49 protein-coding genes and 1 riboswitch (1 of these 50 running past the window's edge) are annotated in these 57,671 nt (G+C 72.2%); of the genes, 28 read left to right on the plus strand and 21 right to left on the minus strand.

What is annotated here, in order from left to right; all coding sequences use genetic code 11:
• Both ADL34_RS12205 and ADL34_RS12210 read right to left on the minus strand, forming a co-directional pair.
• Positions 1-759 (minus strand): maltotransferase domain-containing protein (locus ADL34_RS12205; RefSeq protein WP_159038916.1); only part of this gene is annotated, 759 nt, incomplete at its 3' end.
• A 262-nt stretch (positions 760-1,021) separates the two neighbouring features.
• Positions 1,022-2,224, minus strand: a complete 1,203-nt coding sequence (locus ADL34_RS12210; RefSeq protein WP_062666455.1) for a S8 family peptidase — start codon at positions 2,222-2,224, stop codon at positions 1,022-1,024.
• Positions 2,225-2,545: 321 nt separating this feature from the next.
• On the opposite strand from ADL34_RS12210, the gene ADL34_RS12215 reads away from it, so the two are divergent.
• Positions 2,546-5,164 (plus strand): glycosyltransferase family 1 protein, encoded by a 2,619-nt coding sequence (locus ADL34_RS12215; protein ID WP_062666457.1) that lies wholly within the window; start codon positions 2,546-2,548, stop codon positions 5,162-5,164.
• A 31-nt stretch (positions 5,165-5,195) separates the two neighbouring features.
• On the opposite strand, the gene ADL34_RS12220 is transcribed toward ADL34_RS12215, so the two are convergent.
• The 8 genes from ADL34_RS12220 to ADL34_RS12255 all read right to left on the minus strand — a co-directional run bounded on the left by ADL34_RS12220 (position 5,196) and on the right by ADL34_RS12255 (position 19,331).
• Positions 5,196-5,705, minus strand: a complete 510-nt coding sequence (locus ADL34_RS12220; protein WP_062666459.1) for a DUF1990 family protein — start codon at positions 5,703-5,705, stop codon at positions 5,196-5,198.
• A 69-nt stretch (positions 5,706-5,774) separates the two neighbouring features.
• On the minus strand, positions 5,775-7,433 hold the full coding sequence (locus tag ADL34_RS12225; protein WP_062666461.1) for a M4 family metallopeptidase: 1,659 nt from the start codon (positions 7,431-7,433) through the stop codon (positions 5,775-5,777).
• Positions 7,434-7,647: 214 nt separating this feature from the next.
• The gene (locus tag ADL34_RS12230) at positions 7,648-9,696 is read right to left on the minus strand and encodes a M4 family metallopeptidase (RefSeq protein ID WP_062666462.1); all 2,049 of its coding nucleotides are present in this window, start codon (positions 9,694-9,696) and stop codon (positions 7,648-7,650) included.
• A 299-nt stretch (positions 9,697-9,995) separates the two neighbouring features.
• The gene (locus tag ADL34_RS12235; RefSeq protein WP_062666464.1) at positions 9,996-12,026 is read right to left on the minus strand and encodes an NAD(+) synthase; all 2,031 of its coding nucleotides are present in this window, start codon (positions 12,024-12,026) and stop codon (positions 9,996-9,998) included.
• Between the two features lie 130 nt (positions 12,027-12,156).
• Positions 12,157-13,935, minus strand: coding sequence for an ABC transporter ATP-binding protein (locus ADL34_RS12240; RefSeq protein WP_062666466.1), 1,779 nt, complete (start codon positions 13,933-13,935; stop codon positions 12,157-12,159).
• A complete protein-coding gene (locus tag ADL34_RS12245) occupies positions 13,932-15,653 on the minus strand; it encodes an ABC transporter ATP-binding protein (protein ID WP_062666804.1) in 1,722 nt (573 codons plus the stop codon). Before ADL34_RS12245 ends, ADL34_RS12240 begins: the two co-directional genes overlap by 4 nt.
• 43 nt (positions 15,654-15,696) lie before the next feature.
• A complete protein-coding gene (locus tag ADL34_RS12250; RefSeq protein ID WP_062666467.1) occupies positions 15,697-17,550 on the minus strand; it encodes an ABC transporter ATP-binding protein in 1,854 nt (617 codons plus the stop codon).
• The gene (locus tag ADL34_RS12255; RefSeq protein ID WP_062666469.1) at positions 17,547-19,331 is read right to left on the minus strand and encodes an ABC transporter ATP-binding protein; all 1,785 of its coding nucleotides are present in this window, start codon (positions 19,329-19,331) and stop codon (positions 17,547-17,549) included. The genes ADL34_RS12250 and ADL34_RS12255 overlap by 4 nt, the downstream gene beginning before the upstream one ends.
• Positions 19,332-19,538: 207 nt before the next feature.
• On the opposite strand from ADL34_RS12255, the gene ADL34_RS12260 reads away from it, so the two are divergent.
• Genes ADL34_RS12260 through ADL34_RS12275 form a run of 4 tightly spaced genes read left to right on the plus strand, consistent with a single transcriptional unit; the run spans position 19,539 to position 23,091 of the window.
• A complete protein-coding gene (locus ADL34_RS12260; RefSeq protein ID WP_062666806.1) occupies positions 19,539-20,441 on the plus strand; it encodes an ABC transporter ATP-binding protein in 903 nt (300 codons plus the stop codon).
• Positions 20,438-21,172 (plus strand): ABC transporter permease, encoded by a 735-nt coding sequence (locus tag ADL34_RS12265; RefSeq protein ID WP_062666471.1) that lies wholly within the window; start codon positions 20,438-20,440, stop codon positions 21,170-21,172. Before ADL34_RS12260 ends, ADL34_RS12265 begins: the two co-directional genes overlap by 4 nt.
• Positions 21,173-21,197: 25 nt before the next feature.
• On the plus strand, positions 21,198-22,454 hold the full coding sequence (locus ADL34_RS12270; protein WP_062666473.1) for a sensor histidine kinase: 1,257 nt from the start codon (positions 21,198-21,200) through the stop codon (positions 22,452-22,454).
• Positions 22,444-23,091, plus strand: a complete 648-nt coding sequence (locus tag ADL34_RS12275) for a response regulator (RefSeq protein ID WP_062666475.1) — start codon at positions 22,444-22,446, stop codon at positions 23,089-23,091. The genes ADL34_RS12270 and ADL34_RS12275 overlap by 11 nt, the downstream gene beginning before the upstream one ends.
• On the opposite strand, the gene glgX is transcribed toward ADL34_RS12275, so the two are convergent.
• On the minus strand, positions 23,092-25,347 hold the full coding sequence (glgX, locus tag ADL34_RS12280) for a glycogen debranching protein GlgX (RefSeq protein ID WP_062666477.1): 2,256 nt from the start codon (positions 25,345-25,347) through the stop codon (positions 23,092-23,094).
• A 157-nt stretch (positions 25,348-25,504) separates the two neighbouring features.
• Here glgX and ADL34_RS12285 point away from each other — a divergent pair, with 157 nt between their 5' ends.
• From ADL34_RS12285 to ADL34_RS12305, 5 genes are all read left to right on the plus strand, one after another.
• On the plus strand, positions 25,505-26,752 hold the full coding sequence (locus tag ADL34_RS12285) for a L,D-transpeptidase (protein ID WP_062666479.1): 1,248 nt from the start codon (positions 25,505-25,507) through the stop codon (positions 26,750-26,752).
• A 179-nt stretch (positions 26,753-26,931) separates the two neighbouring features.
• Entirely contained in the window at positions 26,932-28,173 is a 1,242-nt protein-coding gene (locus ADL34_RS12290; protein ID WP_179199211.1) for a L,D-transpeptidase, read from the plus strand.
• A 117-nt stretch (positions 28,174-28,290) separates the two neighbouring features.
• On the plus strand, positions 28,291-29,058 hold the full coding sequence (locus ADL34_RS12295; RefSeq protein WP_062666483.1) for an enoyl-CoA hydratase/isomerase family protein: 768 nt from the start codon (positions 28,291-28,293) through the stop codon (positions 29,056-29,058).
• 294 nt (positions 29,059-29,352) lie between these two features.
• Positions 29,353-29,856 (plus strand): ATP-binding protein, encoded by a 504-nt coding sequence (locus tag ADL34_RS12300; RefSeq protein WP_062666485.1) that lies wholly within the window; start codon positions 29,353-29,355, stop codon positions 29,854-29,856.
• Between the two features lie 97 nt (positions 29,857-29,953).
• A complete protein-coding gene (locus ADL34_RS12305) occupies positions 29,954-30,172 on the plus strand; it encodes an EF-hand domain-containing protein (RefSeq protein WP_062666486.1) in 219 nt (72 codons plus the stop codon).
• A 49-nt stretch (positions 30,173-30,221) separates the two neighbouring features.
• On the opposite strand, the gene ADL34_RS12310 is transcribed toward ADL34_RS12305, so the two are convergent.
• From ADL34_RS12310 to gcvT, 5 genes are all read right to left on the minus strand, one after another.
• On the minus strand, positions 30,222-30,779 hold the full coding sequence (locus ADL34_RS12310; protein WP_062666488.1) for a glycoside hydrolase family 25 protein: 558 nt from the start codon (positions 30,777-30,779) through the stop codon (positions 30,222-30,224).
• Between the two features lie 91 nt (positions 30,780-30,870).
• Positions 30,871-32,238, minus strand: a complete 1,368-nt coding sequence (locus tag ADL34_RS12315; protein ID WP_062666490.1) for an L-serine ammonia-lyase — start codon at positions 32,236-32,238, stop codon at positions 30,871-30,873.
• Positions 32,239-32,341: 103 nt separating this feature from the next.
• Positions 32,342-33,619 (minus strand): serine hydroxymethyltransferase, encoded by a 1,278-nt coding sequence (gene glyA / locus ADL34_RS12320; protein ID WP_062666492.1) that lies wholly within the window; start codon positions 33,617-33,619, stop codon positions 32,342-32,344.
• Positions 33,620-33,634: 15 nt separating this feature from the next.
• Positions 33,635-34,009, minus strand: coding sequence for a glycine cleavage system protein GcvH (gcvH, locus tag ADL34_RS12325; RefSeq protein ID WP_062666494.1), 375 nt, complete (start codon positions 34,007-34,009; stop codon positions 33,635-33,637).
• A 136-nt stretch (positions 34,010-34,145) separates the two neighbouring features.
• A complete protein-coding gene (gene gcvT, locus ADL34_RS12330; protein ID WP_062666496.1) occupies positions 34,146-35,273 on the minus strand; it encodes a glycine cleavage system aminomethyltransferase GcvT in 1,128 nt (375 codons plus the stop codon).
• A 153-nt stretch (positions 35,274-35,426) separates the two neighbouring features.
• Positions 35,427-35,525: riboswitch (glycine riboswitch) on the minus strand.
• A gap of 170 nt (positions 35,526-35,695) precedes the next feature.
• On the opposite strand from gcvT, the gene ADL34_RS12335 reads away from it, so the two are divergent.
• The 9 genes from ADL34_RS12335 (at position 35,696) to ADL34_RS12375 (ending at position 45,475) form a co-directional block, all read left to right on the plus strand.
• Positions 35,696-36,364 (plus strand): AAA family ATPase, encoded by a 669-nt coding sequence (locus ADL34_RS12335; protein WP_062666499.1) that lies wholly within the window; start codon positions 35,696-35,698, stop codon positions 36,362-36,364.
• Positions 36,365-36,444: 80 nt separating this feature from the next.
• Complete coding sequence (locus ADL34_RS12340) at positions 36,445-37,236, plus strand: enhanced serine sensitivity protein SseB (RefSeq protein ID WP_062666500.1); 792 nt, start codon at positions 36,445-36,447, stop codon at positions 37,234-37,236.
• Positions 37,237-37,319: 83 nt separating this feature from the next.
• A complete protein-coding gene (locus tag ADL34_RS12345) occupies positions 37,320-38,108 on the plus strand; it encodes an enhanced serine sensitivity protein SseB C-terminal domain-containing protein (protein ID WP_062666502.1) in 789 nt (262 codons plus the stop codon).
• A 362-nt stretch (positions 38,109-38,470) separates the two neighbouring features.
• On the plus strand, positions 38,471-39,469 hold the full coding sequence (locus tag ADL34_RS12350) for an ABC transporter permease (protein WP_062666504.1): 999 nt from the start codon (positions 38,471-38,473) through the stop codon (positions 39,467-39,469).
• Between the two features lie 35 nt (positions 39,470-39,504).
• The gene (locus ADL34_RS12355; protein ID WP_062666505.1) at positions 39,505-41,277 is read left to right on the plus strand and encodes an ABC transporter substrate-binding protein; all 1,773 of its coding nucleotides are present in this window, start codon (positions 39,505-39,507) and stop codon (positions 41,275-41,277) included.
• 69 nt (positions 41,278-41,346) lie between these two features.
• Complete coding sequence (locus ADL34_RS12360) at positions 41,347-42,354, plus strand: ABC transporter permease (protein WP_062666507.1); 1,008 nt, start codon at positions 41,347-41,349, stop codon at positions 42,352-42,354.
• Positions 42,351-43,448, plus strand: a complete 1,098-nt coding sequence (locus ADL34_RS12365; protein ID WP_062666509.1) for an ABC transporter ATP-binding protein — start codon at positions 42,351-42,353, stop codon at positions 43,446-43,448. Before ADL34_RS12360 ends, ADL34_RS12365 begins: the two co-directional genes overlap by 4 nt.
• Entirely contained in the window at positions 43,445-44,755 is a 1,311-nt protein-coding gene (locus ADL34_RS12370) for an ABC transporter ATP-binding protein (protein WP_062666511.1), read from the plus strand. The genes ADL34_RS12365 and ADL34_RS12370 overlap by 4 nt, the downstream gene beginning before the upstream one ends.
• 63 nt (positions 44,756-44,818) lie before the next feature.
• Positions 44,819-45,475 (plus strand): trimeric intracellular cation channel family protein, encoded by a 657-nt coding sequence (locus tag ADL34_RS12375; protein WP_062666514.1) that lies wholly within the window; start codon positions 44,819-44,821, stop codon positions 45,473-45,475.
• Here ADL34_RS12375 and ADL34_RS12380 read toward each other — a convergent pair.
• Positions 45,384-46,610, minus strand: coding sequence for an alpha/beta hydrolase (locus ADL34_RS12380; protein WP_062666515.1), 1,227 nt, complete (start codon positions 46,608-46,610; stop codon positions 45,384-45,386). The genes ADL34_RS12375 and ADL34_RS12380 overlap by 92 nt on opposite strands.
• Before the next feature lie 98 nt (positions 46,611-46,708).
• On the opposite strand from ADL34_RS12380, the gene ADL34_RS12385 reads away from it, so the two are divergent.
• Entirely contained in the window at positions 46,709-47,572 is an 864-nt protein-coding gene (locus ADL34_RS12385) for a thioesterase family protein (protein ID WP_062666517.1), read from the plus strand.
• Positions 47,573-47,647: 75 nt separating this feature from the next.
• Here the strand turns inward: ADL34_RS12385 and ADL34_RS12390 are convergent, their stop codons facing one another.
• Positions 47,648-48,274, minus strand: a complete 627-nt coding sequence (locus ADL34_RS12390; RefSeq protein WP_062666519.1) for a TetR family transcriptional regulator — start codon at positions 48,272-48,274, stop codon at positions 47,648-47,650.
• Positions 48,275-48,410: 136 nt separating this feature from the next.
• On the opposite strand from ADL34_RS12390, the gene ADL34_RS35620 reads away from it, so the two are divergent.
• From ADL34_RS35620 to ADL34_RS12400, 3 genes are read left to right on the plus strand one after another with little or no spacing between them, the layout of a single operon-like run.
• Positions 48,411-48,563 carry a hypothetical protein gene (locus ADL34_RS35620; RefSeq protein ID WP_107115600.1) on the plus strand — a complete coding sequence of 51 codons (153 nt, stop codon included), beginning with the start codon at positions 48,411-48,413 and terminating at the stop codon, positions 48,561-48,563.
• A gap of 58 nt (positions 48,564-48,621) precedes the next feature.
• Entirely contained in the window at positions 48,622-48,900 is a 279-nt protein-coding gene (locus tag ADL34_RS12395) for a hypothetical protein (RefSeq protein ID WP_062666521.1), read from the plus strand.
• A 54-nt stretch (positions 48,901-48,954) separates the two neighbouring features.
• Positions 48,955-50,124, plus strand: coding sequence for a cysteine desulfurase family protein (locus ADL34_RS12400; RefSeq protein WP_062666808.1), 1,170 nt, complete (start codon positions 48,955-48,957; stop codon positions 50,122-50,124).
• A gap of 28 nt (positions 50,125-50,152) precedes the next feature.
• Here ADL34_RS12400 and ADL34_RS12405 read toward each other — a convergent pair whose 3' ends face one another.
• The gene (locus ADL34_RS12405) at positions 50,153-50,818 is read right to left on the minus strand and encodes an N-acetylmuramoyl-L-alanine amidase (RefSeq protein WP_062666524.1); all 666 of its coding nucleotides are present in this window, start codon (positions 50,816-50,818) and stop codon (positions 50,153-50,155) included.
• Between the two features lie 60 nt (positions 50,819-50,878).
• Here ADL34_RS12405 and mnmA point away from each other — a divergent pair, with 60 nt between their 5' ends.
• Positions 50,879-52,015: a tRNA 2-thiouridine(34) synthase MnmA gene (gene mnmA / locus ADL34_RS12410; protein ID WP_062666526.1), complete on the plus strand. Its 1,137-nt coding sequence runs from the start codon at positions 50,879-50,881 to the stop codon at positions 52,013-52,015.
• 62 nt (positions 52,016-52,077) lie between these two features.
• On the opposite strand, the gene ADL34_RS12415 is transcribed toward mnmA, so the two are convergent.
• Positions 52,078-52,857, minus strand: coding sequence for an alpha/beta fold hydrolase (locus ADL34_RS12415; RefSeq protein WP_062666527.1), 780 nt, complete (start codon positions 52,855-52,857; stop codon positions 52,078-52,080).
• Positions 52,858-52,894: 37 nt separating this feature from the next.
• Positions 52,895-53,218 carry a DUF427 domain-containing protein gene (locus ADL34_RS12420; RefSeq protein ID WP_062666530.1) on the minus strand — a complete coding sequence of 108 codons (324 nt, stop codon included), beginning with the start codon at positions 53,216-53,218 and terminating at the stop codon, positions 52,895-52,897.
• A 50-nt stretch (positions 53,219-53,268) separates the two neighbouring features.
• Here ADL34_RS12420 and ADL34_RS12425 point away from each other — a divergent pair, with 50 nt between their 5' ends.
• The 4 genes in view from ADL34_RS12425 to ligA are tightly spaced (at most 39 nt apart) and all read left to right on the plus strand, a layout consistent with a single transcriptional unit that may run on beyond the window.
• Positions 53,269-53,808: a TIGR00730 family Rossman fold protein gene (locus tag ADL34_RS12425; protein WP_062666532.1), complete on the plus strand. Its 540-nt coding sequence runs from the start codon at positions 53,269-53,271 to the stop codon at positions 53,806-53,808.
• Between the two features lie 26 nt (positions 53,809-53,834).
• Positions 53,835-54,524 carry an SDR family oxidoreductase gene (locus ADL34_RS12430; protein WP_179199409.1) on the plus strand — a complete coding sequence of 230 codons (690 nt, stop codon included), beginning with the start codon at positions 53,835-53,837 and terminating at the stop codon, positions 54,522-54,524.
• A gap of 39 nt (positions 54,525-54,563) precedes the next feature.
• Positions 54,564-55,571, plus strand: coding sequence for a methionine synthase (locus ADL34_RS12435; protein ID WP_062666809.1), 1,008 nt, complete (start codon positions 54,564-54,566; stop codon positions 55,569-55,571).
• Between the two features lie 14 nt (positions 55,572-55,585).
• Positions 55,586-57,671 carry the 5' portion of an NAD-dependent DNA ligase LigA gene (gene ligA / locus ADL34_RS12440; RefSeq protein ID WP_062666536.1) on the plus strand. It continues 110 nt past the right edge of the window, so only the first 2,086 of its 2,196 coding nucleotides appear in the window; its start codon is at positions 55,586-55,588; the stop codon falls past the right edge of the window.

Here is a 57,671-nt window from a genome sequence, read left to right on the forward strand (position 1 = left end):
CGGGAAGAACTCGTACCAGGCCCCGTACAGGGCCCGTTCACGCTCCACCAGCAGCGGCAACGGCTCCGACGCCGTCACCAGATCCCGCACCGGATACCGGGCCAGGACGTCGTCGACCTCGGGGGTCAGCGCGGCCGACAGCCGCCAGGCCGCCGGGCGGCTCTCGTCCCGGAGCGCCTCGGCGGCCCGCAGGACCACGGCCCGTCCGGGGCCGTCGGGCACCCCGGCGGCGGCGCGTTCGTGCAGGCGCGCGCCCTCTTCCAGCACCAGGTCGGTGTCGATCCCGGCCGGGATCTTGATCTGGGCGGTGTGCCGCCAGGTGGTGACCGGGTCGCCCCACGCCTCCACCCGGTAGGTCCAGTGGCCGGGCGCGTCCGGGGTGACGGTGGCGCCCCAGCGGTCGGTGCCGGGCGCGAGTTCGTGCATCGGCGTCCAGGGACCCGGGCGGCCCTCCGGATCGGTCAGCACGACGTTGGCGGCCACCGCGTCATGGCCCTCCCGGAACACGGTCGCCGTGACCATGAAGGACTCGCCGGTCACCGCCTTGGCGGGCCGGCGCCCGTGCTGCACGACGGGACGGACGTCGAGGACCGGTATGCGCCCGACCCCGTCCGCCGCTCGGGCGGGTGCGGGCCGCGGCGCCGGCGGCCCCGGGTCGGGGGTGGCGGCGCCCCGGACCGGTGGGGCGGCGGCGCGGGACGCCGGGTTCCCGGCGCGGGACGTCGGGGGTGAGGACGACTGGTGGTGCTTGGCGGGCATGACCGCTCCTGTCCGCGTCAACGTTGGTGGGCGGATGGCACTGGGGAGGTGGGTCCTGCGGTGTGACGGTGTCGCTGTCGGCTGCACCCCGTGGGGGTGTGCGCCCGGGAGCGCACGGGTGGGGTGTACCGGAGGAGCCTTCCCACCCTATTCGGGTGGGCAATCCGGCACTTTGTTAACTACTCATGCGTATGTCTACGCACAAGACCGGCCCGTTCCGGACGATCGGGACCGGTGCCCGTACTCCGCCGCGACACGTCCGCTACGGCCGCGGAACCCGCAGGAGTTCGTCCGGCGACCCGGCCCCGCGGCCGGAGATCCTGCCGGACGCGGCCCGCGCCACGAGCGCCTTGGACACCTGCGCGGGCGTCGCCTCGCGGTGCCCCGCCAGATAGAGCGCGGCGGCGCCCGCGACGTGCGGCGACGCCATCGACGTGCCCGAGTAGGTGGCCTTCGCGGTGTCGCTCGCGTGCGACGCCGAGGTGATCGACACGCCCGGGGCGAACAGGTCAAGGGCGGGGCCGTGGTTGGAGAACCCCGCGCGCCGGTCGGTGCGGTCGGTGGCGCCCACGGTGATCGCCTGGGACACCCCGGCGGGGGAGTACAGCGCGGCGGGCCGCCCGGCGTTGCCGGCCGCGACCGTGTAGGTGACGCCGGAGGCCACGGAGTTGCGTACGGCGGCGTCCAGCTGGCTGTTGCGGGGCCCGCCCAGACTGACGTTCGCGACGGCCGGCCTCTTCGCGTGCCGGGTCACCCAGTCGATGCCGGCGATGACGTCGGCGGTGCTGCCGCCCCCCGAGTCGTCCAGCACCCGCACCGACACGACCTGCGCCTTCTTGGCGATGCCGTACCGGGTGCCCGCGATCGTGCCGGCGACGTGGGTGCCGTGGCCGTTGCCGTCGCCGGCGGTCCGGTCGTCGTCCACGAAGTCCCAGCCGTACGCCGCCCGGCCGCCGAAGTCCCGGTGCGAGACACGGACGCCGGTGTCGATGACGTACACCGTCACTCCGGCCCCCGCGGACCGCGGCCACCGGTAGCTCTTGTCCAGCGGGAGATTGGCCTGATCGACGCGGTCGAGTCCCCAGGACGGTGGATTCTTCTGCGTGTCCTCCAGCGTCACCCGGGTGTCCTGCGCGACCGAGGCGACCCGGGGGTCGGCCGCGAGCCGCCTCGCCTGTCTCGCGTCGGCGCGGACGGCCCAGCCGTTGAGGACCGTGCCGTACGTATGGCTGATTTCCACCCCGTACCGCGCGGCGAGGCTCTTTCCGGCCGCCGACAGGGCCGGCGTCCCCTGTCTGAGTGTCACCACGTAGCTGCCGCCGACGGCGCCGGGCAGCCCGGCACCCCGTATCCGCCCCTCCGGTGCGGCGTGCGCGGGCGTGGTGACGGCCGAGAGCGCGGCGACACAGGTCACCGCGGTCAGGCCGGACGCCCAGCGCAGACGCCGTGTACGCGTCCGTGCCATGGTGTGGCTTCCCCTCCTCGAGTCGGCGCACGGCGGCCCTGGACACCCGGTGCACCCGGCGTGGGCCGGCGCGCCACCCGTCACCCTCTCCTGATGCGAGAAGCCCCCACAAGGACGCCTACGGGGGTGGAATCGGCCATATCCGCCATGGCCGGATCCATAAAGGTTGCGTCCACTTTCGGACGGACACCCGTCGTACGACGCGCCCGGGCTACGCAAAACGCACGGTGGTGACGAAGCCCCGCATACCGATACCGTCGGGGGCGTTGACGGGACCCACACCGCCGTGTGTCCCCTGCCACGTGCTGCCCGAGGTGGAAAGTGAAGGCGATCCGTCGGTTCACCGTCCGTCCTGTCCTCCCCGAACCCCTGCGGCCCCTCAGCGACCTGGCGCGCAACCTGCGCTGGTCCTGGCACGCGCAGACCCGCGAACTCTTCCGCTCCGTCGACCCAGGGCGCTGGGCCGCCTCGGGCGACGACCCCGTACGTCTCCTGGGCAGCGTCCCGCCCGCCCGGCTCGCGGAGCTGGCAGCGGACGAGCCCTTCCTGGAGCGGCTGGCCGCCGCGGCCAGCGACCTCGACGACTACGTCACCGGTGACCGCTGGTACCAGCGGCAGCCCGCCGGACTCCCCGCGGCCGTCGCGTACTTCTCGCCCGAGTTCGGCATCACGGCCGCCCTGCCGCAGTACTCCGGCGGCCTCGGCATCCTCGCCGGCGACCATCTGAAGGCGGCCAGCGACCTCGGCGTCCCCCTGATCGGCGTCGGCCTGCTGTACCGGCACGGCTACTTCCGCCAGAGCCTGTCCCGGGACGGCTGGCAGCAGGAGCACTACCCGGTGCTCGACCCCAACGAGCTGCCGCTCGCCCTGCTCAAGGAGGCCGACGGCACCCCCGCCCGGATCCGGCTGGCGCTGCCCGGCGGCCGGTCGCTGCACGCCCGGGTCTGGGTGGCCCAGGTCGGCCGGATCCCGCTGCTGCTGCTCGACTCCGACGTCGAGGAGAACGACCTCGGCGAACGCGGCGTCACCGACCGGCTCTACGGCGGCGGCAGCGAGCACCGGCTGCTCCAGGAGATGCTCCTCGGCATAGGAGGGGTGCGGGCCGTGCGGACGTACTGCCGGCTCACCGGCCACCCCGCGCCGGAGGTCTTCCACACCAACGAGGGCCACGCCGGCTTCCTCGGCCTGGAGCGCATCGCCGAACTGTGCGCGGGTGACCTCGACTTCGACGCGGCGCTGGAGGCGGTCCGGGCGGGCACGGTGTTCACCACGCACACCCCCGTCCCGGCCGGCATCGACCGCTTCGACCGCGAACTGGTCGCCCGCCACTTCGGGCCCGACGCCGAACTGCCCGGCCTCGACGTGGCCCGCATCCTCCAGCTCGGCATGGAGACCTACCCCGGCGGCGAGGCCAACCTGTTCAACATGGCCGTGATGGGCCTGCGCCTGGGCCAGCGGGCCAACGGGGTGTCCCTGCTGCACGGCAACGTCAGCCGCGAGATGTTCTCCGGGCTGTGGCCGGGCTTCGACCCCGACGAGGTCCCGATCACCTCCGTCACCAACGGGGTGCACGCCCCGACCTGGGTCGCCCCCGAGGTGTTCCGCCTCGGCGCGGACCGGATCGGCGCCCGGCGCATGGAGGACGCGCTCACCGTGGGCGGCTCAGACCGCTGGGACGCCGTCGCCGGCATCCCCGACCAGGACGTCTGGGAACTGCGCCGGGTGCTGCGCGAGCAGCTCGTGCAGGAGGTGCGCGAGCGGCTGCGCGCCTCGTGGCGGCAGCGGGGCGCGGGGACCGCCGAACTGGGCTGGGTCGACGGGGTCCTCGACCCCGACGTCCTCACCATCGGCTTCGCCCGCCGGGTCCCCTCGTACAAGCGGCTGACGCTGATGCTGCGGGACCCCGACCGGCTGATGAGCCTGCTGCTCCACCCGGAGCGGCCCGTGCAGATCGTGGTCGCCGGCAAGGCGCACCCGGCGGACGACGGCGGCAAGCGGCTCGTCCAGGAGCTGGTGCGGTTCGCGGACGACCCGCGGGTGCGGCACCGCATCGTCTTCCTGCCGGACTACGGCATGGCGATGGCCAAGAAGCTCTACCCGGGCTGCGACATCTGGCTGAACAACCCGCTGCGCCCCCTGGAGGCGTGCGGCACCTCCGGCATGAAGGCGGCGCTGAACGGCTGCCTCAACCTGTCCGTCCTGGACGGCTGGTGGGACGAGTGGTTCCAGCCCGACTTCGGCTGGTCGATCCCCACGGCCGACGGCACCGGCACCGACCCCGACCGCCGGGACGACATAGAGGCCGCGGCGCTGTACGACCTGCTGGAGCAGAGGATCACGCCCCGCTTCTACGAGCGTGGACGGGACGGTCTGCCGGACCGCTGGATCGAGATGGTCCGCCGGACGCTGACGCTGCTCGGCCCGAAGGTGCTGGCCGGACGGATGGTCCGGGAGTACGTGGACCGCCTCTACACCCCGGCCGCGCACGCGCACCGCGCGATGACCCCGGACGCGGCGCGTGAGCTGGCGGGCTGGAAGTCCCGGGTGCGCGGGGCCTGGCACGCCGTCACCGTCGACCACGTCGAGACGTCGGCCGGGGAACCGACCGCGGAGCTCGGCTCGACCCTGAGCCTGCGCGTCCGGGTCGGCCTCGGCGAGCTGGGCCCGGAGGACGTGGAGGTGCAGGCCGTCTCCGGCCGCGTCGACGGGGAGGACCGGATCGCGGACGCCTCGACGGTGCCGCTGAAACCGGTGGGCAGCCCCGACGCGGAGGGCCGCTGGGTCTACGAGGGCCCGCTGTCCCTGGACCGCACCGGCCCCTACGGCTACACGGTCCGCATCCTCCCCTCCCACCGCCTCCTCGCCTCGGGCGCCGAACTCGGCCTGCTGGCGGTGCCCTCCCAGGAGACTGGAGAGGGCGGCGGGGTGCTGCTGCGCTGAGCGTGTGCCCGGCCGGTCCTCCGGCCGGGCGTCAGTACTCGGACGCCGGCGCGCTCAGCCTGCGCAGCACCGCTCCGCACCGCCGTGCGTACGCGTGCTGGAGGCCGCGGGTCGCCGGGCCGCCCGCGCGGGAGTACCACTTGGCCGGGCGGCTGAAGGCGTTCACGGTCAGCCAGACGGTGCCGTCGCCGGTGCGCTCCACGACGAAGGCCTCCTCGCCGCACTCGGGGTGGCCGGTCAGGGTGCCGTAGGCCCAGCCGGTCCTGCGGTACTCCTCCACCGTCCACACGACCCGGCAGGGGGCCTTGATCACGCCGGCGAGGGTGACCGTGACGTCGACGCCGGTGGCCGCGCGGTCCGCCGAGGCGTCGACGCCGACGCCCATCGCGCGGTGCATCTCCCAGGTCATCACCGCGTCGGCGGCCCTGCGGAAGACGTCCTCGCCCTCGCCTATGCGGGTGCGCACGTGGAGGGGGTGGAAGCCGGTCGGGCAGAAGCCGGTCTCCCGGGTCGCGCCGACGTCGTCGTACGTGAAGGACATGGGAACCAAGAGTAGGGCGGCACCCGGGGACGCGGTCGTCCCGGGTGCCGCCCGCCGGCCGGGACCGGGTCAGCTGACGTTGACCGCCGCCCAGGCGGCGGCCACCGTCTTGTACTCGGTGCTGGTGGAGCCGTAGAGGGCGGACGCGGCGTTCAGCGTCGCCGTGCGGGCGCCCGCGTAGTTCGTCGTCGACGTCATGTACGACGTCAGCGCCTTGTACCAGATCTGCACGGCCTTGGCGCGGCCGATGCCGGTGACCGTCGAGCCGTTCGACGTCGGGGAGTTGTAGCTCACCCCGTTGACCGTCCTGGCGCCGCTGCCCTCCGCGAGGAGGAAGAAGAAGTGGTTCGCGGGGCCGGACGAGTAGTGCACGTCGAGGTTCTTCAGGCTCGACGACCAGTTGTCGGCGGACGCGCCGTCCTTGCTGGGCTTGTCCATGTAGCGCAGCGGCGTGCCGTCGCCGTTGATGTCGATCTTCTCGCCGATGAGGTAGTCGCCGGCGTCGGAGGAGTTCGCCGCGTAGAACTCCACCGCCGTGCCGAGGATGTCCGAGGTGGCCTCGTTCAGGCCGCCGGACTCGCCGGAGTAGTTCAGGCCCGCGGTGTTGGAGGTGACGCCGTGGGTCATCTCGTGTCCGGCCACGTCCAGCGAGGTCAGCGGGTGGGTGTTGCCCGTGCCGTCGCCGTACGTCATGCAGAAGCAGCTGTCGGACCAGAACGCGTTGACGTAGGCGTTCCCGTAGTGCACGCGGGAGTAGGCGGCCTTGCCGTCGTTCTTGATGCCGTTGCGGCCGAAGGTGTTCTTGTAGAAGTCCCAGGTGACCTGGGCGCCGTAGGCGGCGTCCACGGCGGCCGTCTGGTCGCTGGTCGAGCTGGAGGCGCTGCCGGTGCCCCAGACGTCGTCCGCGTCGGTGAACAGGGTGCCCGTGGAGGAGCTGGTGCTGCGCGCCTTGTTGTACGTCTTGTGGCCACCGCGGGTGGTGTCGTACAGCTGGTACGACGATCCGGACTGGGTGGTGCCGAGGGTGACGGTGCCCGCGTACAGGCTCTTGCCGCTGCCGGTCTCGACGCCCTGGAACTCGTATAGCTTCTCGCCGGTGGCCGCGTCGGTGATCACGTGCAGCTCGTTCGGCGTGCCGTCCTCCTGGAGGCCGCCCACGACCGTCTCGTACGCCAGGGTCGGCTTGCCGTCGGCCGCCCAGATCACCTTGCGGGGGGCGCGGTCCGCCTCGGTCCTCTCGGCGCCGGCCGCCTCGGCCCGCTTCAGGGCCTGGCCCTCGGCCTTGGCGGCACTGATCGCCGGCTTCAGCGAGGACACCTCGATGGCGGCCTTCGTCGCCTTGGTCACGCCCTTGCGCGCCCCGGACGCCGACTCGTGGACGACCAGGTCGCCGCCGAGGACGGGGAGCCCGGCGTAGGTGCGCTCGTAGCGGGTGTGGACGGAGCCGTCGGCGTCCTTGACGACGTCTCTGACGACCAGCTTCTCCTGGGCGCCGAGGCCGAGGTCCTCGGCGGTCCCGGCGGCCTCGGCCTGCTGGTCCTGGATCAGGGCGGTGCGCGCCGCGGGCGCCAGGGCGACCGGGACGGCGAGCGGGGTGGCCTCGCTGCCGGCGGCGGGGGCCGCGGACGACGTCCCGGTGGTCAGGGCGGTGGTGAGGAGGGCCCCGGCCGCGACCGCGGTGGATATGGCCAGGGTGGTGCGCTTGCGACGCGCGTAGAGGGGGGTCACACGGGCTCCTTGGTGGGGGAAGGACGGGGAGTTCTGTGCGGCGGTGAGGGAAGACTGGCATCTCAGTCGCGTACATGTCATGAGCCCGCGATGATGTTGACCTGAATTTGACCGTCGGCCATATGTTTCTGATATGTGAACGGGCGCCGCCCCGGCGGGAGTTGAACCCACCAGGGCGGCGCCCCGTACTGGGATGCACCGCTGTGCGTGCGGCCTACGGGAAGGTCAGCTTCCAGCTGTTGATGTAGCCGGTGTCGAGCGACGCGTTGTCCTGGACCTGCAGTTTCCAGACACCGTTGGCGGCCTCGGAGGAGGCGTTCACGGTGTACGTCGTGTCGATGTTGTCCGCGCTGCCGCCGGTGCCGTAGCCCTTGAGGACGTACACGCTGCCGTCGGGTGCGACGAGGTCGACCTTCAGGTCACCGATGTAGGTGTGGACGATGTTCACGCCGACCTGGAGGTTGGAGGGCGCGTTGCCGCTCCGCCCCGAGACGGTGATCGACGAGGTGACCGCCGAGCCGCGGTCCGGGATGGAGACGTCGGCCGTGTTCTCGAAGGTGGTGCCGCCACCGCCGCCCCCGTCGGAGCGCGTGCCGACGTTGACGCCCGCCCAGGCGTCCTGGACCGCCTTGTACTCGGCGCTGGTGGTGCCGTACAGCTCACCGGTCGCGGCCAGGGTGCCGGTGCGGGCGGCCGCGTAGTTGGTGTTGGAGGTGAACTTCGTGGTCAGCGCGCGGAACCAGATCTTCTCCGCCTTGGCGCGGCCGATGCCGGTGACCGGAAGGCCGTCCGAGGTGGGCGAGTTGTAGGTGACACCGTTGATGGTCTTGGTGCCGCTGCCCTCGCTCAGCAGGTAGAAGAAGTGGTTCGCCGGGCCGGACGAGTAGTGCACGTCGACCGAGCCGATGCCCGAGTACCAGGAGTCCTTGGACGCGCCGTCCTTGCTCGGCTTGTCCATGTACCGCAGCGGCGAGCCGTCGCCGTTGATGTCGATCTCCTCGCCGATGAGGTAGTCGCCGACGTCGGAGGAGTTGTTGGCGTAGAACTCGACGGTCGAGCCGAAGATGTCGGAGGTCGCCTCGTTCAGGCCGCCGGACTCGCCGCTGTAGACGAGACCCGCGGTGTTGGAGGTGACGCCGTGGGTCATCTCGTGCCCGGCCACGTCGATCGAGGTCAGCGGGTGCGTGTTGCCCGAGCCGTCGCCGTACGTCATGCAGAAGCAGCTGTCGGACCAGAACGCGTTCACGTAGTTGTTGCCGTAGTGGACGCGGGAGTAGGCGCCGACGCCGTCACCACGGATGCCGCTGCGGCCGTGCACGTTCTTGTAGTAGTCCCACGTCAGCGCGGCGCCGTAGTGGGCGTCGGCCGCCGCGGTCTCCGCGTTGGACGCCGAACCGTTGCCCCACACGTCGTCGGAGCCGGAGAACAGCGTGCCGGTGCCCGAGGTGCCGCGGTTGAGGTTGTACGTCTTGTGGCCGCCGCGCGCGCCGTCGGTCAGGTTGTACGTCGACCCGGACTGCGTGGTGCCGAGCGTCACCGTGCCGCTGTACATCGTGTTGCCGGTGCCGGTCTCGATGCCCTGGTACTCGTACAGCTTCTCGCCGGTGGCCGCGTCGGTGACGACGTGCAGCTCGTTCGGGGTGCCGTCCTCCTGCAGGCCGCCGACCACCGTCTCGTAGGCGAGGGTCGGCTTGCCGTTCGCGGCCCAGATCACCTTGCGCGGCGCCTTGTCGACGTCCGCGGTCCTGGCGTCGTCGGCCTTCGCCGCGGCCAGCGCCTGCTTCTCGGCCTTCGCGGCGGGGACGGCGGCGGTCGTCGTGGCCGGCTTGATCGCGGCGCGGGTCGCCTTCACGACGTCCTTCGTGGCGCCGGACTTCGAGGTCTCCACGACCAGGTCGCCGCCGAGGACGGGCAGGCCGTCGTAGGTGCGCTCGTAGCGGGTGTGGACCGTGCCGTCGCCGTCCTTGACGACGTCACGGACGACCAGCTTCTCCTTGGCGCCGAGGCCCAGGTCCTTCGCGGTGTCCGCCTTGGTGGCGTTGGCCTCGCGTATGAGTTCGGCGCGCTGGGCGGGGGTGAGCTTGACCGACTCGGCGCCCGGGAGCACCTGGCCGGCGGCCTGCGGGGCCCGGGGCGGGGCCGCGGTCGCGGCACCCGACTGGACGGCTGCCGCGACGAGCGCGGCGACGCCGACGAGGGCCACGGCGGCGGCCCGGCGGCGGGGGGTGTGGGGGGTGCGTCTGTGGGAGGACCTGTCTCTCAACACTGACTCCTTCTGCGCGGCCGCGGATCATGCGACCAGGGGAGACCGGCCGGCGGGTGGGCCGTCCGGGCAGATCGGGGTGGTACGCAGAACGACGTGCGTGCGGAGCTCGGCCGCGGCCACCGCCGTGCGGCGGTGCTGTGGGGTTGCTGTGTCGCGGCCGAGGGAAGAGTGGCAGGTGATTGCGGTTTCTGTCAGGGGCGCGTCAGGAAGTTGGCCGGAAATCGTTCGTTGTCCGGGAGTTCACGTTCGATAAACGGACCGGACGCCTACGACGCCCAGGACGCCTCGCGGTCGCCTCAGACGTCGATGCGCTCCAGATCGCGCAGCCACGCCGCCGCGTTGCCGTCGGAGGGCGCCCGCCAGTCGCCGCGCGGGGAGAGCGAGCCACCGGCCGACACCTTGGGGCCGTTCGGCATCGCCGAGCGCTTGAACTGTGCGAATGCGAAGAAGCGACGGCAGAAGACCTCCAGCCAGCGCCGGATCTCCGCCAGGTCGTACGCCACCCGCTTGGCCTCCGGGAAGCCGGGGGGCCAGGCGCCGGCCGCCACGTCGTGCCAGGCGTGCCAGGCCAGGAAGGCGATCTTCGACGGCCGGAAGCCGTAGCGCAGCACGTGGAACAGCGTGAAGTCGTGCAGCGCGTACGGCCCGATCTTCGACTCCGTCGACTGCATCTCCTCGCCCGGCACCAGCTCCGGGCTGATCTCGGTGTCCAGGATCGCGGTCAGCGTGCGGGCGGTCTCCTCGTCGAACTGCCCGGAGGTGACGACCCAGCGGATCAGGTGCTGGATCAGCGTCTTCGGCACCCCGCCGTTGACGTTGTAGTGGCTCATCTGGTCGCCGACGCCGTACGTCGACCAGCCGAGCGCCAGCTCCGACAGGTCGCCCGTGCCCAGCACGATCCCGCCGCGCTGGTTCGCCAGCCGGAACAGGTAGTCGGTGCGCAGACCGGCCTGCACGTTCTCGAAGGTGACGTCGTACACCGGCTCGCCGGACGCGAACGGGTGGCCCATCTCCTGGAGCATCAGCCGCGCCGTCGGCGTGATGTCCAGCTCGGCCGCGGTGACGCCCAGCGAGTTCATCAGCTTGTGGGCGTTGTCCTTGGTGTGGTCGCTGGTCGCGAAGCCCGGCAGCGTGAACGCCAGGATGTCGCTGCGCGGCCGGCCCGCCCGGTCCATCGCGCGGGCCGCGACGATCAGCGCGTGCGTGGAGTCCAGACCGCCGGACACCCCGATGACGACCTTCGGGTCCCCGATCGCGGCCAGCCGCTGCTGGAGCCCCGCGACCTGGATGTTGTACGCCTCGTAGCAGTCCAGGGCGAGGCGGTCGGCGTCCGCCGGCACGAACGGGAAGCGCTCCACCCGGCGCCGCAGACCCAGGTCGCCGGCCGGCGGGTCCAGCAGGAACGCGATCCGCCGGAAGTCGCCGGTGCGCCCGGCGTGGGTGCGCCGGTTGTCGTCGAACGTGCCCATCCGCAGGCGCTCCTGGCGCAGCAGGTCCAGGTCGACGTCGGCCACCGCGAACTGGTCGTCGGCGGAGAAACGGTCGGTCTCCGCGAGGAGCACGCCGTTCTCGTAGATCATCGTCTGCCCGTCCCAGGACAGGTCCGTCGTCGACTCGCCCAGCCCGGCCGCCGAGTAGACGTACGCCGCGAGGCAGCGCGACGACGCCGAACGGCACAGCAGCCGGCGGTCCTCGGCCCGGCCCACCGTGATCGGGCTGCCCGACAGGTTCGCGAGCACCGTCGCACCCGCCAGCGCCGCCTCCGCGCTCGGCGGCACCGGCACCCACATGTCCTCGCAGATCTCCGCGTGCAGCACCAGACCCGGCACGTCCCGCGCCTCGAAGAGCAGGTCCACGCCGAACGGGACCTCCTCGCCGCCGATCCGGATGGTGCCGCCGCGCTCGTCGTCACCGGACGCGATCTGCCGCTTCTCGTAGAACTCGCGGTAGTTCGGCGGGTACGACTTCGGCGCCACCCCGAGGACCCGGCCCCGGTGCACGACGACCGCGCAGTTGTAGACCCGGTGGCGGTGGCGCAGCGGGGCGCCCACCACCAGCACCGTCAGCAGGTCCGCCGACCCCGCGACCACCGTGTCCAGCGCCCGCTCCACGTCGTCGAGCACCACGTCCTGGAGCAGCAGGTCCTCGATGGAGTAGCCGGTCAGCCCCAGCTCGGGGAAGACGGCGACCGCCACCCCCTCCTCGGCGCACCGCCGCGCCTGCCGCAGGGCGGCCTCCGCGTTGGCCCGCGGGTCGGCGACGACGGTGTGGCCCGTGCACGCGGCCACCCGCGCGAAGCCGTGCTGGTAGATCGACCAGAAGTTCAATGGACCGTGCTTTCTGCTGGACGTTCCGCGGCGTGTCAGGCTCTAGTACCCCGTCGAGCATAAATCTTCCGATCATGTGCCCTCGGATTCACGTACCCGGGGGCCGAGGCGCCGTGAGGGGAGCCCGGCGTCAGGCAGGCCGCTCCCCGTGCCAGGACCGCCACAGCGCCGCGTACGCCCCGCCGGCCGCGACCAGCTCCTCGTGCGTGCCCAGCTCGGTGAGCAGGCCGCCCTCCATCACGGCCACCCGGTCGGCGTCGTGCGCGGTGTGCAGCCGGTGGGCGACGGCGATGACCGTACGGCCCCGCAGCACGGCGGCCAGCGCCCGCTCGGTGTGCCGGGCGGTCGCCGGGTCGAGGAGGGCCGTCGCCTCGTCGAGGATCAGGGTGTGCGGGTCGGCCAGCACCACCCGCGCCAGGGCGAGCTGCTGGGCCTGCGAGCCGTCCGTGGGGCTGCCCCCGTCGCCGAGCGGGGTGTCCAGCCCCGCCGGCAGCTCCCGCACCCAGGTGTCGGCGCCGACCGCGGTCAGCGCCGCCCACAGCGCGTCGTCCGGCGCGGACGGCTCGGCGATCCGGAGGTTGTCCCGGACCGTGCCGAGGAAGACGTGGTGCTCCTGGGTGACCAGGACGACCTGCCGGCGCAGCTGCTCCGGGCCGAGCTCGGACACCGGCACCCCGCCGACCGTCACCGCGCCGGCGGTCGGCGCGTCCACGCCCGCCAGCAGCCGGCTCAGCGTCGACTTCCCGGCGCCCGACGGGCCGACGATCGCCAGCCGTTCACCGGGCCGCACCGCCAGATCGACCCCGCCGAGGACCTCGTCGCCCCGGTCGTAGGCGTAGCGCACGCCCGTCACGTCGATCCGGTCGCCCTCGGGGGAGGGACCGGCCGCGTCCGCCGCCTGCGGGGCGCGGGCCAGCCCTTCCACGCGGGCGAACGAGGCACCGCTGCTCTGCAGTTGCTCCACCCGCATCAGGATCTCGTCCAGCGGATTGACCATCTGCTGGAGGTACAGCGCCGCCGCGACCACCGTGCCCAGGCTGATCGCCCCGCGCGCGTGCAGCGCCCCGCCGGCCAGCAGGACCGTCACCAGCGGCACCAGATAGGCGATCTCGACCGAGGGGAAGAACACCGTGCGCAGGAACAGGGTGTACAGCCGGGCGCGGCGCGAGACGTCCAGCGTCTCCCGGCTCGCCGCCACCCGCCGGCGCTCCAGCCGCAGCGCCTCGACGGTACGGGCGCCGGACGCCGTGGCCGCGAGGATCTCGGCGACGTCCGAGTTGGCCGCGCCCTCCGCGAGATAGCCGGCCCGGGCCCGGCGCAGGTACCAGCGCAGCACCGGCCACAGCACGACCAGGGCGAGCAGCCCGCAGGCGCCGAGCAGGGGGTCCAGCACGAACACCGCGACCAGCAGGAACAGCACCTGCACGCCGTTGATGAGCAGTTCGGGCCCGGCGTCCCGCAGGGTGGTGCCGACGGCGGTCACGTCCGTGGTGCCGCGCGCCGTCAGGTCGCCGGTGCCGGCCCGCTCCACGACCGACGCGGGCAGCGCGAGCGTACGGCGGACGTACTCCTCGCGGACCCGGGCGAGGGCGCGTTCGCCGAAGCGGTGGCCGACGTAGCGGGCCCAGCGGGCCAGGAGCAGCTGCGTCAGCGCCGCCACCAGGATGGCCGGCGCCATCCGGTCCACGGCCGACACTCCGGAGCCCGCCCGGACCTCGTCGACGATGCGGCCCAGCAGCCAGGGCGCGGCCAGACCGGCGAGCGCCGCGGCCGCGTTCAGGGCGAGCACCGCGGTGAAGGCCCGGGCGTCGGAGCGGACCAGGCGGGCGGTGGCCCGGCGGACGTCCCGGGGCCCGGCCACCGGAAGAGCCCCGCGCGGGGGCTCCTGGGCGCGTTGTCCGTCCGTCACCGCACGGCCTCCTCGGCGTCCTCTGCGTCCTCGTCCCTGGCCACCAGGGACCGGTAACCGGTCTCGTGGTCCAGCAGCCCGCGGTGGGTCCCGGTGGCCGCCACCTTGCCGTCGACCAGGTAGTGCACGACGTCCGCGCGGTCCAGGACGAGCGGGGACGTCGTCGTGACGACGGTGGTGCGGCCGGCACGGTCGGCCCGCAGCCGCTCGGCGACCCGCGCCTCCGTGTGCGCGTCCAGCGCCGACGTCGGCTCGACGGCCAGCAGCACCTCCGGCTCGGCCAGCAGCGCGCGCACCAGACGCACCCGCTGTCGCTGCCCGCCGGACAGGTTGCGGCCCTGCGCGTCGACCGGGGAGTCCAGGCCGTCCGGCAGACCCCGGACGACGTCCTCGGCGACCGCCGTGCGTACGGCCCGGGCGATCGCCGCCTCGTCCCGGTCGGTGTGCCCGGACAGCAGCTCGCGCAGCGGGCCCGCGAACAGGTCCGCCTCGTGGTCGGCCACCAGAATCCGCTCCCGCACCAGCGCCGCCGGGATCTCGGCCAGCGGCACGCCGCCCCAGGTCGCCTCCGACGGCGTGTACCGGCCGAGCCGGTCGACGACGGCCGCCGCGTCGGCGGGCCGCGCCCCGGCCAGCGCCGTCAGCCGGCCCGGCAGGACCCGTACGCCGGACTCGGGGTCGTACAGCGGCGCCGGCTCGGCGGGCGCGTCCCGGGTGCCGGTGTCCTCCATCGGTTCCAGGCGCAGGAACCGCACGACCCGCCGGGCCGCCACCACGCCCCGGCTGACCTGGTAGCCGCACTCGATGAAGAACGCCACCGGCGCCACCAGCACCGCGACATAGCCGTACACCGACACCAGTTCGCCGATCGTGATCGCGCCCTGGGCGGCGAGCCGGGCCGCCAGCCAGGTCACCACGGCCAGGAACAGCGTCGGCAGCCCCACGCCGAGCGCCTGCACCCAGCTGGTCACCGCGCCCACCCGGTAGCCCTGCGCCCGCAGCCGCTGCGAGTCGCGCCGGAAGGCGTCCGCGACCAGGCCCTTGCCGCCGAGGCCGTTGAGGACGCGCAGCCCGCCCGCCAGGTCGGTGATCCGCGCGGTCAGCACTCCCTGGAGCTCCCGGTACTCCGTCTCCGTGCCCTGCAGCCGCCCGAGCAGCGGCCCGACCAGCACCCCGATCAGGGGCATCCCGAGCAGCACCACGACCGCGATCGGCACCGACACGGACACCAGCAGCGCGGCCACCACCAGATATGCGATGACCGCGCCCACCCCGGGCCCGACGACGGTCAGGGACCCGCTGATGGTCTGCACGTCGCCCACCCCGATGGTGACGACCTCCCCGGCGCCGATCCGGCGCGGCAGGGCGGCACCCAGGCGCACCGCGTGGTCGACCAGCACCTTGACCGTGCGGAAGTTGGCGTCCATCCGCACCCGGGTCATCGTGCGGTGCCGCATGATGCTCAGCCAGGCGTTGAACACGCCCACCACGAACAGCGCGGCCGTCCAGCCCCACAGCGCGCGCCGGTCACCGTCCGCCAGCCCGTCGTCCACGGCACGCGACAGCAGGTAGGGGGTGGCGGCCAGCAGCACCATCCACACGCTGGAGATCAGCGCCCCGACGGCGGACCGCGCCATCTGCCGCCCGACCAGCCACCCCAGATAACGCAGGCCGCCCCGGCGGTCGGGCTCGCCCGGGTCCCCGTACGCGTCGATCATCGTCCCCCGCATCCCGTCCGTCGTCCTCGCGCCGCCCGGCGCCTCACGCCAGGCTGTCCCGCCACGCCCGGTGCAGGTCCGCGAAGCGGCCCGTGCCCGCCACGAGGCCGGCCGGCGCACCGTCCTCGACGATCCTGCCGTGCTCCATCACCAGCACCCGGTCGGCGATCTCCACCGTGGACAGCCGGTGCGCGATGACGACCGCCGTGCGGCCCCGCAGGACCGTCGCCATCGCGCGCTGCACGGCCCGCTCACCGGGGATGTCCAGCGAGCTGGTCGCCTCGTCGAGGATCAGCACCGCCGGATCGGCGAGCAACGCGCGCGCGAACGCGACGAGTTGCCGCTGGCCCGCCGAGATACGGCCGCCCCGCTTGCGTACGTCGGTGTCGTAGCCGTCGGGCAGCGCGGCGATGAAGTCGTGCGCCCCGATGGCCTTCGCCGCCCGCTCGATCTCCTCGCGACTCGCCTCCGGCCGCCCGATCGCGATGTTCTCGGCGACCGTGCCGGAGAACAGGAACGCCTCCTGCGTCACCATCACCACCCCGCGCCGCAGCTCGGGCGCCGCCAGGTCGCGCAGGTCCACGCCGTCCAGCAGGACCCGCCCCTCGGACGGGTCGTAGAACCGGGCGAGCAGCATGGCCAGCGTCGACTTGCCCGCCCCCGTGGAGCCGACGACCGCCACGGTCTGCCCGGCCGGGAGGGTGAGGTCGAAGCGGGGCAGGACCTCGCCGCCGGTGCGGTAGGCGAACCGGACGCCGTCGAAGACGACCTCGCGCCCGGGGTGCTCGCCCGCCAGGGCCGGGAGCTCCCTCGGCGTGGCCGGCTCCGGCACGGACGGCGTCTGGGCCAGCAGACCGGCGATCTTCTCCAGGGAGGCCGCCGCCGACTGGTACGAGTTGAGGAACATGCCGAGACGGTCGATCGGGTCGTACAGCCGCCGCAGGTACAGCACGGCCGCCGCCAGCACCCCGAGGGCCAGCGTGCCGCCCGCGACCCGGTAGGCGCCCCACAGCACCATGCCCGCGACCGCGGTGTTCGCGACCAGCCGGGACCCGACGACGTACCGGGCCATCTCCAGCAGGGCGTCGCCGTTGGTGCGCTCGTGCCGGTGGTTGAGGACCCGGAAATCGGCGTCGTTGGCCGATTCGCGGCGGAACGCGCGCACCGGGCGGATGCCGTTCATCGTCTCCACGAACTTCACGATGACCGCCGCGATCGCCGTGGACCGCTGTGTGTACACGCGCGCGGCCCGCCGCCGGTAGGAGCGCACGAGCAGGTACAGCGGCACGAGGGAGGCCACGGCCACCGCGCCCAGCCCGAGGTCCAGCCACAGCAGCATCGCCGAGATGTAGACGAACGACAGGATGACGGTGACGAGCTCCTGGAGGCCCTCGTCGAGCAGTTCGCGCAGCGACTCGACGTCCGTGGTGGAGCGGGAGATCAGCCGGCCCGAGGTGTAGCGCTCGTGGAAGTCGACGCTCAGCGCCTGCGCGTGGCGGAAGATACGGCCCCGCAGATCGAGCAGCACGTCCTGGTTCACCTGGGCGGACGTGCGGAAGAACGCGTACTGCAGGCCGCCGGAGGCCGCCGCGCACAGCAGATAGCCGGCCGCGACCGCGATCAGCGGCCCCAGGTCGTCGCGCCGGAACGCCGGCACCGCCGAGTCGATGGCGTACGCCACCAGCAGCGGCCCCGCCTGCACGGCCGCCTGCTGGAGCAGCAGCAACAGCGTGGTCACCACGACCCGGGCCTTCATGGGGGCCAGCAGGGACCGCAGCAGCGCGGCCGTGGCCCCCGGCGGCGACGGCAGCGCGTCGTGGTCGAACGGGTCGTCCGGCGCCCCGGTGCGCTCGCCCGGCCGGTCCGTGCCCGGCGGGGTGGCGGTCGTCGCCGTCATCGGGCTGCCTCCTCGGTTCCGGCCATGAGATGCGCGTACTCGGCGTTGTCCCGCAGCAGTTCGTGATGGGTCCCGACCGCGGCGACTCGGCCCCCGGAGAGGAGGGCGACGCGGTCCGCGAGCAGCACCGTCGACGGGCGGTGCGCCACGATCAGGGCGGTGGTCTCCGCGAGGACGTCCCGCAGGGCGGCCTCGACCAGCGCCTCGGTGTGCACGTCCAGGGCGGACAGCGGATCGTCCAGCACGAGGAAGCGGGGGCGGCCCACCACGGCCCGGGCGAGCGCGAGACGCTGGCGCTGGCCGCCGGACAGGCTCAGCCCCTGCTCGCCGACCTGGGTCGCAGTGCCCTGCGGCAGGTCGTGCGCGAAGCCCGCCTGCGCGACCGAGAGGGCCCGCTCCAGCTGGGGCTCACCGGCCTCCGCGGCGGTCCCCATGAGAACGTTGTCCGCGACGCTCGCCGAGAACAGGGTGGGCTCCTCGAAGGCGACGGCCACCAGGGCGCGCAGCTCCTCGCGCGGCATCGCGGTGATGTCCCGGCCGTCCAGGGTGATGCGGCCGGACGTCGGCTCGTACAGCCGCGGCACCAGCGCCGTCAGCGTCGTCTTGCCGCTGCCGGTCGCGCCGACGAGCGCCATGGACTCGCCGGGCCGGATGTGCAGGTCGACGCCGTCCAGGACGGGCGGGGAGCCCTCGGGGGCGTCCGGGTAGCGGAACCGCACGCCCTCGAAGCGCAGCCCCCGGCCGGCCTCGCCCTCCTGTGCCTTCGCCACCTCGCGGTCCTCGGGGACCGCGTCCATGACCTCGAAGTACCGCTCGGTCGCCGTCGCCGCCTCCTGGCTCATCGCCAGCAGGAAGCCGATCGAGTCCACGGGCCAGCGCAGCGCCAGCGCCGTCGACAGGAACGCCACCAGCGTGCCCGCCGACAGGTCGCCGTCGGCGACCCGCACCGTGCCCAGCACCAGGGCCGCGCCGATCGCCAGTTCGGGGAGCGTGATGATGACGGCCCAGATCGTGGCGAGCAGCCGGGCCTTGTGCAGTTCGGTGCCGCGCAGCGTCCGCGCCATCTCCCGGAACGCCCGGGCCTGGCTGCGGTGCCGCCCGAACCCCTTGATGATCCGGATGCCGAGCACGCTCTCCTCGACGAGCGTCGTCAGATCGCCGACCTGGTCCTGCGCGCGCCGCGCCACCAGCGCGTACCGCTTCTCGAAGACGACGCACATGACCATCACGGGCACCGCCGGCACCAGGATGACCAGTCCGAGCGCGACGTCCTGGACCAGCATGATGACGACGCCCACCAGGATCGTCACGCTGTTGACCAGCAGGAACGTCAGCGGGAACGCCAGGAACATCCGCACCAGCATCAGGTCGGTGGTGCCGCGCGACAGCAACTGCCCCGAAGCCCACCGGTCGTGGAACGCCACCGGCAGACGCTGCAGATGCCGGTACAGCTCCGCCCGCATCGACGCCTCGACCCCGGCCAGCGGACGCGCCACCAGCCAGCGCCGCAGCCCGAACAGCAGGGCCTCCCCTATGCCGAGGAGGAACAGGAACAGCGCGCCGAGCCACACGCCCGCCGGGTCGCGGTCGGTGATCGGGCCGTCCACCATCCACTTCAGGACCAGCGGGATGACCAGCGCGAGACAGGAGGCGACGACGGCCACGGCGGCGGCGGTGAACCACCGCGCCCGCACCGGCCGCACGTACGGCCACAGGCGCAGCAGCGTGCGCACGGCGGATCGGTCGGTCCTGCTCCCCGGGGTTTCCTGTGTAGTGGCCATCAGCAGCGAGCCTACGGTTCGCCACTGACACTTCCCACCGAGTTTTGGCCGGACCCCGGTCCGCCGCTGGTCCTACGACCTGCGTGTTCGAAGGGCCGTACGCACGGAGGCGGCGAGGTCGTACCCCGCCCATCATCCGATCGGGGGATGCGTTTCCGAGCGTGACGGCCGATGCCGCGGACCGGCCCGCGCCGCGAGGCTGAGGGCATGCCCGTCATCGAAGTCACCGATCTGCGCAAGTCCTACAGCGGCCGGCCCGTCGTCGACGGCGTCTCCTTCGCCGTCGAGGAGGGGGAGATCTTCGGCATCCTCGGCCCGAACGGGGCGGGGAAGACCACCACCGTCGAATGCGTCGAGGGCCTGCGCGTCCCCGACGCCGGCCGGGTGAGGGTCGCCGGCCTCGACCCCGTCGCCGACCACGACCGACTCACCCGCGTCCTCGGCGCCCAGCTCCAGGAGGGCCGCCTGCAGGAGAAGCTCACCGTGGGCGAGGCCCTGCGCCTGTACGCGGCCCTGCACCCGGCGCCCGCCGACTGGCGTCCGCTCGCCGAACGCCTGGGCCTGACCGCCCGGCTGGACACCCGGTTCGGCAAGCTCTCCGGCGGGCAGAAGCAGCGCCTGTTCATCGCGCTCGCCCTCGTCGGCGACCCGCGCGTGGTCGTCCTCGACGAACTGACCACCGGCCTCGACCCGCGGGCCCGCCGCGACACCTGGCGGCTCGTCGAGGAGATCCGGGACAGCGGGGTGACCGTCCTCCTCGTCACCCACTTCATGGAGGAGGCCCAGCGGCTCTGCGACCGCGTCGCCGTGATCGACCAGGGCCGTATCGCGGCCCTCGACACGCCCGCCGGGCTCATCCGCCGCTCCGCCGGCGCCACCGTCATCACCTTCACACCGTCCGCCCCGCTGGACGAACGGGAGCTGAACGCGCTGCCCGGACTCGCCTCCGTCAGCCACAAGGACGGCCGGATCACCCTGGCCGGCGGGGACGAGACGGTCAACGCCGTCATCAGCCTGCTCGCCCGGCACCGTGTCACCGCCCACCACCTGCGCGTCGGCGACGCCACCCTCGACGACGCCTACCTGGACCTCACGGAGACCACCTCATGAACACCGCCGTCCTGCGCACCGAGGCCCGGCTGCTCGCCCGGGAACCCGGCAGCCTGTTCTGGATCCTCGCCTTCCCTCCGCTGCTGCTGGTGATCCTGGGCGCCGTCCCCGCCTTCCGCGAACCCCAGGACGCGCTCGGCGGGCTGCGCGTCGTCGACACCTACGTCCCCGTGACCGTGCTCGTCGGCCTCATCGTCGCCGGGGTGCAGGCGATGCCGGCCGGCCTCACCGGCTACCGGGAGCACGGCATCCTGCGGCGGATGGCCACCACGCCGGTCCGCCCGTCGGCGCTGCTGTCCGCCCAGATGCTCGTGCACGCCGTCGCCGCCGTGCTCTCCGCCCTGCTGACGCTCACCGCCGGCCGGGTCTTGTGCGACGTGCACCTGCCCCGGCAGCCGTTCGGCTACCTGCTGGCGCTGCTCCTCGCGGTCCTCGCCGCCCTCGCGCTCGGCTCGCTGATCTCGGCGGTGTCCCGCACCGTGAAGATCGCGGGCGCGGTCGGCACGGTGGTGTTCTTCCCCATGCTGTTCTGCGCGGGCGTCTGGCTGCCGGTGCCGTCCATGCCGGACCTCATGGCGGACATCGTCGTCCTCACCCCGTTCGGGGCCGCCGCCCAGGCCCTCGGCGACGCCACGGCCGGCGACTGGCCCGGCTGGGCGCACCTGGGCGTGATGGCCGGCTGGGCGGTGCTGCTCTCGGGGGCGGCCGCGCGCTGGTTCCGCTGGGAGTAGGCGGCCCGCCGTGGAGACTGGTGCCATGACCCCGTCGGACCGGGACATCGAGCGACACTGGCGGACGATCCGCGCCAAGGGGCCGTACGTCCTGCTCGCCGTCGCCACGCTGCTGGCGCTGGCCACCGCCGAACTGACGCCCGCCGCGGGGGAGCGGGCGGCCGTCGGCGCGCTGGTCGCCGCCGGTCTCGGGCTGCAGCTGTGGTGGGGCCGCACGAGCCGCACCCGGCCCGCCCCGTCCGCCGCCGGGGCCGTGTACTACGCGCTGCGCTGGGCCCTCGGCTTCGCGCTGACCTGGCTCAACCCGTTCTTCGCGTTCTACGCGGCCGCCGGCTACTTCGACGCCGAGGAGCTGATACGGGGGCGGCGGCTGCGCTGGGCGGGGCCGTTCGCCTGCGCGGTCACCGTCTCCGGCTCGCAGGCCGGCGGGCTGCCGTTCCACCAGCCCGTGCAGTGGGCGGTGTTCGCCGCGCTCGTCCTGGTCAACGGCGCCCTCCTCGTCGTCGTCGGCCGCGTCACCGCCCAGCAGGAGGAGCGCTCCCGCGCCCGCGCCGAGACCATCGCCGAACTGGAGCGCACCAACGCGGCGTTGCACCAGGCCCTCGACGAGAACGCGGCCCTGCACAGCCAGTTGCTCGTCCAGGCACGGGAGGCGGGCGTCGCCGACGAGCGCCGCCGTCTCGCCGCCGAGATCCACGACACCCTCGCGCAGGGCCTGACCGGCATCATCGCCCAGCTCCAGGTCGTCGCGGGCGCTTCCGACCTGGCCACCGTCCGCACCCACCTCGACCGCGCCTCCGCGCTGGCCCGGCACAGCCTCGGCGAGGCCCGCCGCTCGGTGCACAACCTCGCCCCCGTCGCCCTGGAGCACGACGGGCTGCCGCGGGCCCTGAAGGGCACGGTCGCCGAGTGGTCCGAACGCACCGGCACCCGCGCCGACTTCACCGTCACCGGCACCGCCGAAGAGCTCCACGACGAGCTGTCCGCGACCCTGCTCCGCATCGCCCAGGAGGCCCTGTCCAACACCGCCCGGCACGCGGCCGCGACCCGGGTGGGCGTCACCCTCACCTTCCTCGGCGACGAGGTCATCCTCGACATCCGCGACGACGGGCGCGGCTTCGACCCGGACACCCTGCCCGAGCGCGGCCGGGGCGGCGGGTTCGGCCTGCCCGGGATGCGGGCCCGCGCCGAGCGCATCGCCGGCTGCCTCGCCGTGGAGTCCGAACCAGGGCGCGGCACCGCCCTGTCGGCTCGCGTACCGTTGGTGCGCCATGAGCCCTGACGCGTCCCCCATCACCCTGCTGATCGTCGACGACCACCCCGTCGTCCGGGACGGACTGCGCGGCATGTTCGAGTCCGCGCCCGGCTTCACCGTGCTCGGCGAGGCGGCGAGCGGCGAGGAGGCCGTGGAGCGCGCCGCCGCCCTCGACCCGGACGTGGTCCTGATGGACCTGCGGATGCCGGGCGGCGGCGGGGTCGCGGCCATCGCCCACCTCACCCGCACCGGCGCCCGCGCCCGGGTCCTCGTGCTCACCACCTACGACACCGACACCGACACGCTGCCCGCCATCGAGGCGGGCGCCACCGGCTATCTGCTCAAGGACGCCCCGCGCGACGAGCTGTTCACCGCCGTCCGGGCCGCCGCCGAGGGCCGTACGGTCCTCTCCCCGGCCGTCGCCTCCCGGCTGGTCTCCGCCGTGCGCGCCCCCGGGAACGAGCGCAACGAGCCGCTGTCGGCGCGCGAGCGCGAGGTCCTGGCGCTGGTCGCCCGGGGCACCTCCAACCGGGAGATCGCCCGCGAGCTGTTCATCAGCGAGGCGACCGTGAAGACCCACCTCACCCACCTGTACGCCAAGCTCGGCGTCAACGACCGCGCGGCCGCCGTCGCCACCGCCTACGAGCGGGGCATCCTCGGCTGATCAGCCGGCCACCCGCAGCAGCAGCACCGCCCGCTCCGGCACGGTGATCTCGGTGCCCGCCGGATGCTCCACGCCCGGCGCCCCGTCCTGCTCCTCCCGCGAGGTGTCGACGACCACCTCGTAGCGTCGTGCCCACGGCGTCCCCGGCAGGACGAACCGCACCGGCCGGTGCCCGGCGTGCAGGACCACGAGGAAGCTGTCGTCGAGGATCGGCGCACCGCGCTCGTCGCGGCCCGGGATGTCCCGCCCGGACAGATACATGCCCAGCGTGGCCGCCGGCGCGTACCAGTCGGCCTCCGTCATCTCCGTGCCGCGCGCGGTGAACCAGGCCAGGTCGCGCAGCCCGTCCGCCGAGTGCGGCCGGCCCGAGAAGAACGCTCGGCGGCGCAGCACCGGATGCCGGTGCCGCAGCGCGATCAGCCGGGCCGTCAGGTCGGACAGCGCCTTCCAGCCGGGCTCCTGGAGCAGCCCCCAGTCCAGCCAGCTGATCTCGTTGTCCTGGCAGTAGGCGTTGTTGTTGCCGCGCTGGGTGCGCCCCATCTCGTCGCCCGCGACCAGCATCGGCACACCCGTCGACAGCAGCAGCGTGGTCAGCAGGTTCCGCAGCTGGCGCCGCCGCAGCGCCAGGACGTCGGGGTCGTCCGTCTCGCCCTCGGCGCCGCAGTTCCAGGACCGGTTGTCGTTCGAGCCGTCCCGGTTGCCCTCGCCGTTCGCCTCGTTGTGCTTGTGCTCGTAGGACACCATGTCCCGCAGCGTGAAACCGTCGTGCGCGGTCACGAAGTTCACCGAGGCGTACGGCCTGCGCCCGCCCCACGCGTACAGGTCGCTCGACCCCGACAGGCGGTACCCGAGGTCCCGCACGTCCGGCAGCGCGCCGCGCCAGAAGTCCCGCACGGCGTCGCGGTAGCGGTCGTTCCACTCCGTCCACAGCGGGGGGAAGGCACCGACCTGGTAGCCGCCCGAGCCGACGTCCCACGGCTCGGCGATCAGCTTCACCCGCCGCAGCACCGGGTCCTGCGCGATCACGGCGAGGAACGGCGACAGCATGTCGACGTCGTGCATCGAGCGGGCCAGCGCGGCGGCCAGGTCGAACCGGAAGCCGTCCACCCCCATCTCCGTCACCCAGTACCGCAGCGAGTCGGTGATGAGCCGCAGCACGTGCGGCTGGACGACGTGCAGGGTGTTCCCGCAGCCCGTGTAGTCGGCGTAGCGGCGGGCGTCCGCCTGCAACCGGTAGTAGCCGCGGTTGTCGACGCCCTTCAGCGACAGCGTCGGGCCCAGCTCGCCCGCCTCCGCCGTGTGGTTGTAGACGACGTCGAGGATGACCTCGATCCCCGCCGCGTGCAGGGCGCGCACCATCCGCTTGAACTCGCCGACCTGCTGACCGGTCGTCCCCGAGGCGGCGTAGGCGGCGTGCGGGGCGAAGTAGCCGATGGAGTTGTAGCCCCAGTAGTTGCGCAGACCGCGCCGCAGCAGATGGTCCTCGTGCGCGAACTGGTGCACCGGCAGCAGCTCCACCGCCGTCACCCCCAGCCGCACCAGGTGCTCGATCGCCGCCGGATGCGCCAGCCCGGCGTAGGTGCCGCGCAGTTCCTCCGGGATGCCGGGGTGCAGCCGGGTGAAGCCGCGCACATGCAACTCGTAGATCACCGAGTCGGCCCAGGGCGTCTTCGGGCGGCGGTCGTCCTGCCACTCGTCGTCCGGGGCGTCGTCGTGCACGACCACGCCCTTGGGGACGTACGGCGCCGAGTCCCGCTCGTCGCGCACGGTGTCCGCGACATGCTGCTGCGGCCAGTCCCGGACATGGCCGTACACCTCGGGTGGCAGGCCGAAGTCGCCGTCCACCGCGCGCGCGTACGGGTCGAGCAGCAGCTTCGCCGGGTTCCAGCGGGCGCCGGTCCACGGGTCCCAGCGGCCGTGCACCCGGTAGCCGTAGCGCTGCCCCGGCATCACCCCCGGCACGAAGCCGTGCCAGATCTCGTGCGTCAGCTCGGTCAGCCGGCCGCGGGTCTCCTTGCCCCGCTCGTCGAACAGGCACAGCTCCACGGCCTCCGCCCCGCCCGCCCACAGCGCGAAGTTGGTGCCCGCCACCCCGTCCGGGCCCACCCGGAAGCGGGCGCCGAGCGGCACCGGCGTCCCCGGCCACACGGGCACCCCCGGGGCCCTGCCGCGTGCCCCGTTCACCGCGGTGGCCGGGCGCTCCTCCTCAGCGGCGACCGCCCCGGCCACCGCCTCCTGCTCGGCTGCGCTCGACACCTGACGGCCTCCCACGGCTCAGGGACCACACGCGCAGGGCAGGGGGCCGCGGCCGTCCCGTACCGCGGCTCCCCGTCGCGTCGTCTCCCCACTGTTCTGCCCACCGCGTAGCTCGCACTCACGTTTCCCCGGGGCCGCCCCCGTCGTTGGGGTCTTCGTGAGGCACGTACAAGGGCGCGCGCGGCGCGCGGTGGCCGTGGTGGCCGCCGTACTGACATGGGCGGGAGCGCTGGCCGGAGTGGCCGGCTGCACGGAGGACGGTGACGCGGCCGGGCTCGGCCAGATGCTGAACAAGGCACCGGCCCCCGAGGACGTCATCCGGGTGACGCCCGGCGACGGCACCAAGGGCGCGTCCCCCGGCGACCGGCTGCTGGTCCGGGTGCGCAGCGGGCGCCTGGAGTCGGTGCGGGTGGTGAAGTCGCAGGACGCCGAGGAGACACCGGTTCCCGGGCACATCTCCAAGGACGGCCTGCGCTGGGAGCCGGACGAGCCCCGGCTCGCGCTGGCCGCCCGGTACAGGGTCGACGCGGTGGCCCTCGACGGCCACGGACGCCGCAGCGCACGGCACACGACCTTCACCACCTACGTCCCCGAGAAGCGGTTCATCGGCTACGTCACCCCCGAGGACCGCGCGACCGTCGGCACCGGGATGATCGTCTCCCTGGAGTTCAACCGCGCGATCGCCCACCGGGCCGCCGTGGAGCGCGCCGTCCGCGTCACCGCCGAACCGGCCGTCGAGATCCGCCCGCACTGGTTCGGCGCGAACCGCCTCGACTTCCGCCCCGAGCACTACTGGAAGCCCGGCACCCGGGTCACCGTCGCGCTGGACCTGCGGGACGTCGAGGGTGCACCGGACGTGTACGGCCTGCAGCGCAAGACGTTCTCCTTCACCGTCGGCCGCCACCAGGTCTCCGTCGTCGACGCGGCCCGGCACACCATGGAGGTGCGGCGCGACGGTGCCCTGCTGACCACCGTGCCGGTCACCGCGGGCGCCCCCGCGACGACCACCTACAACGGCAGGATGGTGGTCACCGAGATGCTCGAACTGACCCGGATGAACGGCGCCACCGTCGGCTTCAAGAAGGCCGACGGCAAGGGCGAGTACGACATCCCCGACGTCCCGCACGCCATGCGGCTGACCCGCTCGGGCACGTTCCTGCACGGCAACTACTGGGCGGACGCCTCCGTCTTCGGGAACAGCAACGTCAGCCACGGGTGCGTGGGCCTGCGGGACGTCAAGGGCGGCGGCTCCGACACCCCCGCGGGCTGGTTCTTCGACCGCAGCCTCATCGGGGACGTCGTCGAGGTCGTGCACAGCAACGACAAGCAGGTCGCCCCGGACAACGGCCTCGGGGGATGGAACATGGGCTGGAGGCAATGGAAGGCGGGGAGCGCCGTCAAGTAGGCGGCGGACGCCGCCGGGTGGGGCGGCGGGGGGCCGTCCCGCCCGCCCGGTGATGTTGGAACGAAACGGTGACAGACGCACCGACGTCTACGACCTGACCTTGTGGTTAATATGCGCCGATGAGCGCGGTGGACGCGCGGGGGAGTGGGCCCGCTGAGGCCCGGGGGAGGGACACGGAATTGAACGTGCGGCCGATATCGGGGGCGTCGGTTGACGCACGCGCACGGCGCGGACGCAAGGGCATGGCGGCACTGGCCGGAGTGCTGCTGCTGGCCGTCACCGCGTGCGGTGGCGGCGGCGGATCGGACGAGGGCGCGGACGCGGCCAAGGGCGGGGACTCCTCGCAGGCCGAGGCCCGCACGTCCCGCGCGGAGGTGACGATAGCCCCGAAGGACGGGGCGAAGTCCGTCGACACCAGCGGCGCGCTGAAGGTCACCGCGGCCAAGGGCCGGCTGACCGCCGTCGAGGTCGAGGACGCGAAGGGGAACGCGGTCGACGGCAAGATATCCGGCGACGGCGCCAGCTGGACGCCGTCCCGCCATCTCGCCGCCTCCACCACGTACACGGTGCACGCGGTCGCCAAGGACACCGAGGGTGTCGAGACCACGCAGGACTCCGACTTCACGACGCTCACCCCGAAGGCCACGTTCCTCGGCAGGTTCACCCCCGAGGACGGCTCCAAGGTCGGGGTCGGCATGCCGTTCTCCCTCCGCTTCGACCGGGGCATCACCAACCCGGAGGATGTCGAGAAGGCCATCACCATCAAGACCGAGCCGGCCGTCGAGGTCGCCGGTCACTGGTTCGGCAACGACCGCCTGGACTTCCGGCCCGAGAAGTACTGGAAGGCCGGCACCAAGGTCACCGTCGACCTCGACCTCGACGGCGTCGAGGGCCGCGACGGCGTCTACGGCAAGCAGGACAAGAAGATCACCTTCACCATCGGCCGCAGCCAGGTGTCCTACGTCGACGTGAAGACCAAGAAGATGAAGGTCACCCGCGACGGCAAGACCATCAAAACCATCCCGGTCACGACGGGCGCGCCCGGCTACGAGACCTGGAACGGCCAGATGGTCATGACGGAGAAGTTCGTCCAGACCCGGATGAACGGCGACACGGTCGGCTACGAGGGCGAGTACGACATCAAGGACGTGCCGCACGCCATCCGCCTGACCGACTCGGGCACCTTCATCCACGGCAACTACTGGGCGAGCGGCGCCTTCGGCAACAGCAACGCCAGCCACGGCTGCGTCGGCCTGCGCGACGTCAAGGGCGCCTGGGACAAGAACGCCCCGGCCGCCTGGTTCTACGACCGCTCGATGATCGGCGACGTCGTCGTCGTGAAGAACTCCGCCGACGCCACGGTGGCCCCGGACAACGGCCTGAACGGCTGGAACATGTCCTGGGAGAAGTGGAAGGCGTAGCTCCCGCCTGCTGACGGCCCCGGTGCGGCTCCCGCACCGGGGCCGTTCGCGTTCCCGGTGCGGGATGTGACCGACCGCACCCCTCCGCCGTGGGTTAGCCCCCGTTAACCTGCTCGCATGACCGTGAATCTCGAAGTCGCCGAAGGTGTCGGTACCCTCCGTCTCGACCGGCCGCCGATGAACGCGCTGGACGTCGCCACCCAGGACCGGCTCAAGGAGCTCGCCGAGGAGGCGGGCCGCCGGGACGACGTGCGGGCCGTGGTGATCTACGGCGGGGAGAAGGTGTTCGCGGCCGGCGCGGACATCAAGGAGATGCAGGCCATGGACCACACGGCGATGGTCCTGCGCGCCCGCGCCCTGCAGGAGTCCTTCACCGCGGTGGCCCGCATCCCCAAGCCTGTGGTGGCCGCGGTGACCGGCTACGCGCTCGGCGGCGGCTGCGAGCTGGCGCTGTGCGCCGACTTCCGCATCGCCGCGGACAACGCCAAGCTGGGCCAGCCCGAGATCCTGCTCGGCCTCATCCCGGGCGCGGGCGGTACCCAGCGGCTGGCCCGCCTGGTCGGCCCGTCGAAGGCCAAGGACCTCATCTTCACGGGCCGGATGGTCAAGGCCGACGAGGCCCGCGAACTGGGCCTGGTGGACCGTGTGGTGGCGGCCGACCAGGTCTACGCCGAGGCGCACGCCTGGGCGGCGAGGCTGGCCCAGGGTCCGGCGCTCGCGCTGCGCGCGGCCAAGGAGTCCGTCGACACGGGCCTGGAGACCGACATCGAGACGGGCCTCGCCGTCGAGCGGAACTGGTTCGCGGGCCTGTTCGCGACCGAGGATCGCGAACGCGGGATGCGGAGCTTCGTCGAGGAGGGTCCCGGCAAGGCGAAGTTCCTCTGACCCGTCCGCGCGGTCCGGTGAAAGTCCGCCGTAACCCTTGCAATTGACGCCGTGTCTGACCCGGCTCCCTCGATGGGATGGTTTATGGCAGCCTTAAGACAGCCTTAAGCGTGCCTTGTCGAGGGAGCCGGTCAAGGGCCGTCGAAGGGCCTTCCGCCGCAGCTCAGCGGGGCTGTGGGCGGCTCCGAACTGCCGTTGGCATATGCCGATCGGCTGCGGCGGAATGACCGCTTCCGGGGGGTGTATTCCTCGGGAACGGCCACGCGGAGCCCCGCGGACGGCCATGATGGGGGCATGGCGGGGCTGGAGGGTATCGAACAGCCGCGGGGACACAGCCGTGCGGCCGCGGCGCGCTGGTCGCCGGCGGTCGAGGACGACACTGCCGCGAAGGCGCTGGAGCTGTTCGGCAATCCCACGGAGGCCGAAGTTCCGCTGCCGTCCCGCCCCGAATCCGCCGCCACCGCGCGCCGGCTGACCCAGACGGTGGTCCTGCGGCAGTGGGCCCTGAGCCCCAGGATGGCCGAGGACGCCGTGCTCCTCGTCTCCGAGCTCGTCGGCAACGCCGTCCGCCACACCGGCGCCCGGGTCTTCGGCTTACGGATGCGCCGCCGCCGCGGCTGGATCCGTATCGAGGTCCGCGACCCCTCCCGCGGTCTGCCCTGCCTGATGCCGGTCCAGGAGATGGACGTCAGCGGCCGGGGGCTCTTCCTCGTCGACAAGCTCGCCGACCGCTGGGGCGTGGATCTGCTGCCCCGCGGCAAGACCACCTGGTTCGAGATGAGGGTCACCGAACGCTGAGGGCCGCCCCGCCTCCGCGAACGGTTAATCTGACCTGCGGCAAAAAGCCAGCACGACACGACTTGACGCGAGTACACGCGAGTAGAGGGGCGGACCGGTGGCGCACATCGACATCGAGGAAGCACGCAAGCAGTTCGAGCGCATCGATGCGGACGGCGACGGCACCATCACCGCCGCCGAGTTCAAGAGCGCCCTCGCCCAGGGCGGCGACTGGAACGTCACCGAGGCCGTCGCCGAGGCCATCATCAAGAGCCGCGACCTCAACGGCGACAAGGTGCTGTCCTTCGACGAGTTCTGGGCCTTCCTGAACAAGTAGGACTCGGCAGGACCCGTGAAGGGGCGCCCTCCCCTCGGAGGGCGCCCCTTCAGGCGTTCCCGGCCCACTCCCGCAGCGCCGCCTTGCTGGAGAAGTTCCCGACGTTCTTGTCCAGGGGGTCGTCCGTGTACTGGTGGAAGCGCCACTTCGCCTTGATCCGCGGCTTGCCCTTGGTGACGTAGTCGGCGATCCACAGGCCGTCCCCGGCGTACGACGTCGTGTCGACGTTCAGCCAGTAGTGACGGTTGCAGTAGAGGACCACCCGGTTGTCCGGCCGCTTCTCCTTTAGGAGGCGGATGAACCGGTCCTTCTCCGCGTTGCTCGCGTGGGTGCCCTCGCCGGTCGTCTCCCAGTCGACGGCGAGGATGTCACCCGCCTTCTCCGGCGCGTGCTTCAGGAAGTAGTCGGCCTGGGCGGTCAGGTTCCCGGGCCACAGGAAGTGGTAGTAGCCGACGACCAGACCCGCGTCACGGGCCCGCTTCGTCTGGGCGGAGAGCTTGGGGTTGACGTACGAGCGGCCCTCCGTCGCCTTGACGAAGACGAAGGAGAGACCGTCGGTGTCGTAGGACGAGGACTGGTACGCGCTCACGTCGATGCCGCGCAGCATGGGGGACTCCCTGAGTGCCGTGGGGGGGACAGGAGTTGACCTGGCTCATGCCCCACCGTGGCACGGCTGACGCGTCATGGACGTGGAATCGTCAACATTCGATGATGTTGACCGCGAGCCCGCCGCGCGCCGTCTCCTTGTACTTGACGGACATGTCGGCGCCCGTGTCCTTCATCGTCTTGATGACCTTGTCCAGCGACACCTTGTGCGAGCCGTCGCCGCGCATCGCCATCCGGGCCGCCGTGACCGCCTTGACGGCCGCCATGCCGTTGCGCTCGATGCAGGGGATCTGCACGAGGCCCCCGACCGGGTCGCAGGTCAGGCCCAGGTTGTGCTCCATGCCGATCTCGGCGGCGTTCTCCACCTGCTCCGGCGAGCCACCCAGCACCTCCGCCAGGGCGCCCGCCGCCATCGAGCAGGCCGAGCCGACCTCTCCCTGGCAGCCGACCTCGGCGCCGGAGATCGAGGCGTTCTCCTTGAAGAGCATGCCGATCGCGCCCGCGGCCAGCAGGAAGCGGACCACGCCCTCCTCGTCGGCGCCGGGCACGAAGTTGATGTAGTAGTGCAGGACGGCCGGGATGATGCCCGCGGCGCCGTTCGTCGGGGCGGTGACCACCCGGCCGCCGGCGGCGTTCTCCTCGTTCACGGCCATGGCGTAGAGCGTGATCCACTCCATGGCCAGTGCCTTCGCGTCCCCCTCGGAACGCAGCTTGCGCGCGGTGTTCGCGGCCCGGCGGCGCACCTTCAGCCCGCCGGGCAGGATGCCCTCGCGGCTCATGCCCCGCGAGACGCACTCCCGCATCACCCGCCAGATCTCCAGCAGGCCCTCGCGGATCTCCTCCTCGGTGCGCCAGGCCCGCTCGTTCTCCAGCATCAGCGCCGAGATCGACAGGCCCGTCTCACGGGTCAGCCGCAGCAGCTCGTCGCCCGTGCGGAAGGGGTACTTCAGGACGGTGTCGTCGAGCTTGATCCGGTCCTCGCCGACGGCGTCCTCGTCGACGACGAAACCGCCGCCCACCGAGTAGTACGTCTTCGTCAGCAGCTCGGCCCCCTGGGCGTCGTACGCCCACAGGGTCATGCCGTTCGCGTGGTAGGGCAGGGCCTTGCGGCGGTGCAGGACCAGGTCGTCGTCGAAGGAGAACGCGATCTCGCGCTCACCGAGCAGCCGCAGCCGGCCCGACTCCCTGATCGACTCCACCCGCCGGTCCGCGGACTCGACGTCCACGGTGCGCGGCGAGTCGCCCTCCAGGCCGAGCAGCACCGCCTTCGGGGTGCCGTGCCCGTGTCCGGTGGCGCCCAGCGAGCCGTACAGCTCGGCCCGGACGGCGGTGGCGGACTCCAGCAGGCCCTCGTTGCGCAGCCGGCGCGCGAACATACGGGCCGCCCGCATCGGGCCGACCGTGTGGGAGCTGGACGGGCCGATGCCGATCGAGAACAGGTCGAAGACCGATATGGCCACGGAAACTCCTCGGTGCGGGGTGGTGCGGGGTGGTGCGGAGGGCCTTCCCCGGGGGCCCCGCACCTTCGAGTGTGCGGGACGCCCCGGGAAAGGGACGACGGTCCTACTTGTTCAGACCGGCGTAGAGCGGGTGCTTGTCGGCGAGCGCCTTCACCCGTGCCTTGAGCGCCTCGGCGTCGTACGACGGCTTCAGCGTCTCGGCGATCACGTCCGCGACCTCGGTGAAGTCCTCCGCGGTGAAACCGCGGGTGGCCAGCGCCGGGGTGCCGATGCGGAGCCCGGAGGTCACCATCGGCGGACGCGGGTCGTTCGGGACCGCGTTGCGGTTGACCGTGATCCCCACCTCGTGGAGGCGGTCCTCGGCCTGCTGCCCGTCCAGCTCGGAGTCCCGCAGGTCGACCAGGATCAGATGCACGTCCGTGCCGCCGGACAGCACGTTCACCCCGGCCTCGCGGGCGTCGGCCGCGGTCAGCCGGTCCGCGAGGATCCGGGCGCCCTCGACCGTGCGGCGCTGGCGCTCCTTGAACTCCTCGGAGGCCGCGACCTTGAAGGAGACCGCCTTGGCGGCGATCACGTGCTCCAGCGGACCGCCCTGGAAGCCCGGGAAGACGGAGGAGTTCAGCTTCTTCGCGAACTCCTTGCCGCGGGCCAGGATGATCCCGCCGCGCGGACCGCCGAGCGTCTTGTGGGTGGTGGAGGTGACCACGTCGGCGTGCGGCACCGGGTTGGGGTGCAGCCCGGCCGCGACCAGACCCGCGAAGTGGGCCATGTCCACCCACAGGTAGGCGCCGGTCTCGTCGGCGATCCGGCGGAAGGCCGCGAAGTCCAGCTGGCGCGGGTACGCCGACCAGCCCGCGATGATCACCTTCGGGCGGTGCTCCTTGGCCAGGCGCTCCACCTCGTCCATGTCGACCAGACCGGTCTCGGCGTCCACGTGGTACGCGACCACCTGGAACTGCTTGCCGGAGAAGTTCAGCCGCATCCCGTGGGTGAGGTGGCCGCCGTGCGCCAGGTCCAGACCCAGGATGGTGTCGCCGGGCTGGGCCAGCGCGAACAGCGCGGCCTGGTTGGCGGAGGCGCCCGAGTGCGGCTGCACGTTGGCGTACTCGGCGCCGAACAGCTCCTTGACCCGGTCGATCGCGATCTGCTCGGCGACGTCGACGTGCTCGCAGCCGCCGTAGTAGCGCCGGCCGGGGTAGCCCTCGGCGTACTTGTTCGTCAGGACCGAGCCCTGCGCCTCCATGACGGCGAGCGGGGCGAAGTTCTCCGACGCGATCATCTCGAGGGTGGACTGCTGACGCTCCAGCTCGGCGTCGAGCGCGGCGGCGACCGCCGGGTCCAGCTCGTGCAGGGGCGTGTTCAGAAGGGAGTTCTCAGACATGGGGGCTACGGCTCCTCAGCCGGCGGTGTGGGCGGCGTACTCGTCGGCGGAGAGCAGGTCGGCCGGCTCCTCCGTGACGCGCACCTTGAACAGCCAGCCGCCCTCGAAGGGGGCCGAGTTCACCAGGGCCGGGTCGTTCACCACGTCCTCGTTGATCTCGGTGACCTCGCCGGTGACCGGGGAGTACAGGTCGGAGACGGACTTCGTCGACTCCAGTTCGCCACAGGTGTCACCCGCGGTCACGGTCGAGCCGACCTCGGGGAGCTGGGCGTAGACGACGTCGCCGAGCGCGTTCGCCGCGAACTCGGTGATGCCGACCGTGGCGACGCCGTCCTCGGTCGCGAGCCACTCGTGCTCCTTGCTGTAACGCAGCTGCTGGGGGTTGCTCATGGCCTGAATTCTCCTGTACGCGCGGGAGTGGTGATGAAGGGGGGACGGGGGAGACGGACGTGGCAGCGGCGGGCGCGCGGGCGCACGCCGCCCTGCCAGTCTGTACGCGCGGCGGCGCTCGTGCCGCTCGCGGGTTCTACTTCTGGCGCTTGTAGAACGGCAGCGCCACGACCTCGTACGGCTCGTGGCTGCCGCGGATGTCCACGCCGACACCGGGGGTGCCCGGCGCCGCGTGCGCGGCGTCGACGTACGCCATGGCGATCGGCTTGCCCAGGGTGGGGGAGGGGGCGCCCGAGGTCACCTCGCCGACGACCTCGCCGCCGGCGACGACCGGGTACCCGGCGCGCGGGACCCGGCGGCCCTCGGCGACCAGGCCGACCAGGACGCGCGGCGGGTCCGTCTCGGCCTTGGCGGCGGCCTCCCGGAGCGCCTCGCGCCCCACGAAGTCGCCCTCCTTCTCGAACTTCACCACCCGGCCGAGCCCGGCGTCGAAGGGGGTGAGGGAGGTCGTCAGCTCGTTGCCGTACAGCGGCATGCCGGCCTCCAGGCGGAGCGTGTCCCGGCAGGACAGACCGCAGGGGACCAGGCCGGCGCCCTCGCCGGCCTCGGTGAGCGCCTGCCACAGTGCCACGGCGTGCTCCGGCTTCACGAACAGCTCGAAGCCGTCCTCGCCGGTGTAGCCCGTGCGGGCGATCAGGGCGGGCACGCCGGCGACCGTGCCGGGCAGGCCGGCGTAGTACTTCAGGCCGTCGAGGTCGGCGTCGGTGAGGGACTTCAGGATGCCGGGGGACTCGGGACCCTGGATGGCGATCAGCGCGTAGGCGTCGCGGTCGTCGCGGACCTCGGCGTCGAAGCCGGCCACCCGCTCGGTCAGGGCGTCCAGCACGACCTGGGCGTTGGAGGCGTTGGCGACGATCATGTACTCCGTCTCGGCGAGCCGGTACACGATCAGGTCGTCGAGGATGCCGCCGTCGGCCTGGCAGATCATGGTGTAGCGGGCGCGGCCGACACCGACGGACGCGATGTTGCCGACCAGGGCGTGGTTCAGGAAGGCGGCCGCCTGGGCGCCGGTGACCGTGATCTCGCCCATGTGGGACAGGTCGAACAGGCCGGCCCGGGTGCGCACCGCGGTGTGCTCGTCGCGCTCGGAGCCGTAGCGCAGGGGCATGTCCCAGCCGGCGAAGTCGGTCATGGTGGCGCCGAGCGAGCGATGCAGGGCATCGAGCGCGGTACGGCGCGGTGCGGAGGCTGCGGTACTGCTCATCGGTCGGTCTTCTCCAAGGGCAGACGGGCGAGGAACGTTCCTCCCCATCTGTCATCGGAACCTGAGAGGTTCGCCACGACCCCCGGAGGGGAAGTTCATGGCTTGCACCTTGGGTGGGGCCACCGCGCACGGTGACCCGCTTTTCAGATGTGCCTCGCCCGCGCGGTAACGGGGCCTGAGAGATTCAAGGGAGGGACTTGCTCCTTCGGCGCCCCGGCGGCGTACTGCCGGGGACTCTCCCGCGCGGATTCAAACGGCCGGTATGCAGTTGGCGCCGCCATCATCGCATGCCCGGCCCCCTCCGCCCCAGGCCGCATCTGTAACCGGCCTGTGGCAGTAAGCGAACGAAATCGGAGGCGAGACTCCATTACCTTCTCTTTACACGCGGTGGGGACGGGGAAGCCTGTATGCGGAGGAGGACGATGACGGTGAAGCGCACCTCGGCGTACGCGACGACCACGGGCATCGCCCTGCCCGGGCAGCCGGCCGCCCCCGCCGTCGAGACCGGCGCGCCGGCGCCCGTCGTCCGCGACCTGCGCGAGCGCTCCGGGCGCAGCCCGCACGCCCTGCTCTTCGGCCCGCGCGACCTCGTCGTGATCACCGGTCTGCCCGGCAGCGGCAAGTCCACCCTGATGCGGCGGACCGTGCGCGGCCCCCGCGTCGACTCCCAGGACACCCGGGACCGCTGGGACGCCCGGATGCCCGGCCTCCTGCCCTACGCCCTCTACCGCCCCCTGGTCCGGCTCTCCCACTACACCGGTCTGCGCCGTGCCGTCCGGAGCGGGGGCGGGCTCGTCGTGCACGACTGCGGTACCCAGGCGTGGGTGCGCGGCTGGCTGGCCCGGGCGGCCCGGCGCCGCGGCGGCGTCCTGCACCTGCTGGTGCTCGACGTCGACCCGGACACCGCGCTGGCGGGACAGCGCGAGCGCGGCCGGGGCGTCTCCCGGTACGCCTTCCTGCGGCACCGGCGCGCCGCCGTCCGGCTGATGCGCGCGATCACCGCCGGCGACCTGCCCCGGGGCTGCGGCTCCGCGGTGCTGCTCGACCGGGACGCGGCCGCGGCACTGCGCCGGATCGGCTTCACGGGCTGACCGGGCCCCCGCCGGACGGTGGGGGACCCCGGTAGCCTTTCGACCCTCAGACGTGATTCACAGCAGGCGGTCACCCACAGATGGACTTCGCAGCGGATCTCCCCGCGGACTTCCCGGCAGGCTCACCTCTCCACCCGCACGGCGGCTGGCCCGGCAACGAACTGGAGGAGGTGCTCTCCGCCTCCCTCGGCCTGCCCTCGGCCGGCGCCCGGATCGTGGAGGTGCTGGGCCGCAGCTTCGTCTGGGTCCCGCTGCCCAACGGCGGTGGCCCGCACAGCGGTCCGCTCGACCTGCCCGGCATGGAGATCGACGGCCAGGGCTACGTCCCGGTGTTCTCCTCCGAGGAGCAGTTCCGGCAGGTCGTCGGCTCCCACATGGCGTACACCGTCGCCCCGGCCGTGGAGTTCGCCCGCGGACTGCCCCCGCACGTGGGCATCGCCGTCAACCCGGGCGGGGTGGTCGGTGTGCCGCTGCCCCCGGCGGCGGTGGCCGAGGTGTGCCGGTCGGGCCGCACCCCGCTGGACGGCCCCGCCTCCGGCGGCCGCGTCAAGCTCTACGAGCCCGACTGGCAGGACGACCCGGTCGACTTCCTGTCCGCGGCCTCCGCCGAGTTCGCCGCGACCGGCGTCGTCGCCACGGCCCGCCGCTGCCTCGCCGCGATCGAGACGGGCCCGCCGGTCATGTTCGTCGGCGTCGAACTGACCCGGTGGGACGGCGATCTGAGGGCGGCCCCCACGGACGCCCTGGGCCGCGCCCTCGGCCGCGTGCCCGTGCCCTGGCCGGTCAACCTGGTCCTCCTCGACGTGGCCCAGGACCCGGTCATCGACTGGATGCGGGCGAAGGTCCGCCCCTTCTACACGCGCGAGCCCTGAGACCCCGAGCGGAGCGGCCAGGATCCGAAGGGCAGGCCCTAAGCTGGGGTCACAGCCATGTTTTCCCGAAGGGGCGGTAAAAGGTGAGCGCGAGCGGCACAACCTCGACCGGGCAGGTCGAGCACATGCTGCGCCAGGTGACCCCCGGGCGCTACGACGCCTACGAGGCCCTCCTGCGCGCGCTCGCCACCCCGGCCACCGGCCAGGTCTGGATGCTGCTGTGGCACGGTCAGGCGGGCTCCCCGGACGCCCAGTACGGGAACATGGAGGTCGATGGCCACGGCTACGCCCCGTGCGTCACCTCCGCCCAGGAGCTGTCGGCCAGCGGCTGGAACCGCAGTTACGAGGTCGTCGACGGCCTCGACGTGGCCCGCACCCTCTACCCCGACCACTACGGCCTCTGGCTGAACCCGCACGCCCCGGGCGGCGGCGTCGGCATCCCCTGGCTCGACCTGCGCCGGATCGCCACCGGCCTGGACCGTCAGCCGGCGGGCCCGCTGCGGCTGTCGGAACCCGCCATCGAGGTCCCGCAGTTCTACGCCCTCCTCGCGCAGAACGCCCACCGGACCCCGGCCGTGCGCACGCTGCGCCGCGCCTGGGTGCAGCCCGCGCTCGGCGCGCCGTACCTGGCGATCGGCCTGGACGTCTACGACACGAGCCCGCCCGCCGTGGACGCGGTGCGCTCGATGATGCTCCAGTCGGTCACCGCGGTCCCGGACGGACTGCCGGTCTCGACCGTCGCCCTGGCCGACGAGGACGACCCGGTGGCGATGTGGATGCGGTCGGCCGCGCGGCCGTTCTACGACCGTGAGGCACACGCTCCCGCCCCCGCTTCGGGCTATGGCTACCCTCCGGCACAGGGCCGTTACTGAGCTTCGACTTGCCATGACGGGGTTTCGTCCCTCCCCCCTCGGTCGTAGGTGCGAACGCCTCCCGGCTGTGGTTTCCCAGGTGGATCTCCGCGCGTAGATGCGATCGGAAGGTCCCGGTCCGCCCTCATACGCCCCAACTGGTACGCGTCCGGCCCCTGTTACCCGCTGTTCGGATAACGGAATCCCCCAAACAGCATCACGGTTGCGCATCCTTTCCCCGTCAGCTCTGGCGACTGATCGGCCCCGCATTGAAGACTCCCCGCTAGGCACGGGCCGGTCGGCCCTGTGTGCGAGTGAGAGCAACCGCTACCGCGGCAGCCAGGGGGGTCGGCAACCGCCGGCCGAGAGGGGTCAATTCCACTGTGACCGCACCGATCGAGACAACGGGAGCGGAGGCTGGAGCACAGCCCGAGGCCGTGCTCTCCGGGATCGAGAAGAGCAAGATCGAGGGGCGTTCGCTGGGGCAGATCGCCTGGTCCCGTTTCAAGAAGGACAAGGTGGCCGTCGCCGGCGGCGTCATCGTCATCCTGCTGATCCTGCTCGCGATCCTGTCGCGTCCCATCCAGGCGATGTTCGGCCTGGACCCCAACGCGCTCAACCAGGACCTCATCGACCCCAACACCTCGCTGCCGAAGGGTGACTTCGGCGGGATGAGCTGGGAGCACCCGCTGGGTGTCGAGCCGAAGTTCGGCCGCGACATCGCCACCCGCATCCTCGAGGGCTCCTGGGTCTCGCTGGTCGTCGCCTTCGGCGCCACGCTGCTGTCCAACACGATCGGCGCCATCCTCGGCGTCGTGGCCGGCTACTACGGCGGCCGGGTGGACACGATCATCAGCCGCCTGATGGACACCTTCCTGGCCTTCCCGCTGCTGCTGTTCGCCATCGCCATCTCGGCCACCCTGCAGGGCGGTGCCTTCGGCCTGGAGGGCCTGCCGCTGCACATCAGCGTGCTGATCTTCATCATCGGTTTCTTCAACTGGCCGTATCTGGGCCGCATCGTCCGCGGTCAGACCCTGGCCCTCAGGGAGCGCGAGTTCGTCGACGCCTCCCGGGGCATGGGGGCCAGGGGGCCGTACATCCTCTTCCGGGAGCTCCTCCCGAACCTGGTCGGCCCGATCATCGTCTACTCGACGCTGCTCATCCCGACGAACATCCTTTTCGAGGCCAGCCTGAGCTTCCTCGGTGTCGGCATCCAGCCCCCGCAGGCGTCGTGGGGCGGCATGCTCAACCAGGCGGTCGACTTCTACGAGGTCGACCCGCAGTTCATGATCGTGCCCGGCCTCGCCATCTTCGTCACCGTCCTGGCGTTCAACCTGCTCGGCGACGGTCTTCGTGACGCTCTCGACCCGCGCAGCCGCTGACCGGCGGACGCGGCGAGAGTCCAGAATTTCCAACAATGGAGGGGAAGCAGACCATCATGCGAAGGTCAACGCTGGCCGCGGTTGCGGTCGTCGGCAGTGCGAGCTTGCTGCTTTCGGCCTGCAGCAAGGCCGATGACAAGTCGGACAACAACGGATCGAAGTCGGCTGGGGCCAACGCCGCGACCAAGGACGTCGTCAACGCCTCCACCCAGAAGGGTGGGACGGTCACGTACGAGTACTCCGACGTCCCGGACTCCTTCGACCCGGGCAACACGTACTACGCGTACATGTACAACCTCAGCCGGCTGTACGCCCGCCCGCTGATGACGTTCAAGCCCGGTGCCGGCGAGTCCGGCAACGAGCTGGTCCCGGACCTGGCCTCCGCCCCCGGCGAGCCCAGCGACGGCGGCAAGACCTGGACGTACAAGCTGCGTCCGGGCCTGAAGTACGAGGACGGCACCCCGATCACGGCCAAGGACGTGAAGTACGCCGTCGAGCGCTCCAACTTCGCGCGTGACGTGCTCTCCCTCGGCCCCAGCTACTTCCAGCAGTTCCTCGAGGGCGGCGACAAGTACAAGGGCCCGTACAAGGACAAGAGCGACAAGGGCATCTCGTCCATCCAGACGCCGGACGACAACACCATCGTCTTCAAGCTGAACCGCGCCTTCCAGGAGTTCGACTACCTGGTCGCCACCCCGCAGACGGCCCCCGTGCCGAAGGCGAAGGACACCGGCGTCGACTACGTCAAGAAGATCGTGTCGTCGGGCTCCTACAAGTTCGAGAGCTACCAGGAGGGCAAGGAAGCCGTCCTGGTCCGCAACGAGAACTGGGACGCCAAGACCGACCCGCTGCGCAAGCAGTACCCGGACAAGGTCGTCGTCAAGCTGAAGGTCAACGCCGAGACCATCGACCAGGACGTCATGGCCGGCAAGGCCATCGACCTCGGTGGTACCGGTGTCCAGGCCGCGACCCAGGCGAAGGTCGTCAACTCCTCGGACCAGAAGGCCAACACCGACAACACCTACGGTGGCCGCCTGGTCTACATGGCGATCAACACCAAGCTCGCGCCGTTCGACAAGGTCGAGTGCCGCAAGGCCGTGGAGTTCGCGGTCAACAAGGTCTCCGTGCAGACCGCCCTCGGCGGCCCGATCCGCGGTGACATCGCCTCCACCGTCCTGCCGCCGGACATCCCGGGCTACCAGAAGTCCGACCTGTACGCCACGCCGGGCAACAAGGGCGACGTCGCCAAGGCCAAGGAGCAGCTGAAGGCCTGCGGCAAGACGTCGATCGACACCAACATCTCGGCGCGCAGCGACCGTCCCGCGGAGATCGACGCGGCCACCGCGATCATCGACTCGCTGAAGAAGGTCGGCATCAACGCCAGCCTGAAGCAGTTCCCGTCGGGCAAGTACTTCACCGACGCCGCGGGTGTCCCGAAGTTCAACAAGAAGCAGAACATCGGTCTGCACATGATGCAGTGGGGTGCCGACTGGCCGTCCGGCTACGGCTTCCTGCAGCAGATCCTGCACAGCGACGCGATCGGCGACTCCGGCAACACCAACCTGTCGCAGCTCGACAACAAGGACGTCGACTCCCTGCTGGAGAAGGCGATCGCCAGCCAGGACCAGGGCGAGCGTGACGGCCTCTACGCGGAGATCGACAAGAAGGCGATGGAGGAGGCGGCCCTCGTTCCGCTGACCTACTTCAAGGTCCTGCTGTACCGCCCCGCCGGATTCACCAACCTGGTGTCGACGGCTGCCTTCAGCGGTCAGTACGACTACCTCAACATCGGTACGACCAAGAAGTAGCCCCGGAAGGCAGGTGAAGGCTTTGGTGCCCGCGGGCCTCGCGGCCCGCGGGCACCAGCGCCGATCCCCGTGATCTCGTACATCCTCCGCCGGACGCTCGCGGCAGTGATCCTGCTGCTGGTCGTCACCGCGGTCACCTTCGCGATCTTCTTCCTGCTGCCCAGACTCGCCGGCCAGACGGCCGACCAGCTGGCCCAGCAGTACATCGGGAAGAGCCCCACCCAGGCCGACATCGAGGCGGTCAAGCAGAACCTCGGTCTCGACCAGCCCGTGTACGTCCAGTACTGGGACTTCATCAAGGGGATCGTCTCCGGCGCCACCTACGACCTCGGCCCCACCACGGCGCACTGCAGCGCGCCCTGCTTCGGCTACTCCTTCAAGACGCACGTCGAGGTCTGGCCCCAGCTCACCGACCGGCTGCCCGTCACGGTCTCCCTGGCCGCCGGTGCCGCCGTGCTGTGGCTGGTGGGCGGTGTGACGGCCGGTGTGATCTCCGCGCTCAAGCCGCGGTCGTTCGCCGACCGGACGTTCATGGGTATCGCCCTCGCGGGTGTCTCGCTGCCCATGTTCTTCACCGGCCAGCTCGCGCTGTTCCTCTTCACCTTCCAGTGGCCGATCTTCGGCCGCGAGTACGTCCCGTTCACCGAGAACCCCTCGCAGTGGGCCAACACCCTCTTCCCCGCGTGGTGTTCGCTCGCCCTGCTGTACTCGGCCATCTACGCGCGGCTCACCCGCTCGGGGATGCTGGAGACGATGAACGAGGACTTCATCCGCAGCGCCCGCGCCAAGGGCCTGCGGGAGCGGAAGGTCGTGGTCCGGCACGGTCTGCGGGCCGCGCTGACCCCGATCATCACCGTGTTCGGCATGGACCTCGGACTCCTGCTCGGCGGTGCCGTGATCACCGAGACGGTGTTCTCCCTGCACGGCATCGGCGAGTACGCGGTGCAGTCCATCCGGGACAACGACCTGCCGCCGATCCTCGGCGTCACGCTCCTGGCCGCCTTCTTCGTCGTGCTCGCCAACTTCCTGGTGGACCTGTTGTACGCCGCCGCCGACCCGCGGGTGAGGATCTCGTGACCGAACTCTCCAAGACCGGTGCCGCAGTGGGGGAGCCCGTGAAGGGCCCCTCCGACGGCTCCACGGCGTTCCTCGATGTCCGTGACCTCAAGGTGCACTTCCCGACCGACGACGGTCTGGTCAAGTCCGTCGACGGCCTGAGCTTCTCGCTGGAGAAGGGCAAGACCCTCTGCATCGTGGGCGAGTCCGGCTCCGGCAAGTCGGTCACCTCGCTGGCCGTCATGGGCCTGCACCGGCTCGGCGCACGCGGCAAGAACGTGCGGATGTCCGGCGAGATCTGGCTCGGCGGCAAGGAGCTCATCTCCGCCGAGCCCGACGAGGTGCGCCGGCTGCGCGGCCGCGAGATGGCGATGATCTTCCAGGACCCGCTGTCCGCGATGCACCCGTACTACACGATCGGCAGCCAGATCGTGGAGGCGTACCGGGTCCACCACGACGTCAACAAGAAGACCGCGCGCAAGCGGGCCATCGAGATGCTCGACCGGGTCGGCATCCCCGAGCCCGGCAAGCGCGTCGACAACTACCCGCACGAGTTCTCCGGCGGTATGCGCCAGCGCGCGATGATCGCGATGGCGCTGGTCAACAACCCCGAGCTGCTCATCGCGGACGAGCCGACGACCGCCCTCGACGTGACCGTCCAGGCGCAGATCCTCGACCTCATCCGCGACCTGCAGAAGGAGTTCGGCTCCGCGGTCGTCCTCATCACCCACGACCTCGGCGTGGTCGCCGAGATCGCCGACGACGTCCTCGTGATGTACGGCGGCCGGTGCGTGGAGCGGGGCTCCGTCGACGACGTCTTCGAGCGGCCGCAGCACCCCTACACCTGGGGCCTGCTCGGCTCGATGCCGCGCATCGACCGCGAGACCTCCGAGCGGCTCATCCCCGTCAAGGGGCAGCCGCCGAGCCTCATCAACGTCCCGTCGGGCTGCGCCTTCCACCCGCGCTGCCCGTACGCCGACATCCCCAAGGGCGATGTCACCCGTACCGTGCGCCCGGAGCTCCAGCCGGTCGGCAGCGGACACTTCTCCGCCTGCCACCTCTCGGCTGAGGACCGCACGCGGATCTGGACCGAAGAGATTGCGCCGAAGCTGTGAGTGAGACGAAGAAATCGGACGCGGCCGTCCCGGCCCAGGCGTCGGCCCCCGCCGCCGAGCGCGAGGTGCTGCTGAAGGTCGAGGGCCTGCAGAAGCACTTCCCGATCCGCAAGGGCGTCCTCCAGCGTCAGGTCGGCGCGGTCAAGGCCGTCGACGGCATCGACTTCGAGGTGCGCAAGGGCGAGACCCTGGGCGTGGTCGGCGAGTCCGGCTGCGGCAAGTCGACCATGGGCCGGGTCATCACCCGCCTCCAGGACCCGACGGGCGGCTCGATCCACTTCGAGGGCAAGGACATCACGCGGCTGAACACGGCCGGGATGCGTCCGCTGCGGCGGGACATCCAGATGATCTTCCAGGACCCCTACGGCTCGCTGAACCCGCGGCACACCATCGGCTCCATCGTCTCGGCGCCGTTCCGGCTGCAGGGCGTCGAGCCCGAGGGCGGGGTGAAGAAGGAGGTCCAGCGGCTCCTGGAGCTGGTGGGTCTCAGCCCCGAGCACTACAACCGCTACCCGCACGAGTTCTCCGGCGGCCAGCGCCAGCGCATCGGCATCGCCCGGGCGCTCGCGCTGAAGCCGAAGCTGGTCGTGGCGGACGAGCCGGTCTCCGCCCTGGACGTCTCCATCCAGGCGCAGGTCGTCAACCTCATGGACGACCTCCAGGAGGAGCTCGGCCTGACCTACGTGATCATCGCGCACGACCTCTCGGTCGTCCGGCACGTGTCGGACCGCATCGCGGTGATGTACCTCGGCAAGATCGTCGAGCTCGCCGACCGCACCTCGCTGTACGAGGCGCCGATGCACCCGTACACCAAGGCCCTGATGTCGGCCGTGCCGGTGCCGGACCCGAAGCGCCGGGGCGCCAAGAGCGAGCGCATCCTGCTCCGCGGCGACGTGCCCTCGCCGATCGCGCCGCCGCCCGGCTGCCGCTTCCACACGCGGTGCTGGAAGGCGACCGAGGTCTGCCGGACCGTGGAGCCCCCGCTGCTGGAGCTGCGGCCCGGCCAGCGCGTGGCCTGCCACCACCCGGAGAACTTCGAGGACCAGCAGCCGCAGGACACGGTGCTGCTCACCGCCGCCAAGGAGGCCGCCGAGCTGGTGGCCGACGAGGTGCTCGCGGAGTCGGCGCAGACGTCGGCCGCGGTGGCCGCGGAGGTCGCGGCGGTCGCACCGAAGACGGGGAAGGCCGCCGAGCCGGCCGCCGAGGCATCGGAGCCGGCCGCCGAGGCATCGGAGCCGGCCGCCGAGGCGCCGGAGCCGGCCGCTGGGAAGTCCTCCGACGCTCCCGCCGAGGGTGACGACAAGTAGCCACGTCGCGGCCCCCGCCTTCTTTTGTAAGGCGGGGGCCGTTTTCTGCGTAAGAATGTACGGGTGCTCCAGCAACTGTTCACCCCGTCCGTCCAGCACACGCTCGACCTGATCGGAATCTTCGTGTTCGCGATCTCGGGCGCCCTGCTCGCGGTCCGCAAGAACTTCGACGTCTTCGGCATAGCCGTCCTCGCCGAGGTCACGGCCCTGGGCGGCGGACTGTTCCGGGACGTGGTCATCGGTGCCGTGCCGCCGGCCGCGTTCACGGACCTGGGGTACTTCCTCACCCCGCTGCTCGCCGCGCTCCTGGTGTTCTTCCTCCACCCGCACGTGGAGCGCATCCAGACCGGCGTGAACGTCTTCGACGCCGCGGGCCTCGGCCTGTTCTGCGTCGCCGGGACGGCGAAGGCGTACGACTACGGGCTGAACCTCACCGCCTCGGTCGCCCTGGGCCTGGCGACCGCCGTCGGCGGCGGTGTGCTGCGCGACGTGCTCGCCAACGAGGTGCCGTCACTGCTGCGCTGGGACCGCGACCTGTACGCCGTCCCCGCGATCGTCGGCGCCTCGCTGACCGTGCTGTGCATCCACTACGACGCCCTGACCCCGGTCACCGGCACGCTCGCGGCGGTCACGGCCTTCGTGCTGCGGCTGCTCGCCATGCGGTTCCACTGGCGGGCTCCGCGTGCGTGGAACCGGCGCTCGACCGTGCGAGAGGAGTAGCGCGGGGCGCGCCGCGCGGCGCCATCAGCTCGCTCAGCCACCGGAAGGCCGGCACGACCTGCGGCTTCCACAGCGCCATGGTGTGGCCTCCGGCGCTCGGCGGGACGAACACGACGTCCACGCGCGTGGGTGCCCGCGCGGCGCGATCGAGGGCCTGCGCGGCCTCGTACCCGTCGCCGGGCTGCCCGGACAGGTACAGCGCGACGGGCGGCGGGGCGGGGGAGCGGGTCAGCAGCGTGTACGGGTCGTTGGCGGAGCGCAGCGCGGGGGTGCGGGCCGCGAGCGAACCGGCCTCGGCGGCCGGGTCGTTGTACCCGGACAGACCGACGGCGGCGCGGTAGCGGTCGGGGTGGGCCACGGCCAGCTTGACCGCGCAGTGGCCGCCCGCCGAGTAACCGGCCACGGCCCAGCCGTCGGGCGCGGCCCGCGCCCGGAAGTTGTCGGTGACCATCTTCGGCACGTCCACGCTCAGCCAGGTGTCGGCGTTCACCCGCCCCGCGATGTTGGCGCACCCGGTGTCCACGCCCGGCAGCAGGTTGGTCCGCGGCGAGACGAGGATGAACGGCTCGATCCGCCCCTCGCGCATCAGCGGCGCCAGCTGCTCGGTGGCGTCCATCGACCCGAACCAGGCCTTGGAGGAGCCCGGATAGCCGGGCAGCAGCTCGACGACCGGGAACCGGTGCTCGCGGTAGGCGGGGTCGTCGTACTGGGGCGGCAGCCACACGTTGACCTCGGCATGGACCCCCGACACCCGCCCGTCGAGCTGGGTGACGAGCACGCCGCCCTCGGTCCGCATGCCGGGCCCCCTGCCCCGCTCGAAGGTCTGGCGGACCCGGGGCAGGGTCTCCAGGGCTATCCCGCCGGTGCCGCTCGCGCCGAGGTCGACGGCCTCGCGGACGTGGTCGCCGGTCCCGAGGACGTCGTCCCAGTTGTCGTAGAGCTGGTTGGAGTTGTTGACCAGCGTGAAGACCAGGGCGACCGCCGTGGCCTGGGCGAAGAGCAGCATGGCCAGCCGGGCGGCGCCCCGGGCGAACCGGGGTCCGGGCACCCGTGACCAGAGGGCCAGCGGCAGGGCGACGGCGGCGACGCACAGCACGGCGAGCGTGGCGAGGAACGGGGTCCCGGTGAGACTCATGTCCTCATAGAGGGGCGAAGCGGGCCCCGGGGTTCACCGGAGAGCCTCCGCCGACCGAAAAGCTACCGCTTAGTAGTCAGTTGTTGTACCGTTCAGCCATGTCAGAAGCAGCCTCCGCCACCACGGCCCGGCGGGCCACGATCGGCGACAGCGAGTTCGACCGCGACACCGCGCTCACGCGGCGCGAGCCCGGCGTGTACGACATCGATCTCTCCGCCGGCTGGACGATCATCAGCGCCGTCAACGGCGGCTATCTGCTGGCGGTCCTCGGCCGCGCCCTCGCGGACGCCCTGCCGCACGGCGACCCGTTCACGATCTCCGCGCACTACCTGACCGCGTCCCAGCCGGGCCCCGCGGTCGTGCGCACGGACGTCGTCCGCACGGGCCGCACCCTCTCCACCGGCCAGGCCTCGCTCTTCCAGTACGACGACGAGGGCAACGAGGTCGAGCGCATCCGCGTCCTCGCCTCCTACGGCGACCTCGACGCCCTCCCCGACGACGTCCGTACGACGGCCGTGCCGCCGGCGATCCCGCCCATCGAGCACTGCTTCGGCGCCGACGACGGCCCCGCCCCCGTCTCCGGAAGCTCCGCCATCACCGAGCGGCTGATGCTCAAGCTCGACCCCGCCACCGTCGGCTGGGCGATCGGCCGGCCCTCCGGCAAGGGCGAGATGCGGGCCTGGTTCGGGCTGGCCGACGGCCGGGACGCCGACCCGCTCTCGCTGCTGCTCGCCGTGGACGCCCTGCCGCCCACCGCGTTCGAGATCGGCATCTCCGGCTGGGTCCCGACCGTCGAGCTGACGGTCCACGTGCGCCACCGTCCCGCGCCGGGCCCGCTGCGGGTCTCCATCACCACCCGCAACCTCGCGGGCGGCTTCCTGGAGGAGGACGCGGAGGTCTGGGACAGCGAGGACCGGCTCGTGGCCCAGTCCCGGCAGCTGGCGCGGGTGCGGCTCGGCTGAGGCCCGTCCACGCGTGACGAGGGGCGGCGCTCCCGGTGAACCGGGGTGCCGCCCCTCGTCGTCGTCCGCCGCCGCTCAGTCCAGCCAGTGCTGCCGGCCGAGGGTGATCAGGCGCATCCGCCGGATCGCGTCCTCGGCGACCTGGCGGCGGGCGTCCTCGGGGCCCTCCAGGGCCTCCAGGAACAGCGAGGCCGTCACCAGCATCTGATCGACGTACAGATGCGCGAGCATGCGCAGGTCGTCCTCCTGCCAGCCCTCGGAGACGGGGTCCTGGGCCAGCGCGGCCTTCACCTCCTCGCCGAACAGGGCGAGCTGGTCCTGTATCGCTGCGCGCACCGGCTGCACCCCGCCGTGCCGCTCCCGGGCGATGAACCGCACATGGGCCGGATGCGTCTCCACATGGCCCGCGATCAGCTCGACCGCCCGCTCGATGCGCCGCTCGCTCTCGCCGTCCGGGGCGACGATGGTGCGGATCATCGGGTGCAGGCTGCCGAGTGCCTCCTCCACCAGGGCGACGCCCAGGTCGGAGGTGGAGCGGAAGTGCCGGTAGAAGGCGGTCGGTGCGACGCCCACGGCCCGGGTGACCTCGCGCAGACCCAGGCTGCTCAGGCTCTGGTCCTCCAGCAGCACCAACGCGGCGTCCAGGAGCGCCTGCCGGGTCTTCTGCTTCTGGGCCTGCCGTATGCCGAGGGTGTGACTCATGCCATGCAGTTAACAACTGTTCTCTGGAGTTGGGAAGTCGCGGGGCGGGGTACTCTGAAGTCAGTGAACAAGTGTAACCACAACTGTTCACCGAAATGAGAGAGATCGACACGTGATCTCGGAGGGGGATCCGACCATGCTGTTCCTCGTCGCAGCGCTCCTGCTGCTGGGCGTCCTGCTGGGCGCCGTCGCCCACGCGCCGCTCGCCTTCAGCGCCGTCGCCGCCGTCGTCATCGCCGCCTGGCTGGCCGTCTTCGCCGCCCGCGAGCGCCACGCCCGACGGAACTGACCCGGCCGTCACGGCACCGCCGACCGGTCCTTCCGACGACCCACAGGAGCTGACACCCATGCATCTCACCGCACCGGCCGCCGAACGGCCGCGCACCCGGACCCGCACCCGCGACGCCGACGGCATGGCCGTCGCGTCCTTCATCCTCGGCCTCCTGGGCCTCCTCGTCTTCAATGTCTTCCTCGGTCCGACCGCCGTCGTCCTGGCCGCGGTCAGCCTGTGGCGGGGCACCACCCGCAAGGGCCGCGCCTACCTGGGCATGGGCCTGGGCGTCGCCGACCTGCTGGTGCTGCTGGCCGTCATGCAGGTGGACGACACGCTGTCCTGGAGCTTCTGAGCGGGGGCCTTGACACGAGGCCGCACACCGGGGCCCCTTAGAATCGTGGCCACCATGGCTTACCTCGACCACGCCGCGACCACTCCGATGCTCCCGGAGGCGGCTGAGGCACTGACCGCCCAGCTGGGCGTCACCGGCAACGCCTCCTCCCTGCACGCATCCGGCCGCCGCGCGCGGCGCACCGTCGAGGAGGCCCGCGAGACCCTCGCGGACGCGCTCGGCGCCCGCCCCAGCGAGGTCGTGTTCACCTCCGGCGGCACCGAGGCCGACAACCTCGCGGTCAAGGGCCTGTACTGGTCCCGGCGCGACGCCGAACCGGCCCGCACCCGCGTCCTCGCCAGCCCCGTCGAGCACCACGCCGTCCTCGACGTCGTCCACTGGCTGGCCGAGCACGAGGGCGCCACCGTCGAGTACCTGCCCGTCGACACACATGGGCGGGTCCACCCGGACGCCCTGCGCAAGGCCATCGCCCGCAACCCCGACGACGTCGCCCTGGCCACCGTGATGTGGGCCAACAACGAGATCGGCACGATCATGCCGATCCGTGAACTGGCCGAGGTCGCCGCCGAGTTCGGCGTGCCGCTGCACTCCGACGCCGTCCAGGCCTTCGGTCAGGTCCCGGTCGACTTCGCCGCGTCCGGCCTCGCCGCGATGACGGTCTCCGGCCACAAGATCGGCGGTCCGTACGGCATCGGCGCGCTGCTCCTGGGCCGTGACCAGAGCCCCGTACCCGTCCTGCACGGTGGCGGCCAGGAGCGGCACGTCCGCTCCGGCACCCTCGACGTCCCCGCCATCGCCTCCTTCGCGGTCGCCGGTCGCCTCGCCGCCGAGCAGCACGCGTGGTTCGCCCGCGAGATCGGCGCCCTGCGCGACTCCCTCGTCGACGCCGTCCGTACGGCCGTCCCGGACGCGATCCTCGGCGGCGACCCCGAGCCCGGCGGGCGCCTGCCCGCCAACGCGCACTTCACCTTCCCCGGCTGCGAGGGCGACTCCCTGCTCCTGCTGCTGGACGCCCAGGGCATCGAGTGCTCCACCGGCTCCGCGTGCACCGCGGGCGTCGCCCAGCCCAGCCACGTCCTGCTGGCCACCGGCACCGACCCGGACCTGGCCCGCGGCACCCTGCGCTTCTCCCTCGGCCACACCTCCACGCAGGCCGACGTCGAGGCGGTCGCACGGGCCATCGGCCCGGCCGTGGAACGCGCCCGCGCGGCCGGCCTCACCTGAGGTCCCGGAGGCTGAGGAGCCAGGCGCCCTAGGCGGGCGCCGTGCGGGCCGCCCGCACCAGCTTCATGTACCGGTCCCAGTCCCAGTGCCGGCCGGGGTCGGTGTGGTCGGTCCCCGGCACCTCCACGTGCCCGATGATGTGCTCTCGGTCGACCGGGATGTCGTAGCGCGCGCATATGCGGGCCGTCAGCCTGGCCGACGCCTCGTACATGGCGTCCGTGAGGTCCTCGGGGCGCTCCACGAACCCCTCGTGCTCGATGCCGACGCTGCGCTCGTTGTAGGAGCGGTTGCCCGCGTGGTACGCCACGTCGAGCTCGCGGATCATCTGCGTGACGTGCCCGTCCTTGCGGACGATGTAGTGCGCGGCCGCCTTGTGCTCCGGGTCCTGGAACACCTTCACCGCGCTCGCGAAACTGCCCTGCGTGACATGGACGACCACCATGTCGATGCCGTAGTCCGCGGGCCGGTCCGCCCGCCGCCAGTTGGCCTCCGAGGCCGCCACCCACCGCGCCCCGGCGTAGTCGACCTCGCCCTCCTTGCGCGGCTTCTCCACGCCCGGCGTCCGCCACCACAGGCGGGTCAGCTCGTCACGGGCGAGGACGGCCGAGCCCGCCGCGGCCACCGCCCCGCCGATCAGCACCGCGCGGCGCCCGAGCTTGCGGTCGCCGTCCTTCGAAGCCTTCCCCTGTCCCATGTGCTCGTCAACGGATACCCGGGGGCCCTGGTTCCCGCGCCCCCGTACCCTGGAGGGGTTATGACAGACACCGCGCAGCCCTCCCGCCCCCTCCGCGTCCTCGCCGCCATGTCCGGCGGGGTCGACTCCGCCGTCGCCGCCGCCCGTGCGGCCGAGGCGGGGCACGACGTGACCGGCGTCCACCTCGCGCTCTCCGCGAACCCGCAGTCGTTCCGCACGGGCGCGCGGGGCTGTTGCACCATCGAGGACTCCCGCGACGCGCGCCGCGCCGCCGATGTCATCGGCATCCCGTTCTACGTGTGGGACCTCGCCGACCGCTTCCGCGAGGACGTCGTCGAGGACTTCGTCGCCGAGTACGAGGCCGGCCGCACCCCCAACCCCTGCCTGCGCTGCAACGAGAAGATCAAGTTCGCGGCGCTGCTCGACAAGGCGCTCGCCCTCGGCTTCGACGCGGTCTGCACCGGCCACTACGCCCAGGTGATCGTCCGCGAGGACGGCACCCGCGAGCTGCACCGCGCCTCCGACATGGCCAAGGACCAGAGCTACGTCCTCGGCGTGCTCGACGACCGGCAGCTCGCCCACGCGATGTTCCCGCTCGGCGACACGGTCACCACCAAGGACGAGATCCGCGCGGAGGCCGAGCGCCGGGGCCTCGCCGTCGCCAAGAAGCCCGACTCGCACGACATCTGCTTCATCGCCGACGGCGACACCCAGGGCTTTCTCGCCCGGCGGCTCGGCAAGGCGGAGGGCGACATCGTCGACGAGTCCGGCGCCAAGGTGGGCAGCCACGAGGGCGCGTACGGCTTCACCGTCGGCCAGCGCAAGGGGCTGCGCATCGGCACCCCGGCTCCCGACGGCAAGCCGCGCTACGTCCTGGACATCTCGCCGGTCGACAACACCGTCACCGTCGGCCCGGCCTCCGCCCTCGACGTCTCCGCCCTGACCGCGATCAAGCCCCGCTGGTGCGGCGCGGCCCCGTCCGGCCCCGGCACCTACACCGCCCAGCTGCGCGCCCACGGCGGCGAGACCGAGGTGACGGCGGAACTCGTCGACGGCTCCCTGGAGGTGTCCTTCACCGAGCCCGTGCGCGGTGTCGCCCCCGGCCAGGCGATCGTCCTGTACGACGGCACCCGCGTGGTGGGCTCGGCGACCATCGCGTCGACGGTCCGGGTGAAGGAGGCCACCCCGGCGGGCTGAGGCCCCGGCGGGCTGAGGCCCCGGCGCGCGAGCGGACCGCGAGCGCGCGTGCCCCGGGCCGGTCACTCCCCGAGGAACTCCGCCAGCACCGGCGCCAGCACCTCCGGCTCCACCATGTGGGACTGCCGCTCCAGCACCCGGTACGTCCCCTGGGGCGCCGTGTCCGCGACGATGCGGGCCGCCTCGCGCATCCAGTCGGGGCTCGCACCGCCCGCGAGCGACAGGAGCGGGGCCGTGATGGACGCCAGCCGCGCCTCCGGCACCAGTCCGTCGCCCATCACCGCGTCGTCGTAGGCCAGGCTCGGCGCGATCGACTCCATGCCGGGCCACATCGGGGACTGCCGGGCGCCCTGGATGATCCCCTCACCGAGCCCGGTGAGCCGAAGGAACAGCTCGACCGCGTCCCCGCGCCGGTCCTCGGCCAGCGCGCTCGTCAGCCGCTCGGTGTACTCCGCGCGCTCCTCGGCGCCGCCCTCGTAGACGGCGAACGGCACCTCGTACACGGCGATCCGGGGCACCGGCAGCCCGCTCGCCGCCGCCCGCAGCGCCAGCGCCCCGCCCGAGGAGACGCCGTACAGCGTCGCCTCGCCGCCGACGGCGTCGATCAGGGCCGCCAGGTCCTCGACCTCGCGTTCCACCGCGTACGGCTGCGTGTCACCGCTCCCGCCGCGTCCCCGGCGGTCGTAGACGACGGCCGTGCAGCGGTCCGCGAGCGCTTCCGCCAGGGGCGCCATCGTGTCCCCGGTGGACATCGCGCCGCTGACGAGGATCACCGGGGGTCCCTCGCCCCGGCTCGCGTAGGCGAGGGAGGTACCGTCGGCCGAAATGGTCTTCTTGTCCATGCCTGTGCAGATTGCCGTACGGCACGGAAGTAATCGCCTACGACACCTCGACTTCGTAGAAGCAGAGGTGGTCCTTGATCGCGGCCACGTCCGTCTTCGGGTCCGGGTACGCCCAGACCAGGTCCGCGGCGTCGCCGTGCGACCAGTAGGACGCGTCGCCCTTGAAGGGGCAGTGGGTGTGGGTGGCCGACGGGGTCAGCAGGTCCAGGCGGACGTCCTCCGGCGGGATGTAGTAGCGCACGGGACAGCCCGTCTCCCGCAGCACGAGCGGCCGGTCGCTCTCCGCCAGCACCTGGCCGTCGTGCACGACCCGTACGCGCCGGGTCCCCTGCTCGATCGTGATCGTGTGTCCAAGGGTCATGTGGGGACAGCGCGCGCGGGCGGCCCGTTCTTCCCGCGTACCGTGGGCCCATGCGTATCTGCGTCTTCCTCTCCGCCGCCGACCTCGACGACCGCTACACCGGCCCCGCGCGCGAGTTCGCGGAACTGCTGGGCAAGGGCGGCCACACGCTCGTCTGGGGCGGCTCCGACGTCGGGCTGATGAAGGTCGTCGCCGACGGGGTGCAGGAGGCGGGCGGCCGGCTCGTGGGGGTCTCGGTGGAGTTCCTGGCCGCCAAGGCGCGGCCCGGCGTCGACGAGATGGTGGTCGCCAAGGACCTCGCCGAGCGCAAGAGGCTGCTGCTGGAGAAGGCCGACGCCGTGGTGATCATGGTCGGCGGCACCGGCACCCTGGACGAGGCGACCGAGATCCTGGAGCTGAAGAAGCACGGCCACACCGAGATGCCGGTCGTCCTGCTCAACACCGCCGGGTTCTACGACGGCCTGAAGGAGCAGTTCCGGCGCATGGACGACGAGGGCTTCCTGCCCCGCCCGCTCACCGACCTGGTGTTCTTCGCCGAGGAGCCCGTGGGCGCCCTCGCCTACCTGGAGGAGAGCCAGGGCATCGCGTGATCCCGGCCGGTGCGAGCATGGCGGGTATGGCTACACATGTGATCACCGGAGCGGGCTCCGGAATCGGCGCGGCCGTCGCCCGCCGTCTGCACGCGCGCGGGGACGAACTCGTCCTGCACGCGCGCGACGCCGCCCGCGCGAAGGAGCTCGCGGCCCACTACCCGGGCGCGGCGACCCTGGTCGGCGACCTGGCGGACCCGGACCGCCTGTCCTGGGCCTTCTCCCACCAGTCGCTGCCGGACCGCGTGGACTCCCTGCTGCACATCGCCGGCGTCGTGGACCTGGGCCCGGTCGGCGACCTCACCCCCAAGACCTGGCGCCACCAGCTGAACGTCAACCTGATCGCCCCCGCCGAACTGACCCGGCACTTCCTGCCCCAGCTGCGCGCCGCCCGCGGGCACGTGCTGTTCGTGAACTCCGGCGCCGGGCTCACCGCCCACGCCGACTGGGGGGCGTACGCCGCCTCCAAGCACGGGCTGAAGGCCCTGGCGGACTCGCTGCGCGCCGAGGAGCACGGGAACGGAGTCCGGGTCACCTCGGTCTACCCGGGCCGCACGGCGAGCCCCATGCAGGCGAAGGTGCACCAGCAGGAGGGCAAGGAGTACGACCCCGCGCGCTGGATCGACCCCGAGTCGGTCGCCACGACGATCGTCATGGCCCTGGACCTGCCTCGGGACGCGGAGGTGAACGACCTGACGGTCCGCCCGGGCAGGTGACCGGCGCGGCGGCCGCGCCGCGTTGCATAGGCTTTGCGGGTGAGCAACAGCACTGACCACCTGTTCGGCGCGGCCACCGGCGTCGGTTCGCTGCCCGGCGGCGACGCCCGCGAGGCCGCGAAGACCGCCACCGGCTCCTTCGAGGACTTCCCGTTCCTGGCCGAACTGCCCGCCCGCGGGCCCGGCGCCGACATGATCGGGCGGACCGCCGGAATGCTCGTCGAGCTGTACGCGCGCGTGGAGCCCAGCGGGTGGCGGCTCGGCGACCGGCCCGGCCGGGACACCCGGCGGGCCCGGTCCTGGCTGGGCGAGGACCTCGACGCGCTGGAGGAGTTCACCCAGGGCTACGAGGGGCAGCTCAAGGTGCAGGCCGTGGGGCCCTGGACGCTCGCCGCCGCCATGGAGCTGCGCAACGGCGAGGCCGCGCTGTCCGATCCGGGCGCCTGCCGCGACCTCGCCGCCTCGCTCGCCGAGGGCCTGCGCGAGCATCTCGCGGAGGTACGGCGCCGGGTCCCCGGCGCCCGGGTCGTCCTCCAGCTCGACGAGCCGTCCCTGATCGCCGTGCTGCGCGGGCAGGTCAGGACCGCCAGCGGCTACCGCACGCACCGCGCCGTCGACCGGCAGGTCGTCGAGTCCACCCTGCGCGACGTCGTCGGGGTTCACGGCGAGGGCCCGGTCGTGGTGCACTCGTGCGCACCGGACGTCCCGTTCGCGCTGCTGCGCCGGGCGGGAGCGGCCGCCGTCTCCTTCGACCTCTCCCTCCTCACGGAGCGTGACGACGACGCGATCGGTGAGGCCGTGGAAGGCGGCACGCGGCTGTTCGCCGGTGTCGTCCCCGGCACGGACGGCCCGTTGTCAGACCCTGCCGGTAGCGTCATGGGTGTCAGGACGTTGTGGCGCAGGCTGGGGCTGTCACCGGGGCTTCTCGCGGAGACGGTCACGATCACGCCGTCGTGCGGACTCGCGGGCGCGTCCCCCGACTACGCGCGCAGGGCGCTGGCCCACTGCGTCCAGGCGGCGAGATCCCTCGCGGACAACCCAGAGTAACGGGAGGAAACACGGTGGCCGGCGACAAGCAGGCGGAGACGACGGCGGTGCCCGCCGAGGCCCGCGAAGAGCACGCGCAGCTGGCGGAGCAGGTCGAGGAGCACCGCTTCCGGTACTACGTGAAGGACGCTCCGGTCGTCAGCGACGCCGAGTTCGACACGCTGCTGAAGACGTTGGAGGCCCTGGAGGAGAAGTATCCGGAGCTGCGCACCCCGGACTCGCCGACCCAGAAGGTCGCGGGTTCGTACGCGACGGAGTTCACCGCGGTCGAGCACCGCGAGCGGATGCTGTCGCTGGACAACACCTTCAACGACGACGAGCTCGGCGCCTGGGTGGACCGCATCGCCCGCGAACTGGGCGAGCAGGAGTACCACTTCCTGTGCGAGCTGAAGGTCGACGGACTCGCCGTCAACCTCACCTACGAGAACGGCCGCCTCACCCGCGCGGCCACCCGCGGCGACGGCCGCACGGGCGAGGACATCACCCCGAACGTCCGCACCATCGCGGAGATCCCCGACCGCCTCGGAGGCGACGACGTCCCCGAGCTCGTCGAGATCCGCGGCGAGGTCTACTTCCCGATGGGCAAGTTCCTCGAACTCAACGAACGCCTGGTCGCCGCCGGCGACAAGCCCTTCGCCAACCCGCGCAACGCCGCCGCCGGTTCGCTGCGCCAGAAGGACCCGCGCGTCACCGCGACCCGCCCGCTGCACATGGTGGTCCACGGCATCGGGGCGCTGCGGGGCTTCTCGGGCATGACGCGGCTCTCCCAGGCCTACGACCTCCTGAAGACCTGGGGCCTGCCCACCTCCCCGCACAACCGCGTCGTCGACGACCTCCCGGGCATCAGGGAGTTCATCGCGTACTACGGCGAGAACCGCCACTCCGTCGAGCACGAGATCGACGGCGTCGTCGTCAAGCTGGACGAGATCCGGCTCCAGGGCCGCCTCGGCTCCACCGCGCGCGCCCCGCGCTGGGCCATCGCGTACAAGTACGCGCCGGAGGAGGTCAACACCAAGCTCATCGACATCAAGGTCGGCGTCGGCCGCACCGGCCGGGTCACCCCGTACGCGCAGGTCGAGCCGGTCACCGTCGCGGGCAGCGAGGTCGAGTTCGCGACCCTGCACAACCAGGAGGTCGTCAAGGCCAAGGGCGTCCTCATCGGGGACACCGTGGTCATCCGCAAGGCGGGGGACGTCATCCCGGAGATCCTCGGCCCGGTCGTCGACCTGCGGGACGGCAGCGAGCGGGAGTTCGTGATGCCGGGCGAGTGCCCCGAGTGCGGCACCCCGCTGCGGCCCATGAAGGAGGGCGACATCGACCTCCGCTGTCCCAACGCCCGTGCCTGCCCGGCCCAGTTGCGGGAGCGGGTCTCCTATCTCGCCGGCCGGGAGTGCCTGGACATCGAGCACTTCGGCGGGGTGGCCGCCGCCGCGCTCACCCGTCCGCTGGAGCCGGCCGACCCGCCGCTGGTCGACGAGGGCGACCTGTTCGACCTGACGGTCGAGAAGCTGCTGCCCATCAAGGCGTACGTCCTCGACGCCGACAGCGGCCTGCCCAAGCGCGACCCGAAGACGGGCGAGGAGAAGGTCGTCACGGTCTTCGCCAACCAGAAGGGCGAGCCGAAGAAGAACACTCTCGCTCTGCTGGCCAACATCGAGGCGGCCAAGCAGCGCCCGCTCGCGAGGTTCCTCAACGGCCTGTCCATCCGGCACGTCGGCCCCGTCGCGGCGCAGGCCCTCGCGCGCGAATTCCGCTCCGTCGACCGCATCGAACAGGCCACGGAGGAGGAGCTGGCGGCGACCGCCGGAGTCGGCCCGATCATCGCCGCGGCGCTCAAGGAGTGGTTCGCCGAGGAGTGGCACCGCGAGATCGTCCGCAAGTGGAAGGCGGCCGGAGTCCCTCTGGAGGAGCAGTCCTCCGGCGAGGACGAGGGCCCCCGTCCGCTGGAGGGCCTCACGGTCGTCGTCACCGGCACGCTGGAGAATCACACCCGGGACGGCGCCAAGGAGGCCCTGGAGAGCCGCGGCGCGAAGGTGACCGGTTCGGTGTCGAAGAAGACGTCCTTCGTCGTCGTGGGGGACAGCCCGGGGTCCAAGTACG

The organism is Streptomyces sp. NRRL WC-3605 (assembly GCF_001509795.1).
Taxonomy (GTDB): Bacteria; Actinomycetota; Actinomycetes; order Streptomycetales; family Streptomycetaceae; genus Streptomyces; species Streptomyces viridochromogenes.

Excerpts from the sequence above, each read along its gene's own strand:
- ADL34_RS12275 (WP_062666475.1), top strand. The coding sequence starts at position 22,444 with ATGAGCCCTGACGCGTCCCCCATCACCCTGCTGATCGTCGACGACCAC.
- ADL34_RS12220 (WP_062666459.1), bottom strand. The coding sequence starts at position 5,705 with ATGTCCTTCACGTACGACGACGTCGGCGCGACCCGGGAGACCGGCTTC.
- ADL34_RS12210 (WP_062666455.1), bottom strand. The coding sequence starts at position 2,224 with ATGGCACGGACGCGTACACGGCGTCTGCGCTGGGCGTCCGGCCTGACC.
- ADL34_RS12250 (WP_062666467.1), bottom strand. The coding sequence starts at position 17,550 with ATGACGGCGACGACCGCCACCCCGCCGGGCACGGACCGGCCGGGCGAG.
- ADL34_RS12415 (WP_062666527.1), bottom strand. The coding sequence starts at position 52,857 with ATGGACAAGAAGACCATTTCGGCCGACGGTACCTCCCTCGCCTACGCG.
- ADL34_RS12385 (WP_062666517.1), top strand. The coding sequence starts at position 46,709 with ATGTCAGAAGCAGCCTCCGCCACCACGGCCCGGCGGGCCACGATCGGC.
- ADL34_RS12430 (WP_179199409.1), top strand. The coding sequence starts at position 53,835 with ATGGCTACACATGTGATCACCGGAGCGGGCTCCGGAATCGGCGCGGCC.
- ADL34_RS12255 (WP_062666469.1), bottom strand. The coding sequence starts at position 19,331 with ATGGCCACTACACAGGAAACCCCGGGGAGCAGGACCGACCGATCCGCC.
- gcvH (WP_062666494.1), bottom strand. The coding sequence starts at position 34,009 with ATGAGCAACCCCCAGCAGCTGCGTTACAGCAAGGAGCACGAGTGGCTC.
- ADL34_RS12425 (WP_062666532.1), top strand. The coding sequence starts at position 53,269 with ATGCGTATCTGCGTCTTCCTCTCCGCCGCCGACCTCGACGACCGCTAC.
- ADL34_RS12335 (WP_062666499.1), top strand. The coding sequence starts at position 35,696 with ATGACGGTGAAGCGCACCTCGGCGTACGCGACGACCACGGGCATCGCC.
- ADL34_RS12390 (WP_062666519.1), bottom strand. The coding sequence starts at position 48,274 with ATGAGTCACACCCTCGGCATACGGCAGGCCCAGAAGCAGAAGACCCGG.
- ADL34_RS12355 (WP_062666505.1), top strand. The coding sequence starts at position 39,505 with ATGGAGGGGAAGCAGACCATCATGCGAAGGTCAACGCTGGCCGCGGTT.
- ADL34_RS12260 (WP_062666806.1), top strand. The coding sequence starts at position 19,539 with ATGCCCGTCATCGAAGTCACCGATCTGCGCAAGTCCTACAGCGGCCGG.
- ADL34_RS12300 (WP_062666485.1), top strand. The coding sequence starts at position 29,353 with ATGGCGGGGCTGGAGGGTATCGAACAGCCGCGGGGACACAGCCGTGCG.
- ADL34_RS12265 (WP_062666471.1), top strand. The coding sequence starts at position 20,438 with ATGAACACCGCCGTCCTGCGCACCGAGGCCCGGCTGCTCGCCCGGGAA.
- ADL34_RS35620 (WP_107115600.1), top strand. The coding sequence starts at position 48,411 with ATGCTGTTCCTCGTCGCAGCGCTCCTGCTGCTGGGCGTCCTGCTGGGC.
- ADL34_RS12395 (WP_062666521.1), top strand. The coding sequence starts at position 48,622 with ATGCATCTCACCGCACCGGCCGCCGAACGGCCGCGCACCCGGACCCGC.
- ADL34_RS12400 (WP_062666808.1), top strand. The coding sequence starts at position 48,955 with ATGGCTTACCTCGACCACGCCGCGACCACTCCGATGCTCCCGGAGGCG.
- ADL34_RS12380 (WP_062666515.1), bottom strand. The coding sequence starts at position 46,610 with ATGAGTCTCACCGGGACCCCGTTCCTCGCCACGCTCGCCGTGCTGTGC.
- ADL34_RS12295 (WP_062666483.1), top strand. The coding sequence starts at position 28,291 with ATGACCGTGAATCTCGAAGTCGCCGAAGGTGTCGGTACCCTCCGTCTC.
- ADL34_RS12420 (WP_062666530.1), bottom strand. The coding sequence starts at position 53,218 with ATGACCCTTGGACACACGATCACGATCGAGCAGGGGACCCGGCGCGTA.
- ADL34_RS12405 (WP_062666524.1), bottom strand. The coding sequence starts at position 50,818 with ATGGGACAGGGGAAGGCTTCGAAGGACGGCGACCGCAAGCTCGGGCGC.
- ADL34_RS12340 (WP_062666500.1), top strand. The coding sequence starts at position 36,445 with ATGGACTTCGCAGCGGATCTCCCCGCGGACTTCCCGGCAGGCTCACCT.
- ADL34_RS12270 (WP_062666473.1), top strand. The coding sequence starts at position 21,198 with ATGACCCCGTCGGACCGGGACATCGAGCGACACTGGCGGACGATCCGC.
- glyA (WP_062666492.1), bottom strand. The coding sequence starts at position 33,619 with ATGTCTGAGAACTCCCTTCTGAACACGCCCCTGCACGAGCTGGACCCG.
- ADL34_RS12245 (WP_062666804.1), bottom strand. The coding sequence starts at position 15,653 with ATGATCGACGCGTACGGGGACCCGGGCGAGCCCGACCGCCGGGGCGGC.
- mnmA (WP_062666526.1), top strand. The coding sequence starts at position 50,879 with ATGACAGACACCGCGCAGCCCTCCCGCCCCCTCCGCGTCCTCGCCGCC.
- ADL34_RS12310 (WP_062666488.1), bottom strand. The coding sequence starts at position 30,779 with ATGCTGCGCGGCATCGACGTGAGCGCGTACCAGTCCTCGTCCTACGAC.
- gcvT (WP_062666496.1), bottom strand. The coding sequence starts at position 35,273 with ATGAGCAGTACCGCAGCCTCCGCACCGCGCCGTACCGCGCTCGATGCC.